Annotated in this window: 44 protein-coding genes and 4 tRNA genes (1 of these 48 cut by a window edge); 37 read left to right on the top strand and 11 right to left on the bottom strand. The window is 35.8% G+C overall.

The window, feature by feature from the left end:
• Positions 1–237 precede the first annotated feature (237 nt).
• From AC4GZ8_RS15000 to dnaA, 8 genes are all read right to left on the bottom strand, one after another.
• Positions 238–1,326 carry an HD-GYP domain-containing protein gene (locus AC4GZ8_RS15000; protein ID WP_491082703.1) on the bottom strand — a complete coding sequence of 363 codons (1,089 nt, stop codon included), beginning with the start codon at positions 1,324–1,326 and terminating at the stop codon, positions 238–240.
• 155 nt (positions 1,327–1,481) lie between these two features.
• A complete protein-coding gene (gene gyrA, locus AC4GZ8_RS14995; RefSeq protein WP_491082702.1) occupies positions 1,482–3,983 on the bottom strand; it encodes a DNA gyrase subunit A in 2,502 nt (833 codons plus the stop codon).
• A gap of 350 nt (positions 3,984–4,333) precedes the next feature.
• Positions 4,334–6,262, bottom strand: coding sequence for a DNA topoisomerase (ATP-hydrolyzing) subunit B (gene gyrB, locus AC4GZ8_RS14990; RefSeq protein WP_491082701.1), 1,929 nt, complete (start codon positions 6,260–6,262; stop codon positions 4,334–4,336).
• 143 nt (positions 6,263–6,405) lie between these two features.
• A complete protein-coding gene (gene remB, locus AC4GZ8_RS14985) occupies positions 6,406–6,651 on the bottom strand; it encodes an extracellular matrix regulator RemB (protein ID WP_491082700.1) in 246 nt (81 codons plus the stop codon).
• 10 nt (positions 6,652–6,661) lie between these two features.
• Complete coding sequence (recF, locus tag AC4GZ8_RS14980; RefSeq protein WP_491082699.1) at positions 6,662–7,780, bottom strand: DNA replication/repair protein RecF; 1,119 nt, start codon at positions 7,778–7,780, stop codon at positions 6,662–6,664.
• A gap of 16 nt (positions 7,781–7,796) precedes the next feature.
• Complete coding sequence (gene yaaA / locus AC4GZ8_RS14975; protein WP_491082698.1) at positions 7,797–8,012, bottom strand: S4 domain-containing protein YaaA; 216 nt, start codon at positions 8,010–8,012, stop codon at positions 7,797–7,799.
• Positions 8,013–8,298: 286 nt separating this feature from the next.
• Entirely contained in the window at positions 8,299–9,435 is a 1,137-nt protein-coding gene (gene dnaN / locus AC4GZ8_RS14970; RefSeq protein WP_491082697.1) for a DNA polymerase III subunit beta, read from the bottom strand.
• 235 nt (positions 9,436–9,670) lie between these two features.
• Positions 9,671–11,023: a chromosomal replication initiator protein DnaA gene (dnaA, locus tag AC4GZ8_RS14965; protein WP_491082696.1), complete on the bottom strand. Its 1,353-nt coding sequence runs from the start codon at positions 11,021–11,023 to the stop codon at positions 9,671–9,673.
• 609 nt (positions 11,024–11,632) lie between these two features.
• On the opposite strand from dnaA, the gene rpmH reads away from it, so the two are divergent.
• The 11 genes from rpmH (at position 11,633) to AC4GZ8_RS14910 (ending at position 22,412) form a co-directional block, all read left to right on the top strand.
• Positions 11,633–11,767: a 50S ribosomal protein L34 gene (rpmH, locus tag AC4GZ8_RS14960; RefSeq protein WP_026561635.1), complete on the top strand. Its 135-nt coding sequence runs from the start codon at positions 11,633–11,635 to the stop codon at positions 11,765–11,767.
• Between the two features lie 267 nt (positions 11,768–12,034).
• Entirely contained in the window at positions 12,035–12,379 is a 345-nt protein-coding gene (rnpA, locus tag AC4GZ8_RS14955) for a ribonuclease P protein component (protein ID WP_491082695.1), read from the top strand.
• A 150-nt stretch (positions 12,380–12,529) separates the two neighbouring features.
• Complete coding sequence (spoIIIJ, locus tag AC4GZ8_RS14950; RefSeq protein ID WP_491082694.1) at positions 12,530–13,297, top strand: YidC family membrane integrase SpoIIIJ; 768 nt, start codon at positions 12,530–12,532, stop codon at positions 13,295–13,297.
• A complete protein-coding gene (gene jag / locus AC4GZ8_RS14945; protein ID WP_491082693.1) occupies positions 13,294–13,920 on the top strand; it encodes an RNA-binding cell elongation regulator Jag/EloR in 627 nt (208 codons plus the stop codon). The genes spoIIIJ and jag overlap by 4 nt, the downstream gene beginning before the upstream one ends.
• 542 nt (positions 13,921–14,462) lie before the next feature.
• Positions 14,463–15,848: a tRNA uridine-5-carboxymethylaminomethyl(34) synthesis GTPase MnmE gene (gene mnmE / locus AC4GZ8_RS14940; RefSeq protein ID WP_491082692.1), complete on the top strand. Its 1,386-nt coding sequence runs from the start codon at positions 14,463–14,465 to the stop codon at positions 15,846–15,848.
• A 29-nt stretch (positions 15,849–15,877) separates the two neighbouring features.
• Positions 15,878–17,767 carry a tRNA uridine-5-carboxymethylaminomethyl(34) synthesis enzyme MnmG gene (gene mnmG, locus AC4GZ8_RS14935; RefSeq protein ID WP_491082691.1) on the top strand — a complete coding sequence of 630 codons (1,890 nt, stop codon included), beginning with the start codon at positions 15,878–15,880 and terminating at the stop codon, positions 17,765–17,767.
• A gap of 16 nt (positions 17,768–17,783) precedes the next feature.
• Positions 17,784–18,500: a 16S rRNA (guanine(527)-N(7))-methyltransferase RsmG gene (gene rsmG, locus AC4GZ8_RS14930; protein ID WP_491082690.1), complete on the top strand. Its 717-nt coding sequence runs from the start codon at positions 17,784–17,786 to the stop codon at positions 18,498–18,500.
• 104 nt (positions 18,501–18,604) lie between these two features.
• Positions 18,605–19,474 (top strand): nucleoid occlusion protein, encoded by an 870-nt coding sequence (noc, locus tag AC4GZ8_RS14925; RefSeq protein ID WP_491082689.1) that lies wholly within the window; start codon positions 18,605–18,607, stop codon positions 19,472–19,474.
• Positions 19,475–19,993: 519 nt separating this feature from the next.
• Complete coding sequence (locus AC4GZ8_RS14920; RefSeq protein WP_491082688.1) at positions 19,994–20,755, top strand: ParA family protein; 762 nt, start codon at positions 19,994–19,996, stop codon at positions 20,753–20,755.
• A complete protein-coding gene (locus tag AC4GZ8_RS14915; protein WP_491082687.1) occupies positions 20,748–21,596 on the top strand; it encodes a ParB/RepB/Spo0J family partition protein in 849 nt (282 codons plus the stop codon). The genes AC4GZ8_RS14920 and AC4GZ8_RS14915 overlap by 8 nt, the downstream gene beginning before the upstream one ends.
• 114 nt (positions 21,597–21,710) lie before the next feature.
• A complete protein-coding gene (locus AC4GZ8_RS14910; RefSeq protein WP_491082686.1) occupies positions 21,711–22,412 on the top strand; it encodes a DUF554 domain-containing protein in 702 nt (233 codons plus the stop codon).
• Between the two features lie 179 nt (positions 22,413–22,591).
• Here the strand turns inward: AC4GZ8_RS14910 and yyaC are convergent, their stop codons facing one another.
• Positions 22,592–23,215 (bottom strand): spore protease YyaC, encoded by a 624-nt coding sequence (gene yyaC / locus AC4GZ8_RS14905; RefSeq protein ID WP_491082685.1) that lies wholly within the window; start codon positions 23,213–23,215, stop codon positions 22,592–22,594.
• 97 nt (positions 23,216–23,312) lie between these two features.
• Between yyaC and AC4GZ8_RS14900 the strand changes: the two genes are divergently transcribed.
• From AC4GZ8_RS14900 to rlmH, 26 genes are all read left to right on the top strand, one after another.
• Positions 23,313–24,332 carry a YkvI family membrane protein gene (locus tag AC4GZ8_RS14900; protein WP_491082684.1) on the top strand — a complete coding sequence of 340 codons (1,020 nt, stop codon included), beginning with the start codon at positions 23,313–23,315 and terminating at the stop codon, positions 24,330–24,332.
• Positions 24,333–24,567: 235 nt separating this feature from the next.
• Complete coding sequence (locus AC4GZ8_RS14895; RefSeq protein WP_491082683.1) at positions 24,568–25,437, top strand: mechanosensitive ion channel family protein; 870 nt, start codon at positions 24,568–24,570, stop codon at positions 25,435–25,437.
• A 15-nt stretch (positions 25,438–25,452) separates the two neighbouring features.
• A complete protein-coding gene (locus tag AC4GZ8_RS14890; protein WP_491082682.1) occupies positions 25,453–25,659 on the top strand; it encodes a DUF951 domain-containing protein in 207 nt (68 codons plus the stop codon).
• A 14-nt stretch (positions 25,660–25,673) separates the two neighbouring features.
• Positions 25,674–27,680, top strand: coding sequence for a molybdopterin-dependent oxidoreductase (locus tag AC4GZ8_RS14885; RefSeq protein WP_491082681.1), 2,007 nt, complete (start codon positions 25,674–25,676; stop codon positions 27,678–27,680).
• Between the two features lie 282 nt (positions 27,681–27,962).
• A complete protein-coding gene (ychF, locus tag AC4GZ8_RS14880; RefSeq protein ID WP_491082680.1) occupies positions 27,963–29,063 on the top strand; it encodes a redox-regulated ATPase YchF in 1,101 nt (366 codons plus the stop codon).
• 135 nt (positions 29,064–29,198) lie between these two features.
• Positions 29,199–29,486, top strand: a complete 288-nt coding sequence (gene rpsF / locus AC4GZ8_RS14875; RefSeq protein WP_491082679.1) for a 30S ribosomal protein S6 — start codon at positions 29,199–29,201, stop codon at positions 29,484–29,486.
• A 37-nt stretch (positions 29,487–29,523) separates the two neighbouring features.
• Entirely contained in the window at positions 29,524–30,030 is a 507-nt protein-coding gene (gene ssb, locus AC4GZ8_RS14870; protein ID WP_491082678.1) for a single-stranded DNA-binding protein, read from the top strand.
• Between the two features lie 37 nt (positions 30,031–30,067).
• On the top strand, positions 30,068–30,307 hold the full coding sequence (gene rpsR / locus AC4GZ8_RS14865; RefSeq protein ID WP_026561616.1) for a 30S ribosomal protein S18: 240 nt from the start codon (positions 30,068–30,070) through the stop codon (positions 30,305–30,307).
• Positions 30,308–30,785: 478 nt separating this feature from the next.
• On the top strand, positions 30,786–31,721 hold the full coding sequence (locus AC4GZ8_RS14860) for a YybS family protein (protein ID WP_491082677.1): 936 nt from the start codon (positions 30,786–30,788) through the stop codon (positions 31,719–31,721).
• A 38-nt stretch (positions 31,722–31,759) separates the two neighbouring features.
• Positions 31,760–33,733, top strand: coding sequence for a DHH family phosphoesterase (locus tag AC4GZ8_RS14855; protein WP_491082676.1), 1,974 nt, complete (start codon positions 31,760–31,762; stop codon positions 33,731–33,733).
• The gene (gene rplI, locus AC4GZ8_RS14850; protein ID WP_491082675.1) at positions 33,730–34,176 is read left to right on the top strand and encodes a 50S ribosomal protein L9; all 447 of its coding nucleotides are present in this window, start codon (positions 33,730–33,732) and stop codon (positions 34,174–34,176) included. The genes AC4GZ8_RS14855 and rplI overlap by 4 nt, the downstream gene beginning before the upstream one ends.
• Positions 34,177–34,306: 130 nt before the next feature.
• Positions 34,307–35,662, top strand: coding sequence for a replicative DNA helicase (dnaB, locus tag AC4GZ8_RS14845; RefSeq protein WP_491082708.1), 1,356 nt, complete (start codon positions 34,307–34,309; stop codon positions 35,660–35,662).
• Positions 35,663–35,906: 244 nt separating this feature from the next.
• Entirely contained in the window at positions 35,907–37,193 is a 1,287-nt protein-coding gene (locus AC4GZ8_RS14840; RefSeq protein ID WP_491082674.1) for an adenylosuccinate synthase, read from the top strand.
• A 467-nt stretch (positions 37,194–37,660) separates the two neighbouring features.
• Positions 37,661–37,736: transfer RNA gene (locus tag AC4GZ8_RS14835), tRNA-Lys, on the top strand.
• A gap of 19 nt (positions 37,737–37,755) precedes the next feature.
• A tRNA-Glu gene (locus AC4GZ8_RS14830) sits at positions 37,756–37,830 on the top strand.
• Between the two features lie 30 nt (positions 37,831–37,860).
• Positions 37,861–37,937: transfer RNA gene (locus AC4GZ8_RS14825), tRNA-Asp, on the top strand.
• Positions 37,938–38,333: 396 nt separating this feature from the next.
• Positions 38,334–38,406, top strand: a tRNA-Phe gene (locus tag AC4GZ8_RS14820).
• A gap of 275 nt (positions 38,407–38,681) precedes the next feature.
• Positions 38,682–40,127 carry a peptidoglycan DD-metalloendopeptidase family protein gene (locus AC4GZ8_RS14815; protein WP_491082673.1) on the top strand — a complete coding sequence of 482 codons (1,446 nt, stop codon included), beginning with the start codon at positions 38,682–38,684 and terminating at the stop codon, positions 40,125–40,127.
• Between the two features lie 345 nt (positions 40,128–40,472).
• Complete coding sequence (gene yycF, locus AC4GZ8_RS14810) at positions 40,473–41,180, top strand: response regulator YycF (protein WP_491082672.1); 708 nt, start codon at positions 40,473–40,475, stop codon at positions 41,178–41,180.
• Positions 41,181–41,184: 4 nt separating this feature from the next.
• On the top strand, positions 41,185–43,008 hold the full coding sequence (gene walK, locus AC4GZ8_RS14805; protein ID WP_491082671.1) for a cell wall metabolism sensor histidine kinase WalK: 1,824 nt from the start codon (positions 41,185–41,187) through the stop codon (positions 43,006–43,008).
• Positions 43,005–44,351 (top strand): YycH family regulatory protein, encoded by a 1,347-nt coding sequence (locus tag AC4GZ8_RS14800; protein ID WP_491082670.1) that lies wholly within the window; start codon positions 43,005–43,007, stop codon positions 44,349–44,351. Before walK ends, AC4GZ8_RS14800 begins: the two co-directional genes overlap by 4 nt.
• Positions 44,338–45,162 (top strand): two-component system regulatory protein YycI, encoded by an 825-nt coding sequence (locus AC4GZ8_RS14795; protein ID WP_491082669.1) that lies wholly within the window; start codon positions 44,338–44,340, stop codon positions 45,160–45,162. The genes AC4GZ8_RS14800 and AC4GZ8_RS14795 overlap by 14 nt, the downstream gene beginning before the upstream one ends.
• A gap of 20 nt (positions 45,163–45,182) precedes the next feature.
• A complete protein-coding gene (locus AC4GZ8_RS14790) occupies positions 45,183–45,977 on the top strand; it encodes an MBL fold metallo-hydrolase (RefSeq protein ID WP_491082668.1) in 795 nt (264 codons plus the stop codon).
• Between the two features lie 108 nt (positions 45,978–46,085).
• The gene (locus AC4GZ8_RS14785; RefSeq protein ID WP_491082667.1) at positions 46,086–47,306 is read left to right on the top strand and encodes a S1C family serine protease; all 1,221 of its coding nucleotides are present in this window, start codon (positions 46,086–46,088) and stop codon (positions 47,304–47,306) included.
• Between the two features lie 240 nt (positions 47,307–47,546).
• Positions 47,547–47,702: a CxxH/CxxC protein gene (locus tag AC4GZ8_RS14780; RefSeq protein WP_491082666.1), complete on the top strand. Its 156-nt coding sequence runs from the start codon at positions 47,547–47,549 to the stop codon at positions 47,700–47,702.
• A gap of 81 nt (positions 47,703–47,783) precedes the next feature.
• The gene (rlmH, locus tag AC4GZ8_RS14775) at positions 47,784–48,263 is read left to right on the top strand and encodes a 23S rRNA (pseudouridine(1915)-N(3))-methyltransferase RlmH (RefSeq protein ID WP_491082665.1); all 480 of its coding nucleotides are present in this window, start codon (positions 47,784–47,786) and stop codon (positions 48,261–48,263) included.
• Here rlmH and AC4GZ8_RS14770 read toward each other — a convergent pair.
• Together AC4GZ8_RS14770 and AC4GZ8_RS14765 are read right to left on the bottom strand one after the other, a co-directional pair.
• Positions 48,165–49,916 (bottom strand): recombinase family protein, encoded by a 1,752-nt coding sequence (locus tag AC4GZ8_RS14770; protein ID WP_491082664.1) that lies wholly within the window; start codon positions 49,914–49,916, stop codon positions 48,165–48,167. The genes rlmH and AC4GZ8_RS14770 overlap by 99 nt on opposite strands.
• Positions 49,909–49,999: the 3' end of a hypothetical protein gene (locus tag AC4GZ8_RS14765; RefSeq protein WP_491082663.1), read on the bottom strand. The gene runs 671 nt beyond the window's last position; 91 of the gene's 762 nt are visible here — the last part of the coding sequence; the start codon falls outside the window, past its right edge; it ends in the stop codon at positions 49,909–49,911. Before AC4GZ8_RS14765 ends, AC4GZ8_RS14770 begins: the two co-directional genes overlap by 8 nt.

Raw genomic sequence — 49,999 nt, 5'->3', positions numbered from 1 at the left:
CAAAAATTTGTACTATATAGTACGTTTTTGTTAATCGAAATTAACGTTGGCACGCTTGGTTTTGTTTAGTTTTCAAAGAACTTTTATCGCTTAAAAGCGACTTCTTTAATATAACATTTAACTCATTATAAAGTCAACTGTTTTTTAATTTTTATTTTTTTCATTCAGCCCTGATTAGCTGACTTAAAAGATTATATCAGGAACATTAAATCCAGTCAACACAATCAGAGCATTTTTTTATATAATCTCTTCTACAAATAATTCTCTTCGATTTTTTAAGGAAATAATCTCTTCTGTCACCAAACATTTTACCATTGGTCTAGTAGGGTTGCTGTCATCCATGAAAATAATTTCAGCATTCACCCCATTAGATAATCTTACTTTTGTCCCTGTTGAAAACCTTGCAATCCCTTTTTTTAATTCATTTATAATGGTCAGATCAAACTTCCCAAAGTCATCTTCCATAATTTGTTCAAGAACCTTAAAAGGTGACTGCTTACTTCGATATGGTCTAACCGAAACCATCGCTTGGTATGTATCTGCTAAAGCTACTATTTTACTATAAGGATGAAGCTGTTGATCATTAACATTTAGTGGGTAACCACTACCATCAATTCTTTCATGATGTTGTAAAACACCCATCTTTACTCCGTCTTTAATAGACATAATGTTTTTAAGCAAATTGTAACTATGAACAGGGTGCTGTTTAATATCTTTATATTCACTTTCAGTAAGTGTCAAATTCTTTTTTAATATATTAGGACTTACCTTAGCCATACCACAATCACATAATAACCCTGTTAAGGCAATCTGGTTTATTTCTCCCATTTGATAACCTAACTTCTTTGCTAAGAACGTACTTACCAAAGCCACAGAGATGCTATGATGAAAAACATAGTCTTCTTTTTTACAATAATGATAAAGCTTAAAAACTTCTTCATCGTTTTTAACGATTTCTTCAACTAGTGGCAGTATCACTTTCCTTACCTTTTGAATATCAACTAAAACACCTGATTGCCAACTTATAAAAAGCTGCTTATACGCTTGTACACTTTCTAAATAATGTTGGTAAAAAGGCTTTTGCGATGTTAATTCCTCTTTTGTGGTTTCTGTAATCTGCTCTTCTTCAAAGAAAGATGGTGTGAATTTTTTTCCGTTTTCCAACACATTTGCTACTTGTACATCTTTAATTAAAAAGGCTTGTAAAACGTCCTTCAGTCTCTTGGTGATTATAGTGTTTTTATATGCTAATGGTCTATTTGTTGCGGATAAAACATCATCAGTTAAGATACAGCCCTCTTTTAATTGACTAATGTGGATTTTCAAAAGGTATCCCTCCCTATTCCATTATAGCGAAAAATATAAAACATTGTTTGGGTTTTATTAAGAACGGCTATTTTTGCAAACCTTGTTATATGTAATAAAATGATTTAAGAAAAAAAGGGCTAAAACAGCACATTTGTGTGTTTTAGCCCTTTTTTCTATTCTTCTGATTGAGTTCCTGATTGAATCTCTGATTCTTCTGTTTCTTCTTGATCTTGCTGATCTTGTTCCTCATCTTTTTGCACCAATGCTACAGTAGAAACAGAAACATTATCATCCAGCTTAATTAATTTTACACCTTGTGTGTTACGTCCCATTTTAGAAATGGTACCAACATCCATACGAATAATAATACCGCTTGCTGTAATCAACATGATATCTTCCTCACCAGTAGCAGCCTTCACTGAAACGACCGGACCATTTTTCTCAGTGATATTACATGTTTTTAATCCCTTACCCCCACGGCTTTGAACACGATATTCTTCAGAAGGAGTTCGTTTTCCATACCCATTGCTTGTGACAATCAGGACATCTACACTTTCTTCAAGTATCTCCATACCAACAACTTCGTCATCCTCATCAAGCGTAATACCTTTTACTCCTGATGCAGTTCGTCCCATTGAACGTACATCTGATTCTGGGAAACGAATCAGCATACCATTTTTTGTCCCAATAATGATATCCTTTGAACCATCCGTTAATTTAACAGAAATAAGTTCATCTTGATCACGTAAACCTACTGCAATTAATCCGTTATTACGGATGTTTGCAAATTGTGATAATGGCGAACGCTTTGAGATTCCATCCTTCGTCGTAAAGAATAAGAACCAATCATCAACAAATTCAGATACAGGAATAATAGCGTTTATCCATTCATCCTTTTCTACACTTAGCAAATTGATAATTGGGAGACCTTTAGCTGTTCTGCTGAACTCTGGAATTTCATATCCTTTTGCTCTATAAACCTTCCCTTTGTTCGTAAAGAATAGAATTGTATCATGGGTAGATGTTGTTAAAAGCTGTTCAACAAAATCATCTTCATTTGTCCCCATTCCTTGGATACCTCTTCCTCCACGCTTTTGGCTTCGGTATGTGGAAACTGGAAGGCGTTTAATATATCCATTGTGAGTCAACGTTATCACAATATTCTCTACAGGGATAAGATCTTCATCTTCAATATTTTCAAGACCGCCTGCTACAATTTCTGTACGACGGACATCATTAAAGCGATCTTTGATTTCTGTAAGTTCTTCACGAATAATCTCAAGTACTTTTTCTTCATCAGCTAAGATCGCCTTTAATTCAGCAATTAATTTCACAAGTGATTGATATTCCTCTTCAATCTTTTCTCTCTCTAATCCTGTTAATCTTTGAAGTCTCATATCAAGGATTGCTTGTGCTTGTTTTTCACTTAATGAAAACTGCTCCATTAAACCATTTCGGGCAATTTCTGTTGTTTGTGAATTTCGAATAAGAGTTATAACGGCATCTAAATGATCAAGTGCAATTCTCAATCCTTCAAGAATATGTGCTCTTGCTTCTGCCTTTCTTAATTCAAATGCTGTTCTGCGTTTAATGACAACCTTTTGATGTTCAAGGTAATGGAAGAGCATTTGCTTAATGTTAAGAACCTTCGGGTGCCCGTCCACTAAAGCAAGCATATTGATACCAAAACTTGTTTGAAGTGCAGTTTGTTTATATAGGTTATTAAGTAACACATTGGCATTTGCATCTTTACGTACTTCGATTACAACACGCATACCCTTACGATCAGATTCATCACGCAGATCAGTAATACCGTCGATTTTTTTATCTCGAACTAATTCTGCAATCTTTTCAACAAGCTTCGCCTTGTTTACTTGATATGGTATTTCTTTGACAATGATTACTTGCTTTCCTGAAGGTTTTTCTTCAATTTCAACCTTCGCTCGAAGTGTAATGGAACCACGACCTGTTTCATATGCTTTTCGAATACCGCTCCGGCCTATGATTTGTCCTGCAGTTGGAAAGTCTGGTCCAGGTATAATTTCCATAATTTCAGGAATTGTTAAATCTGGATCTTTACTTAATGCAAGTACTCCATCAATTACCTCACCTAATTGATGAGGAGGTATATTTGTTGCCATCCCTACAGCAATTCCCGTAGCCCCATTGACTAGCAAGTTCGGAAATCTAGCAGGAAGAACAACTGGTTCTCTCTCAGAACCATCATAGTTATCTTGGTAATCTATTGTGTCTTTATTAATATCACGGATCAATTCCATAGATATTTTTGACATACGGGCTTCTGTGTAACGCATAGCAGCTGCTGAATCACCATCAACAGAACCAAAATTCCCATGTCCATCAACTAACATATATCTAAAGTTAAAATCCTGAGCCATACGAACCATTGTTTCATAAACAGCTGAATCACCGTGTGGATGGTACTTACCAATTACTTCACCAACGATACGAGCTGATTTCTTAAATGGTTTGTCTGAGGTCATTCCTAAATCATTCATTGCATACAAAATACGTCGGTGAACAGGTTTTAATCCATCACGTACATCCGGTAAAGCACGAGAGACGATAACGCTCATTGCATAACCTAAAAATGATTCACGCATTTCATTACTTATATTTCTTTCTATAACTTGAGAGCTTTGATTTTCCGCCATATTAAGATAACCTCCCTTTTCCTTTTTGCATCTTAATTGGGAGTGCCAAATAATTCACCAGAAAACGGCAAAATACTATCAGTTTCGACAATGGTTGATAGTATCTGTCTGTTATAAATACTGCCCAATTGGATAGTTTATTTAATAGTCTACTCTTCATTATAGCAATATTGACGAGAGAATACACATGAATTTACTAGATATTTCATAGATATTCACTATATTTTTAAGGCTTTTAATAAACTATTCTTATTAAAAACCTGACCTTTTAAGAAAAACTTGAATTAGATTGCGAAAACAACCATTTATAAAAACACCCCATCGAAATGAGGTGTTCCTAATTCACTTAATTAGATATCTAGATTCTTAACATATTGCGCATTTTCTTCGATGAAGTTTCGACGAGGTTCAACTTTATCTCCCATAAGAGTATCAAACGTCTCATCCGCATCAATAGCGTCCTCTAGAGTAACTTGAAGTAAAGTACGTGTCTCAGGAGCCATCGTAGTTTCCCATAATTGCTCTGGATTCATCTCTCCAAGACCTTTATAGCGTTGAATACCCGGTTTTGGCTGATCAGGCATTTCCGCTAAGTACTCATCAAGTTGTTTATCATTGTAGGCATATTCAATTCGTTTACCTTGCTGAATTTTATAAAGTGGTGGTTGAGCAATATAAATATAACCCTGTTCAATAATCGGGCGCATATAACGATAAAAGAATGTTAAAAGTAATGTACGAATATGAGCTCCATCTACATCTGCATCTGTCATAATAACAACCTTATGATAACGGGCTTTGGTTATATCAAAATCTTCACCAATCCCTGTACCTAATGCTGTAATGATTGCTCTTATCTCATTATTTGACAAAATTTTATCCAGTCTTGCTTTTTCAACATTAATAATTTTACCTCTTAATGGCAAAATCGCTTGAAAATGTCGATCTCTCCCTTGTTTTGCAGAACCTCCCGCAGAATCACCCTCAACAATGTATAATTCACTAATTGATGGGTCCTTAGAAGAGCAATCTGCCAACTTACCTGGTAGATTCGAAATCTCTAAAGCACTTTTACGTCGTGTTAATTCACGTGCTTTTTTAGCTGCTAATCGTGCTCTAGCTGCCATTAAGCCTTTTTCAACAATCTTTCTGGCAACTGATGGATTTTCTAGCAGGAATTTATCAAACGCTTCAGAGAAAACAGAGTCAGTAACAGTACGAACCTCTGAATTTCCTAGCTTTGTCTTTGTTTGTCCCTCAAACTGCGGATCAGGATGCTTAATTGAAATAATAGCCGTAATGCCTTCACGTACATCTTCTCCTGATAGATTATCATCGCTTTCTTTAAAAATTTTATTCTTTCTAGCATAATCATTAATAACCCGTGTTAATGCTGATTTAAATCCAGCTTCATGTGTTCCGCCTTCATAGGTATGGATGTTATTAGCGAAAGAATAAATATTGCTTGTATAACTATCATTGTACTGAATAGCAACTTCTGTCGTGATACCGTCTTTTTCACCCTCAATATAGACAGGTTCATCATGAATAACCTCACGAGTACGGTTTAAGTGCTCAACATAAGATTTAATACCACCTTCGTAGTAGTATTCATTTGAACGCTTGTTCTCGCGTTTATCCTCAATCGTAATTTTCAAACCACGGTTAAGAAAAGCAAGCTCACGAATACGATTTGCCAAAATCTCATAATCGTATACTGTCGTTTCTTTAAAGATTTCAGCATCTGGCTTAAAGTGAGTGATGGTACCAGTAACATCTGTTTCTCCAATAACCTCTAAATCAGCTGCAGGCACACCCTTATGAAACTTTTGATAATGAACTTTCCCATCACGATGGACAGTGACATCAAGTTCTGTTGAAAGGGCATTAACAACAGAAGCACCTACACCATGCAGTCCTCCGGAAACTTTATATCCTCCGCCGCCGAATTTTCCTCCGGCATGCAGGACTGTCATAATAACTTCAACAGCCGGTCGCCCCATTTTTTCATGAATACCTACTGGAATTCCACGACCATTATCTTTAACAGTAATACTGTTGTCTTCTTCAATAATCACATTGATTTCAGTACAGAAACCAGCTAAAGCTTCATCAATACTATTATCAACAATTTCCCAAACTAAATGATGCAGACCCTTGCCGCTAGTAGATCCGATATACATCCCTGGACGTTTCCGAACAGCTTCTAGACCTTCTAATACTTGAATCTGATTTTCATCATATGATTGTTGTTGGACTTGATTGTTATCTGTCGTCACACTGATCACCTACACTTTTCCTAAAGCTTACATAACCAATTTCGAAGCTTACATTCAATAGCTTCTGAAAAGAATATTCTGTAATCAATTAAAATAATTGATTAACAGGTAGCTTTATAATTGAGTCTATAAAAGCTGTTATTTTAATCTATATCAAAAGCAACTTGTGCTCGTTTTTTTAATGTGCTTGACGATAATGGGGAAAAATAAATTTTATCAAGCGTTATAATTATGGATTTTGCGTCATTACTTGCTAGTTGAACGATTTTATCCTGCTGCTTTTTAAAAAATTCATCAACAATTGAGGACTCTTGCGAAGATTGTCGATCCAATATCATAACGACCTCTTTTGAAGGGACAACATAATTGTCACCTAGATGGATATACACATGACTCACCTCATTTTTCGTCAGAAAACTCTCCTGCTTTCACATGAAAAGTGGCAGCTTCTTTTAATGTTTGATGGGCGATTCCTTCTACACTTGTTGTTGTCACAAATGTTTGTACCTTACCTTGAATGGTATTTAACAAGTGGGATTGTCTAAAATCATCCAACTCAGATAAAACATCATCTAGCAAAAGAATCGGATATTCTCCTATTTCGTTATGAATCAAATCAATCTCAGCCAATTTCAGTGATAAGGCTGTTGTTCTTTGCTGACCTTGTGATCCATATGTTTGCACGTCATGATCATTTACATAAAAGAGCATATCATCCCGGTGAGGACCAGCAAGAGTAGCCCCGCGTTCTATCTCTTTCTCTCTTATTTTAGCAAATTTTTGTTCGTATGCTTCTATCATTTTCGTCAAATCTTGATCTTCTGATACATCAACAGAGGGCTTATATTTAATTCTAAGTGTCTCTAAACCCCTACTAATTCCAGAGTGAACCGGCTCAGCCCATTTTTGAAGCTCAGAAATAAATTGAAGACGTTTATTAATAATCTTAGCAGCTGCTTCACATAGTTGTTCTGTTAAAACGTCGAGCATCGTTTGATCCTTTTGCTTTCTAAGCTGCAACAATTTCAAATAATGATTGCGCTGCTGCATTATTTTTTGATACCTGCTTAGATCATGAAGGTAAACGGCTGAAACTTGACCTATTTCCATATCAATAAATCGCCTTCTAACTTGAGGACTTCCTTTCACTAAGTTTAAATCCTCTGGAGCAAACATGATCACATTCATAGCTCCGACATATTGGCTAAGCTTTTCTTGCTCTATATGATTCAGCTTCGCTTTTTTCCCCTTTTTGGAAATAACTAATTGAAGAGCTGTTGAGCGATTATATTTTTCGATACTACCTTCTATTTTAGCATACTCTTTATCCCAACCGATTAGTTCTTTATCATTCGAGGTACGGTGGGATTTAGCCATAGCCAAGACATAGATCGATTCCATCACATTTGTCTTTCCTTGTGCGTTTTCCCCAAGAATGACATTTACTTTATTTTCAAATTGTACTGTTAGATCCTCATAATTACGGTAATTTTTTAATTTCAGCTCTTTTATAAACAAAATTTGTACACCAACTTTAATTTTTCACAATATACGTGCCGAAATCAGGTATATAGAGAACATCGCCATCTCTTAATTTTTTCCCACGGCGGTTTTCAGGTTCATTATTCACAAAAATCTCATATTCTGATAAAAACCATTTAGCCATTCCTCCAGATTGAATAACATCTGCTAATTTAAGAAATTGACCTAGTGTAATATACTCCGAATCAATTTTGACCGGCTTAGCCATGTGAACCACCTCTTTCATCAGTAGTCTCTAACCTTTTTATTTTACTAAAAATATGATCAGAAGTACAACAACTCTCAAAAGCTCTTTTAGTGTCCACTCCAAAAAGACACCACTAACCGTTTATTTTTGATATTTAGGTCTTTTTGACCATACATCTATTATTTTCCAAATCTGTTTTTTGAAAGCCTTACGCCAGAGTGAAAATACTTGATTTTTGAGTGTGAGAGGTTATGGTTTTTCCAAAAGAAAAAAGGACTGAAATAAATCAGTCCAATTATTAACTAAATTAGTATGTTCTTACCGGCAGGATTAGTTGGAGCATTGAATCATCGTCCTTTGTTCGAATAACAAAAGGTCTCATGGCACCTGTAAAATTAACATTTATTTCCGTTCCTTCAAGTGCCTTTAAAGCATCCATTACATATTTTGCACTAAACGATATTTTTAATTCTTCACCTTCTACTACTTCTGCTTGAATTTCTTCGCTTACTTTTCCAATTTCAGGAGAATTGGATGATACTTCAATCATTCCATCAGATAGAGTTGAAAGTTTTACAACATTGTTTCGAGCTTCCTTTGCAAGTAATGATGCACGATCAATAGCCTGCAAAAATTCCTTAGAATTCAAAGTTAAATTTGTTTTACTGTCAGCAGGTATTAAACGGGACGTATCAGGATAATTGCCGTCTAATAATCTTGAGAAGAATAATAAGTTTTTCGCTTTGAATAAAACTTGATTTTCAGTAATAACAATTTCAATCAGTTCACTTGTATCATCTAGGATTTTACTTAATTCACTAAGACTTTTCCCAGGAATGACAACATTGTATGAGCTTTGACTTTCTGAATTTATCATAGCTTTTCTTAAAGCCAAACGGTGGCTGTCAGTAGCAATACAAATTAATTCACCATTTTCGAGTTTCCAATTTACACCTGTTAAAATTGGTCTTGTTTCAGAAGTGGAAACAGCAAAAACAGTTTGACGAATCATTGCTTTTAGTAAATCCGTTGGGATTTTGAAGATATTATCTTCTTCAATTTGTGGTAAATGAGGATATTCTTCAGCATCTAAACCATTTAGGCTAAATTCTGCTTTACCAGATCGAATAATTGTCGAATGATGATTTCCTACCTCAATTTCGACAATATCCATTGGAAGCTTCTTTACAATTTCACTAAAAAATTTAGCTTGTAGCACAACACTACCGGCTTGGACAATTTCTACAAATTCTTTACCATCTTCTTCAGCTGGTATAAAAGATTCAATAGAGATATCAGAATCACTACCAGTTAAGGTAACACCTTCTGTATGAGCAACAATCTTAATCCCAGTCAAAATAGGAATAGTTGTTCTAGAAGATACAGCTTTCATTACATCTTGTACACCTTGAACTAATTTATCTCGTTGAATTATAAATTTCATGAATATATTCCTCCTGTTCCTAAGCCATTTTTAAATTCTAGCAATGCAAATAGGATTTGTGAAATTTTTTTGATTTAGTTATATTATTTTTTATTAAAAATATAGTAGAAGTACTAGTAGGTCCTGTGGAAATGTGGATAACTGCTTGGAAAGAAGAGAAACACAGCCTATCCACATGTGGACAGACTGTGTATATATCTGTACTAGTTATTCACATTATTCAACACAAAAAAAATTATGAACCTTTTAATAGACCTGTGATTTCTTTTAACTGTTTTTGTAATTGCTCATCGGTTTGAAGCATCTTAGAGATTTTTTCATGAGCATGAATGACAGTTGTATGATCCCGTCCTCCAAATTCCTCACCAATTTTCGGTAGTGAAGAGTCGGTTAATTCTCTAGATAAATACATCGCAATTTGTCTAGGAAAAGCAACGGATTTTGTACGTTTTTTTGCTTTAAAATCTTCTAATTTCACTTGAAACTCTTGTCCAACTATACGCTGAATATCACTAATAGAAATCATTTTAGGCTTAGAGTTAGGAATGATATCTTTTAATGCCTCAGCAGCTAAATCTGCATTTATATCTTTATTAATAAGAGACGAATAGGCGACAACACGAATCAGTGCACCTTCTAGTTCTCTAATGTTTGAATCAATTTGATTAGCAATGTAAAGCATCACTTCATTAGGAATATCAAGACCTTCCGCCTTAGCTTTTTTCCTAAGGATAGCGATCCTTGTTTCCAGATCTGGCGGAGTAATATCTGTGATTAATCCCCATTCAAAGCGAGAGCGAAGGCGATCCTCTAATGTTGGGATTTCCTTAGGTGGCCGGTCACTTGAAATGACAATTTGCTTACTTTCTTCATGAAGTGTATTAAAAGTATGGAAAAATTCCTCTTGAGTTTGTTCTTTTCCTGCCAGGAATTGAATATCATCAATTAAAAGTACATCGACACTTCTATATTTATTTCTAAAATCGACAGCTTTATTGTCTCTAATAGAATTAATAAATTCATTTGTAAATTTTTCAGAGGATAAATAGACAACCTTTGCAGATGGATTATGATCTATAACATAATGGCCGATTGCGTGCATTAAATGGGTTTTTCCTAGTCCAACTCCCCCATAAATAAACAAGGGATTATAAGCTTTAGCTGGTGCTTCTGCTACTGCTAGTGATGCTGCATGGGCAAAGCGGTTACCAGATCCTATTACAAATGTATCAAATGTATATTTAGGATTTAGCATATTTTGCGGTAATTCTGTATGTTCCTCATCATTTTTATTCATTTGTTTAATAGGTGAATTTGGAACAAAATCATCATCTGATTGATTTTGGGGAATAATAAATTTTATCGCGAATTCTTCACCAGTTAATTGATAGATGGAATCAGCTATTAAGTGTAAGTATCGGGATTCTAGCCAGTCTCTAGCAAATTCATTTGGAGCCGTAATGGTTAATGTGTCTCCTTGAATTCCATGTGCTTTTGTTGATTTAAGCCACGTTTCAAAGCTTGGCTTACTTATCTTTTTTTCGATCTCAGCCAAAGCCTTACTCCAAAGCTCGGATATATTCTCCATTTACGTTTATGTCCCTCCTTTACCAAAACGCTTTTTGTATAACAATTGTACAAGCCGTGAATCTCCATGTATAAACATACAAAAATAGACGAATGTGAATAAATATATAATATAGTAGAAAAACGTCTTTTCGACAAAACTCACGAGTTGTGGACAACAATTTACACAGCCTGTTTATAAACTATTCACATGTTATCCACAGTCTGTGGATATGTCGAAATCACTAATCGTTTATTAAGAGTGAAAACACAAATATAATATCAGAATAAAACTAGATATGCAACGGTTTTTACAAACTTATCCACATAATTAATCATTTGTTAAAATAAATTGTCCACAATGATAAAATATGTGAAAAACTTGTCGATAACAGATGTGGATAGTGAAGAATCATGTCGAAAAAATATCCACAGGTTATGTTGTAGAGGTTAAAGAGGTGTGAGAAGTTTTTATTAAAACCATAACGATTATTTTTTTAATCTAGTAATGAGGATCCTTAAAAGATTTACTTAACATGAAAAAAACAGTAAGTGGTTGACAATTTATGTGGTAGGTAACTATAATTAATAAGACTGTCTTTAACTGTTATTCCTCAGGGAGGTGTCATATATGAAACGTACTTATCAACCAAATAAACGTAAACGTAGTAAAGTTCATGGTTTCCGTAGCCGCATGAGCACAGCTAATGGACGTAAAGTTCTTGCTCGCCGTCGTCGCAGAGGAAGAAAAGTATTATCAGCATAGGCCACTGAAATGTCAGTGGTCTCTTTTTTTACTATCAGTAAGTATAAGATTTTATGGATGATAGTATAAGAAAAACGAAGGCTTTCGCTAATAGGACTTGGCGATAAGCCAAGTTTTTCTAAATAATATGAAATCTGATATTTAGATGGAATGATCTGATCCAAAGAGGGAGAAGATCTGAAGTTTAAATCAGGTTTAATTAAGATATAATGATGGTGATTATTCTGTTGCCTGTAATGTTAGCAGAACAAACCGGAGTGAAGACAAATGAAAAGGAAGTATAGAATTAAGAAAAATAAGGATTTTCAAGTTGTCTTTAAAAAGGGGAAGTCATTTGCCAATAGACAATTTGTTCTCTATATTTTACCAAAATCAGAAGAAAAAGAATTTAGAATTGGTCTTTCTGTGAGTAAGAAGATAGGAAATGCTGTTACTCGCAATAAAGTTAAGCGTTTAATTCGACAAGTTTTCTTGGAAGAGAAGCATCGAATTGCTAATGGGAAAGAATTCATTGTGATAGCTAGAAAACCAGCTGCAGAAATGAATTACCATGAGGTAAAAGGTAGCTTGAACCATTTATTTAGAAAAGCAAAAATTTATCAATCAAAATAGATGTTGAAAATTGTTGAAATTATCTTCACGAAAACTTCTTATTGATGAAACAATTCTATAATTAAAAGTGTTAAGATATTAATTATGTGGAACTTTTTCTATCTTTTAACGTACAAAAATGGTATCAATTATGATTAGGAGGAAAAAGGTTTGAAGAGGCGCATATTTTTAATTGCAGGATTAGTAGGAATCTTATCCCTATTAACTGGTTGTACGGAAGTAAATGTTCCGATTACAGCTGAAAGTGAAGGGTTCTGGAATTCGTACATTGTATATCCTTTATCACAGCTTATTACATATTTTGCAGAAATTACGGGTGACAATTACGGAATTGCAATCGTTATTGTTACACTTATTATTCGTTTAGCAATTCTACCATTGATGATTAAACAAATGAAAAGTTCAAAAGCAATGCAAGCAATTCAACCTGAAATGCAAAAATTAAGAGAAAAATATAGTTCAAAAGACCAACAAACACAACAAAAACTTCAACAGGAAACGATGGCCTTGTTCCAAAAGCATGGTGTAAATCCGCTTGCAGGTTGTTTTCCGTTAATTGTTCAAATGCCGATTTTAATTGGTTTCTATCATGCAATTATGAGAACAGAGGAAATTGCCCAGCACACATTCCTTTGGTTTGATTTAGGTGAAAGAGATCCATATTTTATCTTACCGCTTGTTGCAGGTGTAACTACATTTATTCAACAAAAAATGATGATGGCAGGCACTGCTAATCAAAATCCTCAAATGGCCATGATGTTATGGCTTATGCCGATTATGATCGTTGTGTTTGCGATTTCTTTCCCTGCTGCTCTTTCTTTATATTGGGTAGTCGGAAATATCTTTATGATTGTTCAAACCTATTTTGTGAAGGGGCCTGAATTAAAGGCTGCAAAAGATGGAGGAAACAAAAAGTGAAGGAAGTAACTGCTACTGGACTAACTGTCAATGAAGCAGTGGAGGAAGCATTAAAGCAATTGCAAGCGAACCGAGATGAAGTCGAGGTCACCATTCTCGATGAAGGAAAAAAGGGCTTTTTCGGGTTATTCGGAAAACAACCTGCTAGAGTTAAAGTAACACTTATTCAAAATCCATCTAAGATTGTACATGTTTTTTTATCAGAAATTGTAGAAAAGATGGGAATTAAAGCAGATATTCATGTGAAACAAACGGGAAAAGTGATAAACATTCAGTTATCTGGAGATAAAATGTCGATGCTGATTGGAAAAAGAGGACAAACATTGAATTCTCTACAATACCTTACTCAATTGGTTGCTAATCGCTATTCCAATCATTATTTACAGATAATATTAGATGCGGAAAATTATCGGGAAAAAAGAAAAGAAACTTTACAACAGCTAGCAGGTAAACTAGCAAAGCAGGCAATTCGTACATCAAAAAATGTTTCTTTAGAGCCAATGCCTTCATATGAAAGAAAAGTAATCCATGCTGCACTTACTGAATTTAAAGATATTAAAACATATTCAGTTGGCGAAGAGCCAAACAGACATTTAGTTATAGCACCAAAAAAAAGAGGATGACATAGTCATTCTCTTTTTTTATGGACTATTTACTATTTGAAAAAAATAATATTGAGGGAAAATCACTTATTTTCAATTCCTTATCTTTTTTGCCCTCATCAAATTAATTCCTACTAACAACTCATTTTCGACAATTTTTATTATCAGGATCTTTTTCCTATGTTCAGCAAATATTGTTATTAACATGTGGATAAGTTAAAATAAGGAGAGGTAGATAAGGTAGTGGATAGAAAGTTGTGGATAAAACAAAGTGATATTTCTTTCTTATGGAAAAAAAATATGCTATCTTTAAAATTTGGTCGAGTTTGATAAAAGAAAGTAGTTTCAACATCTAGCTCCAGCGCCTAGCCTCAGATCGCACAGGACGTGCGAGTGCAGTTACAGCGACAGGAAGTCACGTTAGTAACTGCCTCGAGGCCATAAGTCACAAATGAATTGAAGACAAAGAACGTCTTCTATTCATTTGCGTCTTATTTGCCCGAGGCTGACCAAGGCGCTTGCGCTATTGTTTAGATAAATGAAAGAGAGAGGTGATCGTAGCGATGGAGTTAGATACAATCGCAGCGATATCAACACCTTTAGGTGAAGGAGCCATCGCAATTGTTAGATTAAGCGGCGAGGATGCCATTCAAATTGCAGATAAGCTATTTAAGGCCCCTTCAAATAAAAGGTTAACAGAGGTTGACTCCCATACGATCCATTACGGACATATGATTGATCCAACAACGAATGATGTTGTTGAGGAAGTAATGGTTTCTTTAATGAGAGGGCCAAAAACATTTACTAGAGAAGATGTAGTTGAAATTAACTGTCATGGCGGAATTGTGACAGTTAATCGAGTGCTGCAATTAGTCATACAAAATGGAGCAAGACTTGCAGAACCAGGCGAATTTACAAAAAGAGCCTTTTTAAATGGCCGTATTGACTTATCACAAGCAGAAGCAGTGATGGATTTAATTCGTGCTAAAACAGATCGGGCTATGAATGTTGCTTTAGGGCAAATGGAAGGGAAGTTGTCAAAGCTTGTTCAAAAGCTAAGGCAGGAAATTTTGGAAACCTTGGCCCATGTAGAAGTCAATATTGATTATCCTGAATACGATGATGTAGAAGAAATGACACATCAAATGCTTATAGAAAAGGCAACATTCGTAAAAGATGAAATCAACAAGCTTTTACAAACATCTCAGCAAGGGAAAATCTTAAGAGAAGGTCTTTCTACGGTTATAATCGGAAGACCAAATGTAGGAAAATCCTCCTTGCTTAATAGTCTTGTTCAAGAAAATAAGGCGATTGTTACTGATATTCCTGGTACAACAAGAGATGTCATAGAAGAGTATGTAAATGTCAGAGGAGTACCACTCCGTTTAGTCGATACAGCGGGTATTCGCGAGACCGAGGATATTGTAGAGCGAATTGGTGTAGAACGTTCTAGAAAAGTGTTAAAGGAAGCAGATTTAATTTTATTAGTTTTAAATTATCATGAAGAGCTTTCTGAGGAAGATATAAAGCTTTTCGAAGCCGTTAAAGGTATGGACGTTATTGTCATCGTCAACAAAACTGATTTAGAACAACGAATTAATCTAGAAAAAGTAAGAGAATTAGCCTTGGGAAGACCTATTGTGACAACATCCTTACTGGAAGAACAAGGTATTGATGCGCTTGAGGAAGCAATAAGTGCTTTGTTTTTTGAAGGAAATGTACAAAGCGGTGATTTAACATATGTGTCAAACTCTAGACATATCGCATTATTAACTGCTGCCAAAACATCAATTGAGGATGCATTAATAGGAATAGATGCCGGAGTACCAATTGATATTGTACAAATCGATTTAACAAGATGTTGGGAACAGTTAGGTGAGATTATTGGTGATGCTGTTCATGAGAGCCTAATTGATCAGTTATTCTCTCAATTTTGTTTAGGAAAATAAGAAAGATCTTTTAAAAAGGAGGTTACAAAATGACCTATCATGCAGGAGATTATGATGTTATTGTTGTTGGGGCTGGACATGCCGGGTGTGAATCAGCACTTGCTTCAGCAAGAATGGGAGCAAAAACGCTCGTCATTACCATTAATTTAGATATGGTCGCATTCATGCCTTGTAATCCATCTGTCGGCGGGCCTGCAAAAGGAATTGTTGTGCGCGAAATAGACGCCTTAGGCGGGGAAATGGGCAAAAACATTGATAAAACACATATACAAATGAGAATGTTAAACACTGGAAAGGGTCCAGCTGTGAGAGCACTGCGCGCCCAAGCTGATAAGTTTGCCTATCAACATGAAATGAAAAAAACAATGGAAAATGAACCAAACCTTACTTTGCTTCAAGGAATGGTTGATCGTCTCATTGTTGAAGATGGAGTTTGTAAAGGAATTGTGACTCAAACAGGTGCAGAATACTTTGCAAAAGCTGTTGTCTTAACGACAGGGACATTTTTAAGAGGAGAAATTATTCTCGGAGAATTAAAATATTCAAGCGGTCCAAATAACCAACAGCCTTCTATCAAATTATCCGAACACTTACAAGAGTTAGGTTTTGATTTAGTTCGCTTTAAAACAGGTACACCTCCACGTGTCAATAGTCATTCCATTGATTATAGTAAAACAGAAATACAACCGGGGGATGAGGTACCTCGAGCGTTTTCATATGAAACAACAAAATACATTACAGATCAGCTTCCATGCTGGTTAACGTATACAAGTGGAGAAACACATAAAATCATTGATGATAATTTGCATCGTTCTCCAATGTATTCAGGAATGATCAAAGGAACTGGGCCTCGCTATTGCCCATCAATTGAGGACAAAGTTGTTCGCTTTAATGATAAACCACGTCATCAAATCTTTTTAGAGCCTGAAGGAAGAAATACTCAAGAAGTTTATGTACAAGGGCTATCAACAAGCTTACCGGAGGATGTTCAACAACAAATCCTGAAAACCATCCCAGGCCTTGAGAAGGTGCAAATGATGAGAGCGGGCTATGCAATTGAATATGATGCCATTGTCCCAACCCAATTATGGCCTACGCTTGAAACCAAAGCGATATCTTCTTTATATACAGCAGGTCAAATAAATGGAACTTCTGGATATGAGGAGGCTGCTGGTCAAGGATTAATGGCAGGAATTAATGCAGCGCAAAAAGCTCTTGGAAAAGAAGAAGTCATTTTAAGTCGATCTGATGCTTATATTGGGGTGCTTATTGATGACTTAGTGACAAAAGGTACAAATGAGCCTTATCGTTTGCTCACGTCAAGAGCTGAATATCGATTGTTATTACGCCATGATAATGCAGATTTACGTTTAACAGATCTTGGTCATAAGATTGGCCTCATTTCGGAAGAGCGTTATGAAAAGTTCAATCTTAAAAAGCAAGCAATTGAAGATGAAAAGGAACGTTTATCTTCTACGATTATTAAGCCAAATCAAGAAACGCAAAATCTCATTCTTTCAGTTGGAGGGAGCGAGCTGAAGGATGGAATTAAAGCGGCAGATTTACTTAAACGTCCTGAAATGACATATGAGCATATTGCACAACTTGCGCCTTCTGAAAAAGAAGTAGAGCAGGATGTTGCGGAACAAGTTGAAATACAGATCAAATACGAGGGTTATATTGAAAAATCTTTACAGCAAGTGGAAAAATTAAAGAAAATGGAAAATAAAAAGGTTCCTGAAGATATCGATTATGATGATATAAATGGATTAGCCTCTGAAGCTCGACAAAAGCTAAAAGAAGTTCGACCTCTTTCTGTCGCTCAAGCTTCACGGATAGCAGGTGTAAACCCAGCTGATATCTCCATCTTACTGGTTTATCTTGAGCAAGGTAGAATAGCCAGAGTCTCTAATCAATAATAGAAAGGTTTTGAGCATGGATACAGCATTATTTCAATCAAGTTTGGCTGAGAAAGGAATTCATCTTTCTCAGCAACAGATGGATCAATTTGATTTATATTTTAAGCTTCTTGTTGAATGGAACGAAAAAATGAATCTAACGTCTATCACTGATAAAAAAGACGTTTATTTAAAGCATTTTTATGATTCTATTTCAGCTGCATTTTACTTTGATTTTTCAAAACCTCTTTCTATATGTGATGTAGGAGCTGGTGCAGGATTCCCAAGTATTCCAATTAATATTTGCTTTCCGCATTTGAATGTATCTATTGTAGATTCACTTCAAAAAAGGATTACATTTTTGTCACACTTAGCTAAAGAACTAGGTTTACAAAACGTTCAATTATTTCATGACCGTGCTGAAACATTTGGTCAAAATAAGCAGTTTAGGGAATCGTATGATGTTGTAACAGCAAGAGCAGTTGCTAGATTGTCCGTTTTAAGTGAACTATGTATACCGTTAGCGAAAAAAGATGGTTATTTTATTGCAATGAAAGGTGCGGCAGCACAAGAAGAACTAGAAGCAGGGAAAAAGGCAGTGGGTGTTTTAGGTGGTAATGTAAAACAAATTCACTCATTTGAGTTACCAATGGAAAAGAGTGAAAGAACAATTATCATTATTCAAAAGGAAAAGTTGACTCCAAAAAAATACCCGCGAAAGCCTGGAACGCCTAATAAGCTTCCAATCGAGTAGATGTTTCACATGAAACATTACTCGATCTTTTAAGTATTTTGAAGGAAATAGTGATAGAAAGATAGAATATTAAAAATGGTAGTTTTTAAAGGTGGTGTAGGCTCATGAAGCATCCATTTTCTCGTTTTTTCGGTTTGGGAGAAAAAGAAGAAATAGAACAAATCGTTGTAGAGGAAGTTGAACAGGAAAATACAGCGGAAGAAATAAAGGAAGAGGTTAAAAAGATTCAAATTAAGGATATAGTACCTAACCGCTTCCAGCCACGTACCGTTTTTTCAGATGAAAAGATTGAAGAATTAGCTTTAACAATTCGAACACATGGAATCATTCAACCGATCGTCGTACGTGAAGTGGACGGCAAGTTTGAGTTAATAGCAGGAGAGAGACGTTGGCGCGCTGTACAAACATTAGGTTGGGATGTTATTCCTGCAATTGTAAAGGATTTCAATGATACAGAAACAGCAAGTGTTGCTTTAATAGAGAATTTACAAAGGGAAGAATTATCTTCAATTGAAGAGGCTGTAGCTTATGCGAAGTTGTTGGAATTACATAACCTTACCCAAGAAGCTTTAGCTCAAAGGCTTGGAAAAGGTCAGTCAACAATAGCAAATAAACTACGTTTATTAAAGCTGCCAGAAGAAGTACAAGAAGCATTGCTTAAGAAATTAATTACAGAGCGGCATGCACGTGCTCTTATTCCTTTGAAAAAACCTGAATTACAAAACACTTTATTAGAGGAAATTATTCAAAAGCAGCTCAATGTAAAACAAACAGAAGATAGGGTAGTAAAGTTGCTTGAAAAAAATAATGCAAAGCCTAAACCAAGGCGTAAAGCTTTTAGTCGAGACACAAGAATTGCTATGAATACAATTCGTCAATCCCTAACGATGGTAGCTGATAGTGGTGTAAAACTGAATACAGAAGAAGAAGAATTTGATGAATATATTCAATTTATAATAAAAATCCCTAAATAATTTCATAACTTCTAGAGGCATTTATATGTTAAATAGTCCATCTATTCTACGTATAGTTTGTTAGGTACTGGCTTTTGTCAGGCCTTTTTTCTTTTTATACAACTTTTTACATATAAAAATCTCCTTTTCTCTAAGGGGAAATACTAAATTAAATAAATCCAAAAAAATTCAAACCTTTCCCTCATTTTTCATGATAAAATAAAAAAATGATGAAAAGGTTCTTTTTTTTAGTTTAAGAAGTATAAAATCTTTATTTAGTTTTGGTGTCTAGCTCCAGCGCCTAGCCTTAGATCTTACAGGACGAGCAAGCGTAGTTGTGGAGATTGATGTCCCAATTTAGTCTGTCTTTAGGGTCTAGCACATTTAGGATTAATGCAAAGAACGCCATCTATTCTAAATCGTCTTATTTACCCCAGGATAATTAAGGCGCTTACGCTTTTCTTACTGAATTTCCTACTCTATGTATTAGGTGTTTGTTAAAAAACAACAGATCTTATGTTTATGAAAGTAGGTGACATCGTGGGAAAAATCATTGCAATTGCAAACCAAAAAGGTGGAGTTGGAAAAACAACAACATCAGTTAATTTGGGAGCTTGCTTAGCATACATCGGAAAACGAGTACTTCTTGTCGATGTTGACCCACAAGGAAATGCAACAAGCGGAATCGGCATTGAAAAAGCCGATGTCGAGCATTGTATTTATGATATTTTAGTAGACGATGTAGAGGCTAAGGACGTTATTAAGCCTACAGAAGTCGAAAATCTTGATATTATTCCAGCAACGATTCAATTAGCCGGCGCTGAAATAGAATTAGTTCCAACGATATCGAGAGAGGTTAGACTCAAACGGGCACTAGAAGCGGTTAAGGATAACTATGATTATATGGTTATAGACTGTCCGCCTTCACTAGGACTGTTAACAATAAATGCACTAACTGCATCAGATGCCGTCTTGATCCCTGTTCAATGTGAATATTATGCATTGGAAGGATTAAGTCAGTTATTAAATACAGTTCGACTAGTTCAAAAGCATTTGAATACAGATTTAACAATTGAAGGAGTTTTATTAACAATGCTTGATGCCAGAACAAATTTAGGTATTCAAGTTATTGATGAAGTGAAGAAATATTTCCAGGACAAGGTTTATAAAACAATTATTCCAAGAAACATTCGATTAAGTGAAGCACCAAGTCATGGCCAACCTATTATTATTTATGATCCAAGATCTAGAGGAGCAGAAGTTTATTTAGATTTGGCAAAGGAAGTGGTTGTTAATGGCTAGAGGCTTAGGTAAGGGAATTAATGCTTTATTTACAAATGTGGAGGTTGGACAAGAGGAATCCATTCAAGAAATAAAGATCAAGGAAATACGTCCAAATCCATATCAGCCACGTAAGGTTTTTGAACAAGATGCAATCAATGAACTGAAAGAATCAATTTTACAGCACGGTGTCCTGCAACCTATTATTGTTCGTAAAAGTATAAAAGGATTTGAAATAGTTGTAGGAGAACGCAGATTTCGTGCTGCAAAAGAAGCAAAGTTAACTGCCATTCCTGCTGTTGTCCGCGATTTAACCGAACAGCAAATGATGGAATTAGCTCTTTTGGAAAACCTGCAGCGTGAAGATCTAACACCAATAGAAGAGGCTCTTGCATATCAAAAGCTAATGGAGCAATTAAATGTGACACAAGAGGCATTGGCGAAAAGACTAGGGAAAAGTCGCCCCCATATTGCGAATCATGTTAGACTTCTAACATTACCGCCAAAAATTCAGCAACTAATTTCTGAAGGTAAGCTTTCTATGGGGCATGGACGAACATTGTTAGGACTTAAAAATAAAGAAAAATTAAATGCACTTGTCGAAAAAGTAATGAAAGAACAATTAAATGTTCGTCAGTTAGAACAGATCATCCAACAGCTAAATAACAGTGTTCCACGTGAAACAACAAAGAAAAAACCTGAAAAAGATGTATTTATAAAAGAAAGAGAAACATTCTTGCAGGAATATTTCGGAACATCCGTTACGATAAAGAAGCAAAAGAAAAAGGGGAAAATTGAAATAGAATTCTTCTCTCAGGATGATTTAAATCGTATTTTAGAATTGCTCGATAAACAATCATAAAATAGATATTTTAAACCGCTGACTAAATTAGTCAGTCTTTTTTTGTACGTTAAGTATATTAATCGACAGTGTTAAAAATATATAGATAAACAAATAGAATGGAAGGTAATTAATTTGGTTTTATTTGGGAGTATTGTGAATGGATTAGGAATTATCCTTGGGACAATGATTGGACTATTACTTAGAAGAATTCCTGACCAAATGAAGCAAACAGTCATGACAGCTATCGGTCTCTCTGTCGTTGTATTAGGATTAGATATGGCTTTGAAGAGTGAAGACTTCTTTTTTGTTATCGTTAGTTTAGTTATAGGAACTGTTATAGGCGAATGGTTAAAATTAGAAGACCATCTTCATGGGGTAGGAAATATGTTAGAAAAAAAGATTGGAAAATCTCAAACTGGGAATATTGCCCAAGGGTTTGTAACAGCTACATTAATCTTTGTTGTGGGGGCAATGGCAATAATAGGTGCATTAGATAGTGGATTAAGACAAGATCATTCTGTGCTTCTTACAAAATCAATGATAGATGGTTTTACTAGTATGGTATTAGCAAGTACCCTTGGGATAGGTGTATTATTTTCAGCTATTCCTGTATTTCTCTATCAAGGAGGAATTGCGCTGTTTGCAAATGTCATTCATCAATTTCTATCAGATTCTCTATTAGAACGTCTAATTGCAGAGTTAACTGCAACTGGCGGAGTACTTATCATTGCAATAGGGATCAATATTTTAGGATTGAAACAAATAAAGGTGGCCAACCTATTACCAAGTATACTTATCATAACGGTGATCGTCCTTATTCAATATCATGTTTAATTATAAACATTATCTACACTGCAAAATTATTTGCAGTGTATTTTTATACGTTAACAAAGCAACTTAGAAAATGATTTGACGTAGTGGCTAAATGCAATATTGTATTAAGTATAGTGCAACTAAGCATGCCTTTGTCTTCAACTTACTCGCTCATAAGTCAGCAAGATTCTTTAATGAAGTTAGTTTATTGCGGAATCTTGACTTTCTAGCCAATTCCTTCTTACTGATATGCGCTTCTCTAGGTATACAGTTTCAGCCTTGATAATCCCTTTAGAGATGATATCAGCCATACTCATAACCAAATGTAGTCTTGTATTTTGTAAAACAAGAAACTCCATATATCCACTAATGTTTACAATTCCGGTGATATGCATATCTCCGACCTCTGGTAATTCTTTGTTAACACCAGCTCCAGGTTTAATCGATCCTTTCGCTACTTCCATAAAGCCAACACTTTTAAATCGGCCTAAACAGGCATCAATAGCAATAATGAATGGGTTGCGATGTTTATCTTTTATAAATTGCAGCGTTTCCTCTAGATTCACTGCGTGAACAGGATCCTTTAAGGTGCCATAGACATGGAAATGCTTTAACTCTTTTTTTATAGCTGTACCTATTAAAGGACCTAAACAATCTCCTGTAGAACGGTCAGTTCCAATACAGATTATAACGATAGGCTTATAGAATAGTTTTGGTAAATGCTCTAAAACCATATTTGTTAAAAAGGATGTCGCTCTTTCATCTTCATAATGGATGCGATCTTGATTTTTTTCTGATTGAAAAAGTCCTGATTTTAGATTCATAGAATTCACTCCCATGTCATAGTAGTAACAGTATACGGAGAAATATTCGATTCTATACATGTTCGTTGTAATTAGGACAACCATAAGAGGTGAGAAAATGAGGTCAGGTATTAAATGGATGTTTCTTATCTTAGGAACAATAATTGGTGCTGGATATGCGTCAGGAAGAGAATTATGGGAATTTTTTGGCTTTGAAAGTGGACTGGCAATCGTTATTTTTACAGTCATTTTTATGATTGCAGTCTATGTCATAATGAAAATTAGTTATGAAGAAAGGTCTAGCCATTTCTTTCCAATTTTAGAAAGGTTAATAGGGAAAAAGCTTTCATATGTGTATGATGTACTCATTGTGTTGTATTTGTTTACGACAACGATTGTGATGATTGCTGGTGGAGGTGCCACACTCGAAGCTTTTTCTATTCCATACTGGGTTGGGATTGCTGTGTTTGCTGTCTTACTTATTCTTCTATTTGTTGGAAGCACAAATGGAATTATTAAATTAAATTCGATTGTTATTCCAATGCTTGTATTAGGACTTTTTTATGCATTATTATCCTTTAATATCTCTCATCATCATTCATGGGTATTAGATTTAAATAAACAATATAATTGGCCTGCTGCTTTTACGTTTACAGCCTTAAATATTTTACCGCTTATCGCAGTGTTAGCTGCAATAGGGAAAGAAATGAAAGGTTTGAAGGAAGCCAAAGTTGCTAGCATAGGAAGCGGAGTTACCTTAGGCGCTATTTCATTTGTTTACAATGAAACATTAGTACAAATGTCTGATTATCTAGCAGAATATGAAATACCTCTTTTTGCTGTATTAAAAGGTTCGCCATTTGGATTCTTCCTTTTTATGTCCATTATGCTTTGGCTTGCAATCTACACAACAGCTGTATCAGGTATCTTTGGTCTTGCTTCACGGTTAAAAGACCTAATGAAAATGCCCTTTTGGTTAATGGCAGCTATTTTAGTCATCATCATGATTCCTTTTACCCGTTTTGGGTTTGCAAACTTAGTCGCTATTTTATACCCTTTGTATGGGTTAATTAATCTTTATTTGCTTGTTACAATCCTGCTCTATCCAATCTTAAGCCGTTATCGAACAAGGGAATAGTTAACAAGTTCAGTCTGAAGGCTGGCGGTTTTATTTTGGTTTTATCTTCACCTTGGTTACACTTGTTGCAAATCATTTTCTGCCTTATACAGACATAATTTCTATTGCCACATTGGAATATATTTAATTGTTCAGTTTTCAATTTTTCATAAGAAATTCTTCAGTAGATGGAGTATAATTGGCTATGAAAATGGTGATTTAATGATGGAACAGTTTGATTATAAAGGGTGATTTTATGAAGATACTAGAAAAAATGTGGCTTCAGATTGTAGATTATATAACAGATATAGAGCTATGGATGTCATTAGGACAAGGTTTATTAAAGATTTGTTTAATACTCATTATTGCTACGGTCTTTATTCGTATCGGTAAACTTGCTATAAGTAAAATATTTTTATTTCGCGGGAAATCACCAATTCGAATATCCGAAAGAAGAGAAAATACGCTGGCAAAGCTTCTTGAAAATATTCTCACTTATGTTGTGTACTTTATTGCTATTATGATGGTTTTAGAAACAGTAGGCATTAATGTAGGAGCTTTACTTGCTGGAGCAGGAATTGTGGGTTTAGCAGTAGGCTTTGGTGCACAAAACTTAGTGAAAGATATTATTACCGGCTTTTTTATTATTTTTGAAGACCAGTTTTCTGTAGGAGATTTTATAAGAGTTTCAACGTTTGAAGGAACGGTTGAAGAAATAGGGTTACGCACAACAAAAATTAAAAGCTGGACAGGCGAAATTCATATTTTGCCTAACGGAAGTATAACAGAAGTGACAAATTTCTCTATTAATAATAGTATTGCTGTTGTTGATATAAGTATCGCCTATGAAAGTGATATTCCTCATGCAGAACGAGTGATTCAGGAGTTATTAATGGAAGTACAAGATAAGTATGAAGATATCGTGCACCCCCCTGAATTATTAGGTGTTCAAAATTTAGGCGCTTCAGAAGTGATCCTTCGTGTGACCTGTGAGGTTGAGCCGATGAAACATTTCCATATTGCGAGAATGCTTAGAAAAGATATTAAAATGAGACTGGATGAAAGAGGTATTGAGATTCCTTATCCTCGTATTGTGATGTATAACAGAAAAGAAGAAGTGAGTTAGAAGGAGGTATATACTTTGGATAAAGAATTTGGCCTTAATGATATTGTTGAAATGAAAAAGCAGCATCCATGTGGAACGAATGAGTGGAAGATTATTAGAATGGGAATGGATGTACGAATTAAATGCCAAGGCTGTGACCATAGCGTACTCATTCCGCGTAAGGAGTTTTCTAGAAAATTAAAAAAGGTACTAGTAAGACACGAGGAAGCAAACGAATCATAAGTGAGGATACAATTATGAAACAGGTTTTCAAGTCATCATGTCCTTTAAATTGCTGGGATAGCTGTGGGTTTGAAGTAACGGTCGAAAATGGCAAAGTGATAAAGGTTGAAGGAGATAAGGATCATCCGATTACACAAGGTAAGATTTGCGGAAGAGGTCGAATGCTCGAAACAAAGACAAACTCCAAAGAAAGAGTAACTGTTCCTCTAAAGAAGGTAAATGGCCATTTTGAGGAAATCTCCTGGAAACAAGCTCTGGATGAGATTGCTCAAAAAATGAGGGATATAAAGAAATCACATGGGCCAAGTGCTGTTTTGCATAGCCATGACTATGCAAATAATGGCTTGCTAAAAAACGTCGATAAAAGGTTTTTTAATTGTTTTGGAGGGGCTACTCATTTAGTTGGCAGTATTTGTTGGGGTTCTGGCATTGAAGCTCAGACTTGGGATTTCGGTCGTTCTGATAGTCACGCTCCAGATGACCTTCTTTATAGCCAAAACATTGTGATTTGGGGTAGAAATGTTGCAAGAACGAATATGCACTTGTTTCAAAAGCTGCAAGAAGCAAAGAAACGGGGAGCAACCATTACAGTCATCGACCCAATTTATAATGCAACAGCAAAAATCTCTGATGAGTATATTTCAATTAAGCCTGGAATGGACGGGCTTTTAGCCATCGGCATTATGAAATATCTCATTCAAGAAAAGAAGGAAGATACTAATTTTATTGAGCAATATACGGTAGGGTACAATGATTTACAAGAGCTATTAAACCAGTTCACTATAGATGAAATCTGTATAAAGGCTGAGGTTTCTTATAAGGAAATTAAATATTTAGCCTCGATCTATGAAAATGGACCAACATCAACATTCTTAGGTCTTGGAATGCAACGTTATGCAAATGGTGGAAATACAATCAGATTAATCGATGCTTTAGTAGCCATAAGCGGGAATGTAGGAGTTAAAGGTGGCGGGGCCAACTTTGGAAATATTCAAGTTGGTAAAAGCTTCAAAATGGATACTCTTACACGATCAGACCTAAATACGGAATCTAGATCGTTTACGATGATGCAGCAAGCAGATGGAATACTTCAATCAATTGATCCAGCTATTCAAATGATTATTGTGACATGCGGGAATCCAATTGCCCAAGTTCCTGACTCAAATAAAATCATTCAAGCATTTCAATCAGTTGATACAGTAGTTGTGATTGATCATTTTTTAACAGATACAGCCGAAATGGCAGATTATGTTTTGCCTACAACAACTGTCTTTGAAGAAGAAGATATTTATTATGCATCTATGTATCATCATTATGTAAATTATGGAGAAAAGCTAGTAGAACCTCCTGGTGATGCAAAGTCTGATTTATGGATTTGGACACAATTAGCAGAACGACTAGGCTTTGGAGAAGCATTTTCCTATTCAAGAGACGAGTTTCTCAAAATGGGAATGGCACATCTTGAGTCAGATGGAATCACACTTGAAAGGCTTAAAAAGGAAAAAAGAATCCCATTACCTGTTAAACATGTACCTTGGGAAGATCGAAAATTTTTAACTCCTAGCGGGAAGTTTGAGTTTACTTCAGAGCTGGGGGGTAAAAAAGGCTTTGAAGGGAAACCGCAGTATCTATTTCCAATAGAATCAGGGTTAACAAACCCTGAACTAGCAGAAAAATATCCTTACCAGCTATTATCTATTCATCCATTGCGATCAAACCATTCTCAGCATTATGTGCTAATTGAAGCGATGCAATCGGTGAAAATTGAAGTTTCAGAGGATATTGCCTTGGAAATGCAGTTAGAAGAAGGAGACCGGGTAAGAATTTATAATGACCGTGGAGAATTAACTGGTTCAGTTAAAATTCTTAAGAAGGCACATCCGAAGACAGTAAATGTTGATGAAGGTTTATGGCATAAATTTGGCGGCTCTGTAAATCTCCTTACACCTGATCGTGTATCAGATAATGGTTTAGGAAGTACTTTATATGATTGTTTAGTAGGATTAGAGAAGATAGAATAACTTTTTTTGGAGAGCTTTTAATAGCTCTTTTTTTACAAAATAATAAAAGTATAACATTTTACTGATTTTTGGTGTCAAGCTCCGAAGCACAAGACGTCGCGTATCTTTGCTGCCAGCACCCAGCAACTTGTGAGCTTTACACTTCTCCGACGATAAGTCAACATCGATGCTTGCGCTTTTCTAATCAGTAAGCTTGTATTTTACAGCTATTCTATCTATAATTGTTGAAGATTGATTGAAAACGGACAAATCTTTTTGTTTCATGATAGAGGAGTGGGATAAATGGCATTAACGGCTGGAATTGTAGGTCTTCCTAATGTAGGGAAATCTACACTATTTAACGCAATTACACAAGCTGGAGCAGAATCAGCAAACTATCCATTCTGTACAATAGATCCTAACGTAGGAATCGTTGAGGTTCCAGATGAACGTTTACAAAAGTTAACAGAACTTGTTAAGCCGAAGAAAACAATTCCAACAGCATATGAATTTACTGATATTGCAGGAATTGTTAAAGGGGCAAGTAAGGGCGAAGGGTTAGGAAATAAATTCCTTTCACACATTAGACAGGTAGATGCTATTTGTCATGTTGTACGTTGTTTTGCAGATGACAACATCACACACGTATCTGGTAAGGTAGATCCAATTTCAGATATTGAAACAATTAACTTAGAATTGATCTTAGCCGACTTAGAAACTGTTGATAAGCGTATTGAGCGAGTTGCTAAACTTGCTAAGCAAAAAGAAAAAACAGCTGTATTTGAACATGAAATTTTGGTAAAGCTGAAAGAAGCATTTGAAAGCGAAAAGCCTGCACGTGCAGTAGAATTTAATGAAGAACAGCTAAAATATGTAAAGCAACTGCATCTTTTGACAATTAAACCAATTCTTTATGTAGCAAATGTAAGTGAAGATGAAGTAGCAGATCCTTCAAATAACCCTTATGTAAAACAAGTACGTGAATTTGCTGCTGCTGAAAATGCAGAAGTAATTGTGGTTTGTGCGAAAATAGAATCAGAAATTGTTGAACTAGAAGGTGAAGAAAAAGAAATGTTCCTAGAGGAACTTGGTATCGAGGAGTCTGGTTTAGACCAGTTAATTAAAGCATCATACCATCTTCTTGGACTAGCTACTTACTTTACTGCAGGTGAACAAGAGGTTCGTGCTTGGACATTCAAAAAAGGCATGAAAGCACCACAATGTGCAGGAATCATTCATACTGATTTTGAGAGAGGGTTCATTCGAGCTGAAACTGTCTCTTATGAGGATTTATTAGCAGCAAAAACGATGGGAGCAGCACGTGAAGCTGGTAAGGTTCGTTTAGAAGGAAAAGATTATGTTGTTCAAGATGGAGATGTCATTCACTTCCGTTTTAATGTTTAATCGATTGATTAGTTATTTTTCCAAACTTGCGTGTTTTAATACTTTTTGTTATAATATCTAATTGTGAGTAATTTATTTATTTAATTGCTCCTTGCCCATTTATGGGCCGTTTAGACCAAAAGGAGGTGTAAGATGATGAGAAAGTACGAAGTTATGTACATCATCCGCCCAAACATTGAAGATGAAGCTAAGAAAGCTTTAGTTGAGCGTTTCAACAACGTTTTATCTGAGAATGGTGCGGAAGTGACAGAAGCGAAAGAGTGGGGCAAACGTCGCCTAGCATACGAAATCAATGATTTCCGCGATGGTTACTATATGCTTCTTCAAGTGAATTCTGAAGCAGCTGCTGTTCAAGAATTCGATCGTTTAGCAAAAATCAGCGAAGATATCATTCGCCATATCGTAATTAAAAAAGAAGACTAATCGTGATAGATAAGATATACAAAAAAGGATGGTTCTGATGTTGAATCGAGTTGTATTAGTCGGAAGACTAACAAAAGATCCAGATCTGCGTTATACACCAAGCGGAGTAGCTGTTGCTACCTTCACTTTAGCAGTAAACCGTACGTTTACAAACCAACAGGGTGAAAGAGAAGCAGATTTTCTTAACTGTGTGATTTGGCGAAAGCAGGCCGAAAATGTAGCGAACTTCCTGAAAAAAGGAAGCTTAGCAGGTGTTGACGGTCGTTTGCAATCCCGCAGTTACGAAGATCAAACTGGAAAACGTGTTTATGTAACAGAAGTTGTTGCAGAAAGTGTCCAATTCCTTGAGCCTAGAGGTGCAAGTGGTGGAGGAAACAGCAACAACAATAATAACTTTGGTGGATTCCAAGGGAACTCTGGCAATCAAAATCCATTCGGTTCAGATCAAAATCAACGTAATCAAGGTCGTACAAGCTTTGATGACGATCCATTCGCAAATGATGGAAAGCCTATTGATATATCTGACGATGATTTACCGTTTTAATAGATAAACATCTAAAATAGAAGGGAGGAAATTGATCATGGCAGGCGGACGTAAAGGTGGACGTGCAAAGCGTCGTAAAGTGTGTTTCTTTACATCTAACGGAATCACACACATCGATTATAAAGATGTAGATTTACTAAAAAAATTCGTATCTGAGCGTGGTAAAATCTTACCTCGTCGTGTAACAGGTACTAGCGCTAAATACCAACGCAAATTGACTGTAGCAATTAAGAGAGCTCGTCAAATGGCTTTATTACCATATGTTGCTGGTGAATAATAGATAGAAAGCACAGAGATGGATCTATTCCAATCTGTGCTTTTTTCGTCATTAAAGATCGCATTTTTGATGATGTTTAAGGGTAAGATTTAGTAAGGACATTAAATAGAATGACCTTAGTTATTCATACATATTATATTTTACCTACTAACTTTGGTGTAAGTGGGGATCTATATGATTAAATAAGAAAGCATAACACTTTACCAAGTGTTGCTGTCTGTCTCTAGTGTTCAGCAACTAGTGAACTTCACACTCCTCCTTAAGATAAGTCAACAGCGAAGCTTGCACTCTTCGTGTTTCCTTTGCTCGATATTAACGGCTATAAAGCTGGCTGCCCGTTAATCTCGGATAAGGCTCGTTATCCATAAGAGGGAAAGATCCTCCTTAATGGAAGTCTCGCTTATCTCATACGGAGTGCTCCAGTTCATTTATTGCTGATCCGGCGCTTGCACTTTTCTTAATTAAAGAGGTGTCATTTGTGAAAAAGGCTCATGTTTTAACAGAAGGAGCTGTATTATTAGCAATTTACTTAGTATTAATGCTGTTTGCAAGATATGTACCAATTATAGGGACGATCGTTCTATTTGTTTTACCATTGCCTTTTATTATTTTTACGATAAGGCACGGTATTTCGCTTACATTCCTCTTAATTTTTGCAGGGAGTATACTTTCAATTCTGTTCGGTTCAATTTTTAGTATAATAACAGCTGTTACATTTGGACTGAGCGGCTTAATAATGGGCTATTTTTATAAGCAAAAACAAACACTAGGTGTTTTGGTTGGAGGAAGTTTAGCTTATACCTTTAGCATCATTGTTTCTTATATTGGCGCAAAATTGTTCATGAATATTGATTTTATTCATGACTCAATTAGTATGCTAGAACAATCAATAAAACAATCGAAATCGATTTTGGAATCTTTTTCAACTGATGAAAAACTAAGTGAACAATTCACTCAGTTGGAGCAAGGCTTAGATTTAATGATTCATTTAGTTCCAACAATGTTTATAACAATTGGGGTCATCTCGGCTGTTATCACTCATTTGCTTGCCACCCCAATCCTTAAAAGGTTAAGATTCGATCTTGCTCCATTAAAACCTTTTCGAGACTGGAAACTGCCGCAAAGTATTGTATGGTATTATTTACTTGTTTCCATCTTGCTAATGGTGAACCTAGATAAAGATACCTTCCTTTTTATCGCTGTAATTAACCTATATTTCATCTTGCAATTTTTTGTTCTCTTGCAGGGTTATTCATTTATTTTTTATTACTCATTCACAAAAGGATGGGCAAAGGCTGTGCCAATTTCTATTATGATAGGTTCATTTCTTATCCCGATACTTCTTTATCTTATCAGAATCTTAGGTATAATTGATTTAGGCTTTCCTCTCCGTGGTAAAATAACGAAAAAATAGGTTTGTATTCACTGTTGCGAGGAGTTGATGAAAACAGCATGCCAAGTTTTTATGAAAAACCATTAATCCGTTATCCTATTTATGCACTGATTGGCGTAACAGTGATAGCAGTACTTGTTTTATCTTTTTATAATTGGATCCTTGGATCTATTTTATTAGTTATTCTAGCTATTGTCCTATATTTCATTAAAAGAGCTCTTACAGATTTCAAGGAAGAGATGGAAGAATACATAACAACGCTTTCATACCGATTAAAAAAAGTTGGCGAAGAGGCTTTAATGGAGATGCCAATCGGAATTATGCTTTTTAATGATCAATATCAAATCGAATGGTCAAATCCATTTATGACTTCTTGTTTTGATGAAGATACTCTTGTTGGCAGGTCTCTTTTTGATCTTGCTGATTCTTTAGTCCCGTTAATAAAACAAGAGGTTGAGTCAGACACAATAGCGTTGTACGACAGAGAGTTTAAGGTGATCATTAAAAGGGAAGAACGATTAATTTACTTTTTTGATGTAACTGAGCAAATTGAGATTGAAAAGCAGTATGAAGATGAACGAACAGTTTTAGCTTTTATATTTTTAGATAACTATGATGAAGTCACTCAAGGCATGGATGATCAAACACGAAGTGCGATAAATAGTGAGGTGACATCATTATTAAATAAATGGGCTAAGGATTATGGTGTCTTTCTTAAAAGGATCTCTTCAGAAAGATTTATCGGTGTATTAAACGAAGATATACTAACAAGATTAATCAAAACAAAGTTCTCAATATTAGACGAAGTACGTGAAAAGACGACCATTCATAATGTTTCGTTAACACTTAGTATTGGAGTTGGTTCTGGTGTATCTTCTTTACAAGAGCTTGGTGATCTAGCACAGTCAAGCTTAGACCTTGCTTTAGGACGTGGAGGAGACCAGGTAGCCATTAAGCAGCAAAATGGAAAGGTTAAATTTTTTGGCGGAAAGACAAACCCAATGGAAAAACGGACTAGAGTTAGAGCAAGAGTGATTTCACATGCTTTAAAAGAAATTGTCCTTGAAAGTGACAAAGTCATGATCATGGGGCATAAATACCCGGATATGGATGCTATTGGTTCAGCTATAGGGATTTTAAAGGTTTCACAAGTAAATGAAAAAGAAGGATTTATTATTTTAGACCCAGATGCACTTGATTCAGGAGTTGAGCAATTACTAGCTGAAGTCAAAGTACATCCGGAATTATGGTCAAGGTTTATTACACCTGAACAAGCACTTGAAATCATGACAGATGAAACGCTTCTCATTGTCGTGGATACTCATAAACCTTCATTAGTGATCGATGAAAGAGTATTATCCAGAAGTGAACGTGTCATTGTCATTGATCACCATAGACGGGGAGAAGAGTTTATAAAGGATCCGATCCTTGTCTATATGGAGCCATATGCGTCTTCTACAGCAGAGTTAGTAACAGAGCTATTGGAATATCAACCAAAGCATTTAAAAGTGAATATGATAGAGGCTACAGCCTTATTAGCGGGAATTATTGTGGACACAAAAAGTTTTACCCTTCGAACAGGATCACGTACATTTGATGCAGCCTCCTATTTAAGAGCAAAGGGTGCTGATACTGTATTAGTGCAAAAATTTCTGAAAGAAGATATTACAAGCTATGTAAAGCGTGCAAAGTTAATTCAACATGCCTCCATTTACAAAGAAGGAATTACGATAACAGTTGCAGAAGAAGATGATTATTATGAGCAAGTCACGATTGCCCAGGCAGCAGATACATTACTAACAATGAATGGGGTTGAAGCCTCATTTGTCATTGCAAAACGTAATGAGGAACTGATAAGTGTTAGTGCAAGATCACTGGGTGATGTGAATGTACAAATTATCATGGAAGCTCTGGATGGTGGCGGCCATTTAACAAATGCAGCAACTCAATTGCAGCAAACGACGTTACAAGAAGTAGAAAATAGATTAAAATTAGCAATAGAAGACTATCTAGAAGGAGGAACAAAATCATGAAGGTAATCTTTTTAAAAGATGTTAAAGGAAAAGGAAAAAAGGGCGAAGTAAAAAATGTTGCGGACGGATATGCACATAATTTTTTAATTAAGCAAGGTCTTGCAGTAGAAGCAACAAACGCAAATATTAGTTCATTAAATGCACAAAAGAAAAAGCAAGAGCAAGAGGCAATTGAAGAACTAGAACAAATGAAGCAATTAAAGGTTGAGCTTGAGAAATTAACAGTAGAAATCGAAGCGAAATCTGGTGAAGGCGGACGTTTATTTGGATCAGTAACAAGTAAGCAAATTGCTGATGAGCTAAAGAAAACTCATAATATTAAACTTGATAAACGCAAATTGGATTTACCAGATGGTATTCGTGCACTAGGATATACGAATGTTCCTGCCAAGCTTCATCCTGAAGTAAGTGCAACGATCAAAGTACATGTAAAAGAACAGTAAGTAAATGTTGGTAATGGTTGTGGTTTGGTGGAAAGATTGAAATTTGTCTTGAAGCGGAGCCACTTTTTTTTTATCCTTAATACTTAGAGATACTAATAGATTACTATAAACTTAAAGGACGGTGATCATCATTAACGAGTTACTTGGTGATCGTATTCCACCACAAAATATAGAAGCAGAACAAGCTGTTTTAGGAGCCATTTTTCTAGATCCATCCTCACTTACTTTAGCGTCAGAGCTATTAATTCCTGATGACTTTTATCGTGCCGCCCACCAGAAAATATATAATGCTATGCTTGAGCTATCCGACAAAGGTGAGCCGGTAGATTTAGTGACGGTGACATCAGAATTAGCTGATGCAAACTTACTAGAAGAAGTAGGCGGAGTTTCGTATCTAAGTGATTTGGCGAACTCAGCACCAACTGCTGCCAATATTGAGTATTATGGAAAAATCGTTGAGGAAAAATCAATCTTAAGAAGACTGATCAGAACAGCTACTACCATTGCACAAGATGGATATAGCAGAGAAGATGAGGTTGAGGTCCTACTCAATGAAGCGGAAAAGACGATTATGGAGGTTGCTCAGCGAAAAAACGCTGGAGCCTTTCAAAATATTAAAGATGTGCTAGTACAAACCTATGATAATATCGAAACTCTTCATGATCGAAAAGGTGATATCACAGGTATTCCAACAGGATTTATAGAATTAGATAAAATGACAGCTGGATTCCAACGAAATGATCTTATCATTGTAGCGGCTCGTCCATCAGTTGGTAAAACTGCATTTGCTCTAAATATTGCCCAAAACGTTGCAACAAAGACAGATGAAAATGTTGCGATATTCAGTCTTGAGATGGGGGCAGATCAGCTCGTAATGAGGATGCTGTGTGCTGAGGGGAATATTGATGCCCAAAGATTAAGAACAGGATCATTGACGCCTGAGGATTGGGGTAAACTTACAATGGCAATGGGGAGTTTATCAAATTCGGGGATCTATATTGATGATACCCCTGGTATTCGTGTTGGTGATATCCGTGCTAAATGTCGCCGATTAAAGCAAGAAAGCGGGCTAGGAATGGTTCTAATTGATTATCTTCAATTGATCCAAGGAAATGGTCGAACAGATAACCGTCAGCAAGAGGTATCTGAAATTTCACGTTCCCTGAAAGAATTAGCTCGTGAATTAAAAGTTCCTGTTATCGCGTTATCACAGTTATCTCGTGGTGTTGAGCAACGTCAAGATAAACGCCCGATGATGTCGGATATTCGTGAATCAGGAAGTATTGAGCAGGATGCCGATATTGTTGCTTTCTTATATCGTGATGATTACTATGACAAGGAATCTGAAAACAAGAATATTATTGAAATCATTATTGCTAAGCAACGTAATGGCCCAGTTGGTACAGTATCACTTGCTTTCGTAAAAGAATATAATAAATTCGTCAATCTGGAACGGCGATTTGACGATGAAGGTGTTCCAGCATAAGGGAGGAGATCAAACGCGTGATCTCCTCTTTTTTTGTGTATTCTCATTTGAATTGGAAATACTAGACTTTGGGGCAAAAAAATAATTGATGAAACAGAGGAGAAGAGTATGAAATAGTTTGTGTTCAATTTACGAACAAATACAGTAAATGTTTTTAATATTGTTCGTATTTACATTGACTTTCAAATCTGTGATTGATAAAATATACATGTTTGAATAGTGCGAAATTACGGAGGTGCACGGAATGTCTTCAGTAGTAGTTGTTGGAACTCAATGGGGAGATGAAGGAAAAGGAAAGATTACAGATTTCCTTTCTGAAAATGCAGAGGTTATTGCTCGTTATCAAGGTGGTAACAATGCAGGTCATACGATTAAATTTGATGGAGAAACATATAAGCTTCACTTAATTCCATCTGGGATTTTCTATAAAGATAAAATTTGTGTTATCGGAAATGGTATGGTTGTTGACCCAAAGGCACTTGTTAAAGAACTTTCTTACTTACATGAACGTGGTATTACAACAGATAATTTACGCATTAGCAACCGTGCGCATGTGATTTTACCTTATCACCTAAAATTAGATGAGGTAGAGGAAGAGCGAAAAGGTGCTAATAAAATCGGAACAACGAAAAAGGGAATTGGTCCAGCGTATATGGATAAAGCCGCTCGTGTTGGAATTCGTATTTCCGATTTACTAGAGCGTGACGTATTCGAAGAAAAACTATCTAGAGCCCTTCAAGAAAAAAATCGTCTTTTAGAGAAGTTCTATGAAGTAGAAGGCTTTACTGTAGAAGAAATTCTAGACGAATATTATGAATATGGACAACAATTTAAGCAATATGTTGTAGATACATCTGTTGTTTTAAATGATGCCTTAGATGAAGGCCGTCGTGTTCTATTTGAAGGTGCACAAGGGGTTATGCTTGATATCGACCAAGGTACATATCCATTTGTTACATCATCAAATCCGGTCGCTGGAGGAGTAACAATTGGTTCTGGTGTTGGACCAACAAAAATTAATCATGTTGTAGGTGTTTCAAAAGCATATACAACTCGTGTAGGTGATGGCCCATTCCCTACAGAGCTAAACAATGAAATTGGTGATCAAATTCGTGAGGTTGGCCGTGAATATGGGACAACAACTGGACGTCCACGTCGTGTAGGTTGGTTTGACAGTGTTGTTGTTCGTCATGCAAGACGAGTGAGCGGATTAACAGATCTTTCATTAAATTCAATTGATGTTTTAACAGGTATTGAAACATTAAAAATCTGTGTAGCTTATAAATATAAAGGTGAAACGATTAATGAGTACCCTGCAAGTCTGAAAGTATTATCTGAATGTGAACCAGTATACGAGGAATTACCAGGCTGGACAGAGGATATCACAGGAGTACGTAATCTAAGTGAGTTGCCTGAAAATGCGAGACATTATATCGAACGTATTTCTCAGCTTACAGGTATTCCGCTATCAATCTTCTCTGTAGGACCAGATCGTTCACAAACAAATGTGATTCGCAGCGTGTATAGCTAAGAATAACTAACGAGAGGGATGTGTAGTCATCCCTCTTATTTTCTGTTAGTACGATCAATAATCTTTTCTATAGGCTGTTTTCGTTTTCGCATACTCTGTTTTTTATGTAGTGTTAAATGTGCAAATTAGTTCGTTCCATTCCACTATAGAGTTAAATAATATTTAAGAGCAACAATCTTTGCAAAAACAGCCTTACTATAATATGAAAAATAAATATATTTTTTTAAAAAATATATTGTAAAGTAATTCATATGATGATATGATAGATCACGTCCTGTTAAGACAAGTTGTTCTTAGCAAATAGTTCTCATTATAAAATGAGCCATTAGCTCAGTTGGTAGAGCACGAACGAGTAAGCTTCGAAGCAACACATCAGCACACAAATCGAGCTGCTCCTTGAATAAGCTTTCTGAGATTTGCGTGTCTGAAACAAGTGGAAAACTAAGTTGTACTTCTCATTATAAAATGAGCCATTAGCTCAGTTGGTAGAGCATCTGACTTTTAATCAGAGGGTCGAAGGTTCGAGTCCTTCATGGCTCACCATTGTTTTTAGAAAAACAGTGGCCCGTTGGTCAAGCGGTTAAGACACCGCCCTTTCACGGCGGTAACACGGGTTCGAATCCCGTACGGGTCACCATTTCATTTATTAATATCATAATCAAAAAACGGTCCGGTAGTTCAGTTGGTTAGAATGCCTGCCTGTCACGCAGGAGGTCGCGGGTTCGAGTCCCGTCCGGACCGCCATTTACATATAAATTATGGTGTAGAAAATTTACTTGCTAGTAAATTAATGAATAAGTAAAAGGGTTTCAATAAGGGAGAAGGTCGAGGAAGCGACTGAGTGAGCACCGGAGCGTATGACAATACGTGAGGATGTAAGCGATGGAGCTGACGAAGAGATTCGAATCTTAGTTAAAACCTTAAACCACATATGGCTCGGTAGCTCAGTTGGTAGAGCACGCCCGAATAAGCTCCTTTGAAATAGCATCAGCGTACTCATCGAGTAACATCTTGAATAAACTTCCTGAGATGAGGACGATTTTCAAGTTGGCAATATGGAAATGATACTTAAGTAAAGAGGTAATTTTTAGTACATGAACCTCTTAAATAGATTATGAAATATAAATACAATCTAATTATGGCTCGGTAGCTCAGTTGGTAGAGCAATGGACTGAAAATCCATGTGTCGGCGGTTCGATTCCGTCCCGAGCCACTCAAAAGACATGAATCTTAAGAGATTCATGTCTTTTTTTCTATATTTACGGGAAAATTGGTAGATTTAAAATGTCATGATGCGACAATATAACCAAAAATTGTATCCAATAATACAGTAATATTACAATTCAATGATTTTTACCGTGCGATTATTGAATCTGTGTTAAATTAGTAAAGGGTAAAATGACGTGAATTTTGTCGGTATTTAAGAGTGAATTCATAGTAGTAGGCTTTTTGAAGTGCTCTACTTTATAGATTTAGGAGGAAATACCATTGTTTAAGCGTTCAACTAGAGTGCTTGGCGGTCAAAAGCCATCCAAGATGCGCTCAAATCTAAAAAAATGGACTATGGGTGTAATTTTAGCGACATCCTTAACATTTGCAATAAATGCTCAAGCTGAAGATTCTTTATCAACTGTTTACCATATTTATCTTCAAAATGAGTACATGGGCACAGTAGACAATCAAAATGTAATTGAAGAGCTTAGCTCATTAAAAATTAATAAACTAAAAGATACGTATAAAGATTATCAACTAACAGTCGAAGATGTTGAGATCATTCCCGAAAAAATGTTTCGACCAGTTTTTAATAATGCTGAAGTTCTAGAGAATCTGGAGCAAAACCTTGATGTTGTAGTGGAAGCGACTGTTTTGAAAATCAATGATCAAGAAGTTGCAGCCTTTCAAGATAGCTTGACTGCACAAAATGTGTTAGAAGAATATAAACAGCAATATGTTTCAAAGGAAGTATTAGACGACTTAGCAGCGAGACAAAAGAATCAGCCATTACCAGCTCTTAAAGAGGGGCAATCTCGCATTACGGAAGTTTCTTTTACTGAAGAGGTTACACTTGAAGAAAAAAAGGTAATACCTGAAAAGGTTTTGACTTCTAATGAGGGACTTAACCTATTGGAAAAAGGAACACCTGTAGAGAAGAAATATGAGGTGCAGGGGAATGATGTCCTTGGGGAAATAGCTTCAAAACATGATCTGCCTCTTGAGAAGCTGCTAGAGCTTAATCCTGGACTTGAGGAAGATTCTGTTATTAAACCAGGTGATTTGTTAAACGTAACCGAGTTAAAGCCATATGTAATGGTTCAAGTTGAAGAAGAAGTTTCTGAAAAAGAAACAATTGCTTATAAAACAGAAACAAAAGAAGATGCCTCCATGCCAAAGGGAGAAGAGGAAACTTCCCAAGAAGGTGTGAATGGAGAGAGATTAGTTCATTATATTGTTACAAAACAAAATGGTTCTGAGACAACAAAAGAAGTTTTAACTGAAAAAATTATAAAGGAACCAGTAAACGAAATCATCATAAAAGGTACGAAAGTAATTCCATCAAGAGGAACCGGAAACTTAGCATGGCCTGCAGTAGGCGGCTATATTTCTAGTGGACTTGGACAACGCTGGGGTAAACTGCATAAGGGAATTGATATAGCAAGACCTAGTGATCGTACAATAAAAGCTGCAGATAATGGACGGGTTATATCAGCAGGTTATAGCGGTGGTTATGGAAATAAGGTTGTCATTGATCATAACAATGGAATGAAGACTGTTTATGCACATTTAAGTTCAATATCTGTCTCAGTCGGACAAGTTGTGTCACAAGGACAGAAACTGGGTGTAATGGGCTCAACAGGAAATTCTACAGGAATTCACCTTCACTTTGAAGTATATGAGAATGGAAACCTTAAAAATCCGGAAAATTATTTAAAATAAGAGGATAGAAAGGGTCTGACACACTAGTAATTTAGGTCAGTCCCTTTTTTTACTTTTAGAAAAATGAAGGCTTTTGGCGATTAGGACTTGTGAAAAGCCAAATTTTTCTCATCTTTTTACTCATTATTATTTTTATACCACTGCAAAACTTATAGTAAACTAATATAGATAGGGATCTTTGAAAAAGATGATTCTTCTCTTTGAACATGGTACATTTAACTATATGAAAATTTACTAGCAGAAAGCTAACTTTGATACCACTATGCTGATTGAAGCATAAGTCAGCAGGTTAGGATAAAAAGAAGATCCAAAAATGTAGGACAAGATATATAAAGGGGCGAGAATATGGAAAAGAAGATATTAGTTGTTGATGATGAAAAACCAATTGCAGATATATTACAATTTAACCTAAAAAAAGAGGGTTATGCTGTTTACTGTGCATATGATGGGAATCAAGCATTAGAAATGGTAGAAGAGGTCAATCCAGATCTCATCTTATTAGATATTATGCTTCCAAACAGAGATGGAATGGAAGTATGTAGAGAAGTGAGAAAAAAATATGAAATGCCAATCATTATGTTAACTGCAAAGGATTCAGAGATAGACAAAGTGCTCGGTCTTGAATTAGGTGCTGATGACTATGTGACAAAGCCTTTTAGCACTCGTGAATTATTAGCAAGGGTTAAAGCAAATCTACGAAGACAGCAAGCGAATGATTCAAGTGAATTGAAAGGAGCATCAAATGAAATCTCAATAGGTTCACTTGTCATCCACCCTGATGCATATGTTGTATCTAAACGCGGAGAAACCATTGAATTGACACACCGTGAGTTTGAGTTGCTTCATTATCTTGCTCAGCATATTGGACAGGTTATGACGCGAGAGCATCTTTTACAAACAGTATGGGGATATGATTACTTTGGAGATGTCAGAACAGTCGATGTGACGGTCCGACGCTTAAGAGAAAAAATTGAAGATAACCCTAGTCACCCAACCTGGATTGTAACAAGACGCGGGGTAGGCTATTACTTAAAGCAATCAGAACAGGATTAATAGTATGAAAAGAGTAAGGTTTTTTCAATCTATTCATTTTAAGTTTGTTTCGGTTTATGTACTGCTTATCATGTTAGCTATGCAAATAATTGGAATCTATTTTGTGAAGGAATTAGAAACTTCACTAAAATCCAACTTTGAGACTTCATTAACGAAGCGAGTAAGTCTTTTGGTTTATAATATTGAGCAAGAAATGTCACGGGATCCTAAAGAATATACAGATGGAAAAACACTAAATAGTGAAATTACGTCAATTATTGGTGATTTCCTAACTGAAGAAATAATAGAGGTTCGAGTCATTGATATGAGTAAAACTGTTATCGCAACCTCTAGTAGTAATCAGGATATTGTAGGGAAGAAAACAACTGAAGAGTCTGTTCGACGTGCATTAGTTGGACTTGATTATACAGGTTTAGGAATTCATGACGAAACAAACGATCGTGTTCGAGTTATGACTGTTCCTGTTAATCATAATAATCAAACCATCGGTGCAGTTTATGTGATGGCATCGATGGAAGAAGTTTTTTTGCAGATGAGTATTATTAACAAGATACTAGCAACAGGCACAATTATCTCATTAGTTATTACTGCAGCGCTGGGTATTTTTCTGGCAAGGACTATTACTAGACCAATGACTGATATGAGGAAGCAGGCGATAGAATTAGCCAATGGTAATTTCTCTCGAAAAGTAAAAGTATATGGAGAAGATGAAATTGGTCAACTTGCTATCACTTTTAATTATCTGACAGAAAAACTTGAAGACGCACAAGCAATGACTGAGGGAGAACGGAAAAAATTAGCATCTGTTATTGCCCATATGACCGATGGTGTTATTGCGACAAACCGTGAAGGCCAAGTAATCTTAATTAATAATCCTGCATTAGAGATGTTAAATGTTTCACGTGGAACGATTCAGCAAACAACGATTACAGAACTCCTTGGAATCAGTGATGAATATACATTTGATAGTCTAATTGAAGAGCAAGAATCACTTGTGCTAGATACAGGCTCGGAAGAACGTCCATTTATTTTACGTGTAAGCTTTTCGGTTATTCAAAAAGAATCGGGGAAAATAGATGGGTTGATCGCTGTTTTGTATGATATTACAGAACAAGAGAAGATTGATCAAGAAAGAAGAGAATTTGTCGCGAATGTTTCTCATGAGCTGCGTACTCCTCTTACAACGATGAGAAGTTATTTAGAAGCATTAGCAGATGGGGCATGGAAGGATAAGGAGATCGCACCACAATTTTTACATGTGACTCAAACAGAAACAGAACGCATGATTCGTCTAGTAAATGACTTATTGCAGCTATCTAAGCTTGATCGAACAGATTATCAATTAACGAAAGAATGGATTAACTTTACGGACTTTTTCGAGAAAATTATCGATCGATTTGAGATGACAAAATCCCAGCACGTTACATTTATTCGAAACATACCAAAAGAACCTCTTTATGTTGACATAGATACTGATAAAATTACACAGGTTTTAGATAATATTATTTCTAATGCATTAAAGTACTCACCAGAAGGCGGAAAAGTAACCTTTACAATTGATATACTGCCATCAGAAATTCAAATTCGTGTAAAGGATGAAGGTGTTGGAATTCCACAAGAAAGTGTAAATAAAATTTTTGACCGTTTCTATCGAGTTGATAAAGCACGTACTCGTAAGCTGGGAGGAACTGGTTTGGGACTAGCGATTGCAAAAGAAATGGTCCAAGCACATGGAGGAGATATATGGGCACAAAGTAAGGAAGGATCAGGAACAACGGTGTTCTTTACTCTGCCATACGATCCAGAACAAGAGGATGAGTGGGAATGAATAAAGAGTCAATAAAAAGTGTGCTATTGATGATACTAGTTGCGACAAGTTTATTTTTCACATGGAATTTATGGAATTCACAGCCGCCTTATGAAGAATTTCAAAATAATAGTTTTGTTGAAAGTGTTCCTATCATAAGTGAGGAACGAGAACCTTATCAGGTCATAAAACCTTATCAGTTATTTCTTCATACATCTGAACAGCATTTTAGTACCTATGATGATCAATACTTAAATAATCTTTGGTCTGAAATGCAAACATGGGATTATAGTTTAAGCAGTAAGAGTAATATAATAAAAACCTATACAAAAGAGAATTTTACAAGTTGGATCCATGGGAAAGAGGAAGCTAAAGTAGAACTCAGATTCCTTGATGGGATACCATTTGAAACCTTTGAAACAATGTTTAAGTGGGAGACGGAATCAAGTGAGGACATCATGTTTGATCGAATCTATTTAAATGTGCCAAGGGAGAAGGAAGTCCAAAAGGTATTCTTTGTTTCAAGTGAAACATTAAAAATTGTTGAGACTTCTGTTAATATTTCGGATGCTAATCAATATGTTGCAGAGATTTACAGTCATAGAAACGAATTAAAGCCATTTTTCAGGTATGGTACAGAGGAAGATGTTGATTTTTTGTTACCTGAAAATGAAGTGAAATTGGACAGCTTTCAATATGTCATTACTGATGAAATTGACGGGTCCGTTTTTAAGAATGCTTTGTTTAGTAATCCTCAATATGTAAAACAAGATGTCAGTTTGTCAAAAAATCGCTATACAGATAGTTTAAGGGAGCTTAATATCGATTCGAATGAGCATACAGTGAAATTCGTGAATCCTTCATTGAGGGATACCAGCTTTCTTGAAAGTAATGCTCTCGTTAGTCAGAGTATTGATTATTTAAATGATCACGGTGGTTGGACAGATGATTATGTATTATACAAGATAAATGAGCTGACTCAGGAAATTAAATATGTTATGTCCATTCAATCAATTCCTGTTTTTGAATCTAGTGATGAGTTTTTTGGACCAACAATGATTTCCCAAAAATGGGGTCAAAGTGAAATATCCATATATGAGCGTCCTTCTTATCGACTTATGAGAGTCTTCTCAAGCAGTAACACGGTAACATTAATGTCCGGATATGAATTGGTGGATAATCTCTCTAAGGATCCATCTATTAATTTAAAGGATATAAAGGACATTTATATTATGTACGAACTAAGCGGAGAAACCGATCAACGGTTTGTGAAAATTATCCCTTATTGGTGTGTAGAACTACAGGACGGGAAAATTTTGAGAATAGACGGCATTCAAAGGGGTGATAAAAGTGGATTGGAGTAAGACGAAAACCATTTTTATCCTTGCTTTTCTCATTTTAGATATCTATTTGGCGATTGAATTCTTTGAGTTAAGAGACGAATCTGATTATGCGATTATTCAAGAGGCAACGATTGAGGAAAAGCTGGAGACTGAAGGAATCGTTTATAATGAATTGCCTGAGGACATCGATAAAAGCTTTTATATTACAGCAAAGAGTAAGGATTTCACAATTGATGAAGTGGCAAAACTAGAAAATCTAACACTTGAACTTCCAAATACAAATACAAACCTTAAAGAGGAAGAGTCATTTCGAACGTTGCGCATGTTATTGGATAAGCCTTTTCCATTGCCAGATGTAAACACACAAAGTAAAATCACTCAATTTCTAAAGGATAATGTTATTTCTGGTGATCAGTACCATTATTGGTATACAGATGACGAAACGAATTCTATAATATGTATTCAAAGATATAAAAATCGAAACATTTTTCAATCTAGAGAAGACCATATAGGAATGGTTATTTTGCACCTTAACGAGGATAATGAAATCATTAGTTATGAGCAATCGATGCTAGAGGAAATAAAGGAAGTAGAAGAAAAAGAGTCTGCTATCACTGCTTTAAAGGCAATCGAAGCTCTATATAATAAGAATTATTTAACACCAAATAGTGAAGTGTTGAATATTCAATACGGATATTACACTCACATCCCTCTTTCAAATCAGCAAATCTTAGCACCTACTTGGCATATTAATGTCGAAACAGAAAATGAAGAGAGAAAAGATTTCTATGTAAATGCTTTAGAAGGGGATGTTTTACAGCTAACGGAATAGGGAATAGAGGAGTGACAAAATTGAGCTTGCAGTTTAGCGTACTTGCAAGTGGCAGTACGGGGAATGCTATTTATGTTGAAGCCAATGATCAAGCATTTTTAGTGGATGCTGGATTAAGTGGAAAACAAATGACAAACTTATTTGAGCAAATAGGTCGCGATATCAAAAATCTATCAGGAATTCTAGTCACACATGAGCATAGTGATCATATAAAAGGATTAGGTGTACTTGCTAGAAAACATAAGCTTCCAATCTATGCGAATGAAAAAACATGGCAGGCGATGAATGGATTAATTGGCGAAATTTCAACAGACCAGAAGTTTGTTTTTCAAACAGGTGCTGTCAAAACATTTGGCTCATTAGATATTGAATCGTTTGGAGTTTCCCATGATGCAGCAGAGCCTATGTTTTTTGTGTTTCATCATGAGGGGAAGAAGCTTGCATTAATCACAGATACAGGCTATGTTAGTGATAAAATGAAGGGCACAATTCGTAATTCGGACGCCTTTGTTTTCGAGAGCAATCATGATGTTTCGATGCTGCAAATGGGTCACTATCCTTGGAGCATTAAAAGACGTATTCTAAGTGATGTGGGCCATGTTTCGAATGAGGATGCAGCCATTGCAATGATGGATGTTATCGGAGATGCGACAAAACGAATTTATTTAGCTCACTTAAGTAAGGATAACAATATGAAGGATCTAGCAAGAATGTCTGTTGAGCAAACACTTGCTAGTAAAGGCTTTATAACTGGCGAACAATTTGAATTATATGATACAGACCCAGTAACCCCAACTACACTTGTAGCAATTTAAAATTTACACAAAGTATCATCATCATCTTGGTTAATTTTCAATCTACAAGAGAATAATGTTGATTAGGTAAGCACTATTCAAGTGTGTTTGAAAGGAATGGTGAACATAATGGGCTATTATGATCAAGATTATGAGAATTATAATGCGAAAAAGCAGAAAGGAAATCGAGGAGGCTGGTTTTTAGCGGGATTTGTCGGAGCGATCTTAGGAGGATTGCTGATGTTCTTAGCTTTGCCGACACTTTCAACGATTCTGCCATATGAAATGGATTTAGGTGATGAGGCCCCAACCCAAGAAGGTGGCATTGAAAATCAATCCGGAATAACGAAGAATGTATCAGTCAATGTAAATTCAGCTATTACTGAAATCGTTGATGATGTATCAGATGCTGTTGTTGGTGTTGTTAACCTTCAGCAAGCTGATTTTTGGAATGAAACAGGTGAAGCAGGAACCGGTTCAGGAGTGATTTATAAAAAGGAAGGGAAAAATGCCTTTGTTGTCACAAATCACCATGTTATTGAGGGAGCTTCACAGGTTGAAATTAGCTTAAGTGATGGAACAAGGATTCCAGCTGAAATTTTAGGCAGTGATGTGTTAACGGACTTAGCTGTTTTACGAGTGGATAGTGAGAAAATTACGAAGGTAGCGGAGTTTGGTGACTCTGATGCCGTTAGACCTGGGGAACCAGTCATCGCAATTGGAAATCCACTTGGATTACAGTTTTCTGGATCTGTGACACAAGGTATTATATCAGGAACAGAAAGAGCGATTCCAATTGATGAAAATGGTGATGGGTTGGTTGATTGGAATGCAGAGGTTTTACAAACAGACGCAGCCATCAATCCAGGAAATAGTGGTGGAGCGCTTATCAATCTAGACGGAAAAGTCATAGGCATAAACTCCATGAAAATAGCTCAATCAGCTGTAGAAGGAATTGGTCTATCAATCCCTGCAAATCATGCGATCCCAATAATTGAAGATCTTGAGAAATATAGCGAAGTAAGACGCCCATTCATGGGAATCGGTATGAGATCGCTAAACGAAGTTTCTAGCTATCATAAGGCACAAACATTAAAGCTATCTGAAGACATTACAGACGGTGTCATTGTCATGAGTGTTGTCCCAGTATCACCAGCTGCTCAAGCTGGTTTACAGGAATTTGATGTGATCATCGAATTCGCAGGTGAAGAAGTAAAGGATATTATTGACTTAAGAAAAGTTCTTTATGATCAGGATGTTGGAGATACAGTTGAAGTGATATACTACCGGAACGGTGAAAAAATGTCTGGTAAGATGAAGCTAGGGGAAGAGAACACGTTGGGGAGCTAAAAATTAGCTCTCTTTTTTAAGTATAAAATCTTTACTTAGTTTTGGGTCTAGCTCCAGCGCCTAGCCCCTCTGGGGTCTAGCCAATTTAGAATTGAAGGCAAAGAACGCCTTTTATTCTAAATCGTCTTATTTGCCCTAGGCTGGTCAAGGCGCTTGCGTTTTTCTAATTTGGTTGTGGACAACTATTAAGGGTAAACTAAATATAAAATATCCACATGTGGATAAGGAGGATGTTGTGAAATGTATTGCTGTGAAGAGCATATCGAATTAGCGATTGATATGTATGTTGATGAAAAGGAAATTGCACCAGAAATAGAAAAAATTGATCAGGATGGTAAGTTATCCACAAGATGCCAAATGTGTGAGAAACCTGCTATATATGTTGTTGGAGGATGATTTTAACAACAATTGTGGATAAATTTTCAGAAATGTGGATAAGTTCTGTGGATAAACGAATTTAAAGCGGGGAAGCAAAAAATGAACATTTCAATTATTACAATAGGAAAGCTAAAAGAAAAATACTTGAAGCAAGGGATCGACGAATACTTAAAACGATTAACATCTTATGCAAAGGTGGAAATCATTGAATTACCAGATGAAAAAGCACCAGAAAACCTAAGCGATATTGAAATGGAGCAAGTAAAGGAAAAAGAGGGAGAAAGAATCCTAAGCAAAATAAGTGATGACACACATGTCATCGCCCTAGCTATTGAAGGAAAAATGAAATCCTCTGAGCAGTTAGCCAAAGACTTGGACCAGCTTGCTACGTATGGAAAGAGTAAAGTTGCGTTTGTGATTGGTGGATCACTTGGGTTAAGTCCAGCTGTAATGAAGAGATCAAATGATACTCTATCTTTTTCAAAGATGACGTTTCCTCATCAGTTGATGAGGTTGATTTTGTTGGAACAGGTTTATCGGGCGTTTAGGATTAATCGGGGGGAACCGTACATCTTTTAAGGGTAGAATATTAAGCGAATCCATAAATTCGCTTAATCCTTTACCATCTTTATTTTCAAGCATCCATGGTTCAACTGGCTCAATATACTCTGGTCGAATCGCATCCAATAAATCCAACGATTGTGCCTCTAATGCTTCTAGTGTAAAGTCAAAATGTAAATTAACTTTTTCAACTTGTCTGCCCACTCTTCGAGGAGCTTCTTTATTTATCTGGATATCCTTTATAATTAAACGAAGCAGTGCTTTTTGCTTTTCTGAATCAGCATCTCTTATTACTTTTTCTAAGTCGCTTAGAAGATGCAGCAATGCTTGATCGTCGATGGGTGTTGTTTCACACTCTTCTAGTTCTGAATTTAATGATTCAATCTTATTATTAAGTGTGGATTGCTCTTCCGTTAGTTCTTTTAATTTTGGCTTAAAAATAGATACAAGGGAAGGGTCATCCATTAGTTGATTAGTAATGTTGCTAATTCTTGTTTCTACCTTTTTGAGCTTAGAACGCAATCTATTTATTTCTTCAGTAATTGGTGTTTTAGCTTGGCTTCGTTGTTGGTTGATATTCTTGATTATGTGTCTTAAAACATACGGTTCAGATACAATTCGTTTTAACTCATTAAATACATGTTCTTCTGCTCTTTCAGCTCGAATGGAGTGTGCACTGCATACATTACTACCTTTATTATGAAACAGTCCGCAAACATAATAACGATATTTTTTACCTTTAGCTCCCTTAGATAATCCTGGAACCATTCCATATCCACATCTAGGACATTTAATAAGTCCGCTTAAAATAAAAGGAGCATGCGACTGAGAAGGTCTATGCGAACGCTTCTTGCGGCTTTTTTGGACACGATCCCATTGCTCTATTGTAATGATTGCCTCATGTTTTCCATCAACGAGAATATAGTCTTCATTTTTACCTTTACGATGTTTTTCTGACCAGTTTTCATACATGTTAAAGCGGATCTTCCCAATATAAATAGGGTTGTCTAATATCGTTTTTATCGTATTGATTGAAAAATCACATCCACGCTTTGTTTTATATCCCATAGCATTAATTCGGCTGACAATTGCTTTATATCCTAATTCTTGTTCTGCATAATCAAAAATTAAGCGTATGACATGTGCTTCTTCTTCATTTACAATCAATTCTTTATTAACACTCTCATAACCAAACACTCGTCCGCCATTAAATTGCCCTTGTTTAGCACGTTGAATCATCCCCATTTTAACTCGATCAATAATAGTTGATCGTTCCATTTCAGCAAAGGAACTTATTATAGTGTAAAACATCTTTCCACTAGGCGTTGTTGTGTCTATGCTCTCTGAGTAGCTTATAAGCTGTACATTAAAAGATTCTAAAAGCTCTACAATCTCTAGTGAATTTTTTGTATTTCGTGCTAGGCGATCAAGCTTGTATATAATTACGGCATTAAACTTTGCATTTTTTGCATCCTTTAAAAGACGCTTCATCTCAGGTCTACCTTCAATACTCTTACCACTTCTCCCTTCATCTATGTATTCCTCTGCAATTTCAATATTATTATTTTTGGCATATTCGTAAAGTAATCGCTTTTGAGCTTCAATACTGTATCCTTCCATTTGATCCTCTGTACTAACACGGGCATAAAGTACTGCGGTTCTTTTACTCATTACTATTCTCTCCTCTTTTTTTGGCTTTGTTTAAATTATTTAAAAGCTGTTCAGTGTACTTAACTGCTTTTTTGTGAGATTGA

The organism is Metabacillus sp. RB-C-LZQ-3-1, from assembly GCF_058315175.1.
The sequence above is the reverse complement of the archived record's forward strand: the minus strand, read 5'-3'. Positions and strand labels throughout refer to the sequence as shown.

Excerpts from the sequence above, each read along its gene's own strand:
- mnmE (WP_491082692.1), top strand. The coding sequence starts at position 14,463 with ATGGAGTTAGATACAATCGCAGCGATATCAACACCTTTAGGTGAAGGA.
- AC4GZ8_RS14780 (WP_491082666.1), top strand. The coding sequence starts at position 47,547 with ATGTATTGCTGTGAAGAGCATATCGAATTAGCGATTGATATGTATGTT.
- rplI (WP_491082675.1), top strand. The coding sequence starts at position 33,730 with ATGAAGGTAATCTTTTTAAAAGATGTTAAAGGAAAAGGAAAAAAGGGC.
- AC4GZ8_RS14770 (WP_491082664.1), bottom strand. The coding sequence starts at position 49,916 with ATGAGTAAAAGAACCGCAGTACTTTATGCCCGTGTTAGTACAGAGGAT.
- AC4GZ8_RS14840 (WP_491082674.1), top strand. The coding sequence starts at position 35,907 with ATGTCTTCAGTAGTAGTTGTTGGAACTCAATGGGGAGATGAAGGAAAA.
- AC4GZ8_RS14895 (WP_491082683.1), top strand. The coding sequence starts at position 24,568 with ATGAAGATACTAGAAAAAATGTGGCTTCAGATTGTAGATTATATAACA.
- rlmH (WP_491082665.1), top strand. The coding sequence starts at position 47,784 with ATGAACATTTCAATTATTACAATAGGAAAGCTAAAAGAAAAATACTTG.
- rpmH (WP_026561635.1), top strand. The coding sequence starts at position 11,633 with ATGAAACGTACTTATCAACCAAATAAACGTAAACGTAGTAAAGTTCAT.
- rpsR (WP_026561616.1), top strand. The coding sequence starts at position 30,068 with ATGGCAGGCGGACGTAAAGGTGGACGTGCAAAGCGTCGTAAAGTGTGT.
- AC4GZ8_RS14900 (WP_491082684.1), top strand. The coding sequence starts at position 23,313 with ATGAGGTCAGGTATTAAATGGATGTTTCTTATCTTAGGAACAATAATT.
- AC4GZ8_RS14855 (WP_491082676.1), top strand. The coding sequence starts at position 31,760 with ATGCCAAGTTTTTATGAAAAACCATTAATCCGTTATCCTATTTATGCA.
- ychF (WP_491082680.1), top strand. The coding sequence starts at position 27,963 with ATGGCATTAACGGCTGGAATTGTAGGTCTTCCTAATGTAGGGAAATCT.
- dnaA (WP_491082696.1), bottom strand. The coding sequence starts at position 11,023 with ATGGAGAATATATCCGAGCTTTGGAGTAAGGCTTTGGCTGAGATCGAA.
- rsmG (WP_491082690.1), top strand. The coding sequence starts at position 17,784 with ATGGATACAGCATTATTTCAATCAAGTTTGGCTGAGAAAGGAATTCAT.
- AC4GZ8_RS14915 (WP_491082687.1), top strand. The coding sequence starts at position 20,748 with ATGGCTAGAGGCTTAGGTAAGGGAATTAATGCTTTATTTACAAATGTG.
- yycF (WP_491082672.1), top strand. The coding sequence starts at position 40,473 with ATGGAAAAGAAGATATTAGTTGTTGATGATGAAAAACCAATTGCAGAT.
- AC4GZ8_RS14800 (WP_491082670.1), top strand. The coding sequence starts at position 43,005 with ATGAATAAAGAGTCAATAAAAAGTGTGCTATTGATGATACTAGTTGCG.
- gyrA (WP_491082702.1), bottom strand. The coding sequence starts at position 3,983 with ATGGCGGAAAATCAAAGCTCTCAAGTTATAGAAAGAAATATAAGTAAT.
- rnpA (WP_491082695.1), top strand. The coding sequence starts at position 12,035 with ATGAAAAGGAAGTATAGAATTAAGAAAAATAAGGATTTTCAAGTTGTC.
- AC4GZ8_RS14885 (WP_491082681.1), top strand. The coding sequence starts at position 25,674 with ATGAAACAGGTTTTCAAGTCATCATGTCCTTTAAATTGCTGGGATAGC.
- rpsF (WP_491082679.1), top strand. The coding sequence starts at position 29,199 with ATGAGAAAGTACGAAGTTATGTACATCATCCGCCCAAACATTGAAGAT.
- ssb (WP_491082678.1), top strand. The coding sequence starts at position 29,524 with ATGTTGAATCGAGTTGTATTAGTCGGAAGACTAACAAAAGATCCAGAT.
- noc (WP_491082689.1), top strand. The coding sequence starts at position 18,605 with ATGAAGCATCCATTTTCTCGTTTTTTCGGTTTGGGAGAAAAAGAAGAA.
- dnaN (WP_491082697.1), bottom strand. The coding sequence starts at position 9,435 with ATGAAATTTATAATTCAACGAGATAAATTAGTTCAAGGTGTACAAGAT.
- AC4GZ8_RS14785 (WP_491082667.1), top strand. The coding sequence starts at position 46,086 with ATGGGCTATTATGATCAAGATTATGAGAATTATAATGCGAAAAAGCAG.
- mnmG (WP_491082691.1), top strand. The coding sequence starts at position 15,878 with ATGACCTATCATGCAGGAGATTATGATGTTATTGTTGTTGGGGCTGGA.
- yyaC (WP_491082685.1), bottom strand. The coding sequence starts at position 23,215 with ATGAATCTAAAATCAGGACTTTTTCAATCAGAAAAAAATCAAGATCGC.
- walK (WP_491082671.1), top strand. The coding sequence starts at position 41,185 with ATGAAAAGAGTAAGGTTTTTTCAATCTATTCATTTTAAGTTTGTTTCG.
- yaaA (WP_491082698.1), bottom strand. The coding sequence starts at position 8,012 with ATGGCTAAGCCGGTCAAAATTGATTCGGAGTATATTACACTAGGTCAA.